This window comes from Rheinheimera metallidurans (genome assembly GCF_036983985.1).
Classification (GTDB): domain Bacteria; phylum Pseudomonadota; class Gammaproteobacteria; order Enterobacterales; family Alteromonadaceae; genus Alishewanella; species Alishewanella metallidurans.
Window position 1 is genome coordinate 403,700 of record NZ_JALAHQ010000002.1, and the last position, 57,671, is coordinate 461,370.

The 57,671-nt window shown below is 43.8% G+C and carries 53 protein-coding genes, 1 tRNA gene and 1 riboswitch (2 of these 55 running past the window's edge); of the genes, 26 read left to right on the forward strand and 28 right to left on the reverse strand.

The features are described 5' to 3' along the window. Nucleotides 1–202, forward strand: partial view of an XrtA/PEP-CTERM system histidine kinase PrsK gene (prsK, locus tag MN199_RS07220; protein ID WP_335738905.1) — the 3' portion only. Its footprint begins 1,853 nt before the window's first position; the window shows 202 of its 2,055 coding nt (coding positions 1,854–2,055); its start codon lies off the left edge, out of view; its stop codon occupies nucleotides 200–202. Nucleotides 203–240: 38 nt separating this feature from the next. On the opposite strand, the gene MN199_RS07225 is transcribed toward prsK, so the two are convergent. The 4 genes from MN199_RS07225 to MN199_RS07240 all read right to left on the reverse strand — a co-directional run bounded on the left by MN199_RS07225 (nucleotide 241) and on the right by MN199_RS07240 (nucleotide 6,213). After that, nucleotides 241–741 carry a GNAT family N-acetyltransferase gene (locus tag MN199_RS07225; RefSeq protein ID WP_335738906.1) on the reverse strand — a complete coding sequence of 167 codons (501 nt, stop codon included), beginning with the start codon at nucleotides 739–741 and terminating at the stop codon, nucleotides 241–243. A gap of 69 nt (nucleotides 742–810) precedes the next feature. Next, nucleotides 811–3,126, reverse strand: a complete 2,316-nt coding sequence (locus MN199_RS07230; protein ID WP_335738907.1) for an acyl-CoA dehydrogenase — start codon at nucleotides 3,124–3,126, stop codon at nucleotides 811–813. Nucleotide 3,127: 1 nt separating this feature from the next. Further along, nucleotides 3,128–3,814, reverse strand: a complete 687-nt coding sequence (gene psrA, locus MN199_RS07235) for a TetR family transcriptional repressor PsrA (RefSeq protein WP_335738908.1) — start codon at nucleotides 3,812–3,814, stop codon at nucleotides 3,128–3,130. A 179-nt stretch (nucleotides 3,815–3,993) separates the two neighbouring features. Further along, nucleotides 3,994–6,213 carry a S9 family peptidase gene (locus tag MN199_RS07240; RefSeq protein ID WP_335738909.1) on the reverse strand — a complete coding sequence of 740 codons (2,220 nt, stop codon included), beginning with the start codon at nucleotides 6,211–6,213 and terminating at the stop codon, nucleotides 3,994–3,996. A gap of 119 nt (nucleotides 6,214–6,332) precedes the next feature. Here MN199_RS07240 and upp point away from each other — a divergent pair, with 119 nt between their 5' ends. The 3 genes from upp (at nucleotide 6,333) to MN199_RS07255 (ending at nucleotide 9,039) form a co-directional block, all read left to right on the forward strand. Further along, on the forward strand, nucleotides 6,333–6,959 hold the full coding sequence (gene upp, locus MN199_RS07245) for a uracil phosphoribosyltransferase (RefSeq protein ID WP_132583883.1): 627 nt from the start codon (nucleotides 6,333–6,335) through the stop codon (nucleotides 6,957–6,959). Nucleotides 6,960–6,974: 15 nt separating this feature from the next. Beyond that, a complete protein-coding gene (locus tag MN199_RS07250; RefSeq protein ID WP_335738910.1) occupies nucleotides 6,975–7,859 on the forward strand; it encodes an alpha/beta fold hydrolase in 885 nt (294 codons plus the stop codon). A 64-nt stretch (nucleotides 7,860–7,923) separates the two neighbouring features. Beyond that, a complete protein-coding gene (locus MN199_RS07255; RefSeq protein ID WP_335738911.1) occupies nucleotides 7,924–9,039 on the forward strand; it encodes an META domain-containing protein in 1,116 nt (371 codons plus the stop codon). 90 nt (nucleotides 9,040–9,129) lie between these two features. Here the strand turns inward: MN199_RS07255 and rplT are convergent, their stop codons facing one another. The 6 genes from rplT to MN199_RS07285 all read right to left on the reverse strand — a co-directional run bounded on the left by rplT (nucleotide 9,130) and on the right by MN199_RS07285 (nucleotide 14,465). Beyond that, nucleotides 9,130–9,489, reverse strand: a complete 360-nt coding sequence (rplT, locus tag MN199_RS07260) for a 50S ribosomal protein L20 (protein ID WP_132583889.1) — start codon at nucleotides 9,487–9,489, stop codon at nucleotides 9,130–9,132. A gap of 17 nt (nucleotides 9,490–9,506) precedes the next feature. After that, nucleotides 9,507–9,704 carry a 50S ribosomal protein L35 gene (gene rpmI / locus MN199_RS07265; RefSeq protein WP_132583891.1) on the reverse strand — a complete coding sequence of 66 codons (198 nt, stop codon included), beginning with the start codon at nucleotides 9,702–9,704 and terminating at the stop codon, nucleotides 9,507–9,509. Nucleotides 9,705–9,792: 88 nt separating this feature from the next. Further along, nucleotides 9,793–10,359, reverse strand: a complete 567-nt coding sequence (infC, locus tag MN199_RS07270) for a translation initiation factor IF-3 (protein ID WP_472511586.1) — start codon at nucleotides 10,357–10,359, stop codon at nucleotides 9,793–9,795. Between the two features lie 13 nt (nucleotides 10,360–10,372). Continuing rightward, complete coding sequence (gene thrS / locus MN199_RS07275; RefSeq protein WP_335738912.1) at nucleotides 10,373–12,283, reverse strand: threonine--tRNA ligase; 1,911 nt, start codon at nucleotides 12,281–12,283, stop codon at nucleotides 10,373–10,375. A 152-nt stretch (nucleotides 12,284–12,435) separates the two neighbouring features. Continuing rightward, on the reverse strand, nucleotides 12,436–12,963 hold the full coding sequence (locus MN199_RS07280; protein WP_335738913.1) for a DUF6436 domain-containing protein: 528 nt from the start codon (nucleotides 12,961–12,963) through the stop codon (nucleotides 12,436–12,438). 8 nt (nucleotides 12,964–12,971) lie between these two features. Next, entirely contained in the window at nucleotides 12,972–14,465 is a 1,494-nt protein-coding gene (locus MN199_RS07285) for a methyl-accepting chemotaxis protein (RefSeq protein ID WP_335738914.1), read from the reverse strand. Nucleotides 14,466–14,592: 127 nt separating this feature from the next. Between MN199_RS07285 and MN199_RS07290 the strand changes: the two genes are divergently transcribed. From MN199_RS07290 to MN199_RS07300, 3 genes are all read left to right on the forward strand, one after another. Next, entirely contained in the window at nucleotides 14,593–15,450 is an 858-nt protein-coding gene (locus MN199_RS07290) for a fructosamine kinase family protein (protein ID WP_335738915.1), read from the forward strand. Between the two features lie 94 nt (nucleotides 15,451–15,544). Continuing rightward, nucleotides 15,545–16,306, forward strand: coding sequence for a pteridine reductase (locus tag MN199_RS07295; RefSeq protein WP_335738916.1), 762 nt, complete (start codon nucleotides 15,545–15,547; stop codon nucleotides 16,304–16,306). A 32-nt stretch (nucleotides 16,307–16,338) separates the two neighbouring features. After that, nucleotides 16,339–16,539: a CPXCG motif-containing cysteine-rich protein gene (locus MN199_RS07300; protein WP_132583903.1), complete on the forward strand. Its 201-nt coding sequence runs from the start codon at nucleotides 16,339–16,341 to the stop codon at nucleotides 16,537–16,539. On the opposite strand, the gene MN199_RS07305 is transcribed toward MN199_RS07300, so the two are convergent. After that, complete coding sequence (locus tag MN199_RS07305; protein ID WP_335738917.1) at nucleotides 16,536–17,153, reverse strand: riboflavin synthase subunit alpha; 618 nt, start codon at nucleotides 17,151–17,153, stop codon at nucleotides 16,536–16,538. The genes MN199_RS07300 and MN199_RS07305 overlap by 4 nt on opposite strands. 59 nt (nucleotides 17,154–17,212) lie before the next feature. Here MN199_RS07305 and MN199_RS07310 point away from each other — a divergent pair, with 59 nt between their 5' ends. The 4 genes from MN199_RS07310 to MN199_RS07325 all read left to right on the forward strand — a co-directional run bounded on the left by MN199_RS07310 (nucleotide 17,213) and on the right by MN199_RS07325 (nucleotide 22,674). After that, entirely contained in the window at nucleotides 17,213–18,589 is a 1,377-nt protein-coding gene (locus MN199_RS07310) for an MATE family efflux transporter (protein WP_335738918.1), read from the forward strand. Next, nucleotides 18,558–19,565: a DUF3080 family protein gene (locus MN199_RS07315; protein WP_335738919.1), complete on the forward strand. Its 1,008-nt coding sequence runs from the start codon at nucleotides 18,558–18,560 to the stop codon at nucleotides 19,563–19,565. The genes MN199_RS07310 and MN199_RS07315 overlap by 32 nt, the downstream gene beginning before the upstream one ends. Nucleotides 19,566–19,695: 130 nt before the next feature. Then, a tRNA-Val gene (locus MN199_RS07320) sits at nucleotides 19,696–19,772 on the forward strand. Nucleotides 19,773–20,172: 400 nt separating this feature from the next. Then, nucleotides 20,173–22,674 (forward strand): heavy metal translocating P-type ATPase, encoded by a 2,502-nt coding sequence (locus MN199_RS07325; protein WP_335738920.1) that lies wholly within the window; start codon nucleotides 20,173–20,175, stop codon nucleotides 22,672–22,674. 286 nt (nucleotides 22,675–22,960) lie between these two features. Here the strand turns inward: MN199_RS07325 and MN199_RS07330 are convergent, their stop codons facing one another. Genes MN199_RS07330 through MN199_RS07350 form a run of 5 tightly spaced genes read right to left on the reverse strand, consistent with a single transcriptional unit; the run spans nucleotide 22,961 to nucleotide 28,030 of the window. After that, entirely contained in the window at nucleotides 22,961–23,488 is a 528-nt protein-coding gene (locus MN199_RS07330; RefSeq protein WP_335738921.1) for a DUF411 domain-containing protein, read from the reverse strand. Between the two features lie 46 nt (nucleotides 23,489–23,534). Beyond that, nucleotides 23,535–24,434: a copper resistance D family protein gene (locus MN199_RS07335; protein WP_335738922.1), complete on the reverse strand. Its 900-nt coding sequence runs from the start codon at nucleotides 24,432–24,434 to the stop codon at nucleotides 23,535–23,537. Between the two features lie 17 nt (nucleotides 24,435–24,451). Continuing rightward, nucleotides 24,452–24,880: a copper resistance CopC family protein gene (locus MN199_RS07340; RefSeq protein WP_335738923.1), complete on the reverse strand. Its 429-nt coding sequence runs from the start codon at nucleotides 24,878–24,880 to the stop codon at nucleotides 24,452–24,454. 16 nt (nucleotides 24,881–24,896) lie between these two features. After that, nucleotides 24,897–26,249, reverse strand: coding sequence for a copper resistance protein B (locus tag MN199_RS07345; RefSeq protein ID WP_335738924.1), 1,353 nt, complete (start codon nucleotides 26,247–26,249; stop codon nucleotides 24,897–24,899). Further along, nucleotides 26,246–28,030: a copper resistance system multicopper oxidase gene (locus MN199_RS07350; protein WP_335738925.1), complete on the reverse strand. Its 1,785-nt coding sequence runs from the start codon at nucleotides 28,028–28,030 to the stop codon at nucleotides 26,246–26,248. Before MN199_RS07350 ends, MN199_RS07345 begins: the two co-directional genes overlap by 4 nt. A 155-nt stretch (nucleotides 28,031–28,185) precedes the next feature. On the opposite strand from MN199_RS07350, the gene MN199_RS07355 reads away from it, so the two are divergent. The 4 genes from MN199_RS07355 to MN199_RS07370 all read left to right on the forward strand — a co-directional run bounded on the left by MN199_RS07355 (nucleotide 28,186) and on the right by MN199_RS07370 (nucleotide 31,252). Continuing rightward, nucleotides 28,186–28,875 carry a heavy metal response regulator transcription factor gene (locus tag MN199_RS07355; RefSeq protein WP_111570589.1) on the forward strand — a complete coding sequence of 230 codons (690 nt, stop codon included), beginning with the start codon at nucleotides 28,186–28,188 and terminating at the stop codon, nucleotides 28,873–28,875. Further along, a complete protein-coding gene (locus MN199_RS07360; RefSeq protein WP_335738926.1) occupies nucleotides 28,865–30,259 on the forward strand; it encodes a heavy metal sensor histidine kinase in 1,395 nt (464 codons plus the stop codon). Before MN199_RS07355 ends, MN199_RS07360 begins: the two co-directional genes overlap by 11 nt. A gap of 216 nt (nucleotides 30,260–30,475) precedes the next feature. Further along, the gene (locus MN199_RS07365; RefSeq protein ID WP_165907356.1) at nucleotides 30,476–30,613 is read left to right on the forward strand and encodes a hypothetical protein; all 138 of its coding nucleotides are present in this window, start codon (nucleotides 30,476–30,478) and stop codon (nucleotides 30,611–30,613) included. 132 nt (nucleotides 30,614–30,745) lie between these two features. Continuing rightward, nucleotides 30,746–31,252, forward strand: coding sequence for a DUF3087 domain-containing protein (locus MN199_RS07370; RefSeq protein ID WP_132583924.1), 507 nt, complete (start codon nucleotides 30,746–30,748; stop codon nucleotides 31,250–31,252). Here MN199_RS07370 and MN199_RS07375 read toward each other — a convergent pair. Further along, nucleotides 31,249–32,463, reverse strand: a complete 1,215-nt coding sequence (locus tag MN199_RS07375) for an MFS transporter (RefSeq protein WP_132583926.1) — start codon at nucleotides 32,461–32,463, stop codon at nucleotides 31,249–31,251. The genes MN199_RS07370 and MN199_RS07375 overlap by 4 nt on opposite strands. 282 nt (nucleotides 32,464–32,745) lie before the next feature. Beyond that, nucleotides 32,746–32,893, forward strand: a riboswitch (molybdenum cofactor riboswitch). On the opposite strand from MN199_RS07375, the gene moaA reads away from it, so the two are divergent. The 6 genes from moaA to moaE all read left to right on the forward strand — a co-directional run bounded on the left by moaA (nucleotide 32,882) and on the right by moaE (nucleotide 36,251). Further along, on the forward strand, nucleotides 32,882–33,853 hold the full coding sequence (moaA, locus tag MN199_RS07380; protein ID WP_335738927.1) for a GTP 3',8-cyclase MoaA: 972 nt from the start codon (nucleotides 32,882–32,884) through the stop codon (nucleotides 33,851–33,853). It overlaps the preceding riboswitch by 12 nt. Before the next feature lie 10 nt (nucleotides 33,854–33,863). After that, complete coding sequence (mobA, locus tag MN199_RS07385) at nucleotides 33,864–34,445, forward strand: molybdenum cofactor guanylyltransferase (protein WP_335739194.1); 582 nt, start codon at nucleotides 33,864–33,866, stop codon at nucleotides 34,443–34,445. Next, the gene (locus MN199_RS07390) at nucleotides 34,432–34,986 is read left to right on the forward strand and encodes a molybdenum cofactor synthesis domain-containing protein (RefSeq protein WP_335738928.1); all 555 of its coding nucleotides are present in this window, start codon (nucleotides 34,432–34,434) and stop codon (nucleotides 34,984–34,986) included. Before mobA ends, MN199_RS07390 begins: the two co-directional genes overlap by 14 nt. A gap of 1 nt (nucleotide 34,987) precedes the next feature. Then, nucleotides 34,988–35,473, forward strand: coding sequence for a cyclic pyranopterin monophosphate synthase MoaC (gene moaC, locus MN199_RS07395; RefSeq protein WP_335738929.1), 486 nt, complete (start codon nucleotides 34,988–34,990; stop codon nucleotides 35,471–35,473). Nucleotides 35,474–35,518: 45 nt separating this feature from the next. Further along, complete coding sequence (locus tag MN199_RS07400; protein WP_335738930.1) at nucleotides 35,519–35,770, forward strand: MoaD/ThiS family protein; 252 nt, start codon at nucleotides 35,519–35,521, stop codon at nucleotides 35,768–35,770. Between the two features lies 1 nt (nucleotide 35,771). Next, nucleotides 35,772–36,251 carry a molybdopterin synthase catalytic subunit MoaE gene (gene moaE, locus MN199_RS07405; protein WP_335738931.1) on the forward strand — a complete coding sequence of 160 codons (480 nt, stop codon included), beginning with the start codon at nucleotides 35,772–35,774 and terminating at the stop codon, nucleotides 36,249–36,251. Here the strand turns inward: moaE and modC are convergent. From modC to modA, 3 genes are read right to left on the reverse strand one after another with little or no spacing between them, the layout of a single operon-like run. Further along, nucleotides 36,246–37,316 carry a molybdenum ABC transporter ATP-binding protein gene (gene modC, locus MN199_RS07410; RefSeq protein ID WP_335738932.1) on the reverse strand — a complete coding sequence of 357 codons (1,071 nt, stop codon included), beginning with the start codon at nucleotides 37,314–37,316 and terminating at the stop codon, nucleotides 36,246–36,248. The two genes, moaE and modC, sit on opposite strands and share 6 nt — an antisense overlap. Next, the gene (gene modB, locus MN199_RS07415) at nucleotides 37,313–37,996 is read right to left on the reverse strand and encodes a molybdate ABC transporter permease subunit (RefSeq protein ID WP_132583940.1); all 684 of its coding nucleotides are present in this window, start codon (nucleotides 37,994–37,996) and stop codon (nucleotides 37,313–37,315) included. Before modB ends, modC begins: the two co-directional genes overlap by 4 nt. A gap of 28 nt (nucleotides 37,997–38,024) precedes the next feature. Beyond that, nucleotides 38,025–38,822 carry a molybdate ABC transporter substrate-binding protein gene (gene modA / locus MN199_RS07420; protein ID WP_335738933.1) on the reverse strand — a complete coding sequence of 266 codons (798 nt, stop codon included), beginning with the start codon at nucleotides 38,820–38,822 and terminating at the stop codon, nucleotides 38,025–38,027. Nucleotides 38,823–39,319: 497 nt separating this feature from the next. Here modA and MN199_RS07425 point away from each other — a divergent pair, with 497 nt between their 5' ends. After that, a complete protein-coding gene (locus MN199_RS07425; protein WP_335738934.1) occupies nucleotides 39,320–40,873 on the forward strand; it encodes a methyl-accepting chemotaxis protein in 1,554 nt (517 codons plus the stop codon). A 47-nt stretch (nucleotides 40,874–40,920) separates the two neighbouring features. Then, nucleotides 40,921–43,797, forward strand: coding sequence for a bifunctional diguanylate cyclase/phosphodiesterase (locus tag MN199_RS07430; protein ID WP_335738935.1), 2,877 nt, complete (start codon nucleotides 40,921–40,923; stop codon nucleotides 43,795–43,797). A gap of 30 nt (nucleotides 43,798–43,827) precedes the next feature. Here MN199_RS07430 and MN199_RS07435 read toward each other — a convergent pair whose 3' ends face one another. Continuing rightward, nucleotides 43,828–44,088 carry a YfhL family 4Fe-4S dicluster ferredoxin gene (locus MN199_RS07435; RefSeq protein ID WP_335738936.1) on the reverse strand — a complete coding sequence of 87 codons (261 nt, stop codon included), beginning with the start codon at nucleotides 44,086–44,088 and terminating at the stop codon, nucleotides 43,828–43,830. Nucleotides 44,089–44,141: 53 nt separating this feature from the next. On the opposite strand from MN199_RS07435, the gene MN199_RS07440 reads away from it, so the two are divergent. Beyond that, complete coding sequence (locus MN199_RS07440) at nucleotides 44,142–45,068, forward strand: redoxin family protein (protein WP_207903061.1); 927 nt, start codon at nucleotides 44,142–44,144, stop codon at nucleotides 45,066–45,068. Here the strand turns inward: MN199_RS07440 and trhP are convergent. From trhP to narL, 6 genes are all read right to left on the reverse strand, one after another. Further along, nucleotides 45,057–46,334, reverse strand: a complete 1,278-nt coding sequence (trhP, locus tag MN199_RS07445) for a prephenate-dependent tRNA uridine(34) hydroxylase TrhP (RefSeq protein ID WP_335738937.1) — start codon at nucleotides 46,332–46,334, stop codon at nucleotides 45,057–45,059. The two genes, MN199_RS07440 and trhP, sit on opposite strands and share 12 nt — an antisense overlap. A 197-nt stretch (nucleotides 46,335–46,531) precedes the next feature. After that, complete coding sequence (locus MN199_RS07450; protein WP_335738938.1) at nucleotides 46,532–47,704, reverse strand: thiamine pyrophosphate-binding protein; 1,173 nt, start codon at nucleotides 47,702–47,704, stop codon at nucleotides 46,532–46,534. Nucleotides 47,705–47,817: 113 nt separating this feature from the next. After that, nucleotides 47,818–49,422 (reverse strand): TonB-dependent receptor plug domain-containing protein, encoded by a 1,605-nt coding sequence (locus MN199_RS07455; protein ID WP_335739195.1) that lies wholly within the window; start codon nucleotides 49,420–49,422, stop codon nucleotides 47,818–47,820. Between the two features lie 181 nt (nucleotides 49,423–49,603). Continuing rightward, nucleotides 49,604–50,404 (reverse strand): TOBE domain-containing protein, encoded by an 801-nt coding sequence (locus MN199_RS07460; RefSeq protein WP_335738939.1) that lies wholly within the window; start codon nucleotides 50,402–50,404, stop codon nucleotides 49,604–49,606. A gap of 39 nt (nucleotides 50,405–50,443) precedes the next feature. After that, nucleotides 50,444–51,688, reverse strand: a complete 1,245-nt coding sequence (gene moeA / locus MN199_RS07465; RefSeq protein WP_335738940.1) for a molybdopterin molybdotransferase MoeA — start codon at nucleotides 51,686–51,688, stop codon at nucleotides 50,444–50,446. Next, entirely contained in the window at nucleotides 51,688–52,341 is a 654-nt protein-coding gene (narL, locus tag MN199_RS07470) for a two-component system response regulator NarL (RefSeq protein WP_335738941.1), read from the reverse strand. Before narL ends, moeA begins: the two co-directional genes overlap by 1 nt. A gap of 320 nt (nucleotides 52,342–52,661) precedes the next feature. Here narL and MN199_RS07475 point away from each other — a divergent pair, with 320 nt between their 5' ends. Further along, nucleotides 52,662–54,278 (forward strand): MFS transporter, encoded by a 1,617-nt coding sequence (locus tag MN199_RS07475; protein WP_335738942.1) that lies wholly within the window; start codon nucleotides 52,662–52,664, stop codon nucleotides 54,276–54,278. Nucleotides 54,279–54,368: 90 nt separating this feature from the next. On the opposite strand, the gene MN199_RS07480 is transcribed toward MN199_RS07475, so the two are convergent. After that, a complete protein-coding gene (locus tag MN199_RS07480) occupies nucleotides 54,369–56,153 on the reverse strand; it encodes an ATP-binding protein (RefSeq protein WP_335738943.1) in 1,785 nt (594 codons plus the stop codon). Between the two features lie 339 nt (nucleotides 56,154–56,492). On the opposite strand from MN199_RS07480, the gene MN199_RS07485 reads away from it, so the two are divergent. Continuing rightward, a protein-coding gene (locus MN199_RS07485; RefSeq protein WP_335738944.1) for a nitrate reductase subunit alpha crosses the window boundary here: on the forward strand, nucleotides 56,493–57,671 show its 5' portion. It continues 2,538 nt past the right edge of the window; 1,179 of the gene's 3,717 nt are visible here — the first part of the coding sequence; its start codon is at nucleotides 56,493–56,495; its stop codon lies off the right edge, out of view.

Here is a 57,671-nt window from a genome sequence, read left to right on the forward strand (position 1 = left end):
TTGCGGTATGAGTGAAAGGTTTATTCGCCAACGGCTATTTAAACCCTTTGACACCACTAAGGGTAACTCTGGAATGGGTATAGGTGCTTATGATGCACTGCAGTTTGCCCAACAGCATCAGGGGCAGCTTATTGTTACTAGTATTGAAGGAGCAGGTAGTTGTTTTATATTAAAACTACCTATAGCTACGTCAAGCAATTAGCGCTGCCAGTGTTATAAAACAGGCGGCGTTAATTCATTTTAGCTACCCGATATACTTTGTTTAGCTAGGCTTTTTAATTGTTCGCCTGTAAGCCGATTAATGCGCCAATCATCTAGCATTACCGCGCCTTGTGCCTGATAAAAATCAATAGCGCTTTGGTTCCAATCAAGCACTGACCACTCTAACCTACCGCAGCCCCGCTCTACTGCTAACTTTGCCAGATAACTGAGTAACGCTTTACCTAAACCTTTACCACGGTATTCTGGGGCAACAAATAAATCCTCTAGGTAAATACCCGGTTTTGCTAAAAAGGTTGAGTAGTTATGAAAAAACAGAGCAAAACCTGCAGCTTGCTGCTGATATTCTGCAATCAGTACTTCTGCAAAGCGTTTTTCACCAAACAGCGTATTAGTTAGGGTTTCTTCGGTTGCAATCACCTGATCGGTTAGTTTTTCATACTCAGCTAAACCCTGAATAAAAGCCAATATTTTTGGTATATCCTTAAGCTCAGCTAAGCGTATTTTAATATTATGTGACATAAGGTTTCCTTAAAATAAACACGCCGGCGGTGTATTTAACCCAGCCGGCGTTTAACAAAAGCAGTTTATTTAAACTACTTCAGCTGATGTTATACCCATAGCTTCTAATGTACCGGCTTTAAAGCTATCAACACTAATCGCGTTAAAACGTAGTTTATTCATTTTGGTTAATTGCTCTGCTTCTGCGACGTTAATAACCTCAGCAGCTAAAGCTTGCTCGATGGTTTGCAACAAAGGCTGCTTGCGTGGCAAGGTGCCAGCGCGCTGCGCTTGGTAAATTTTCTTCATTAATGGCTGAGCAGCATACATAGCAATAAACGCATTTTCCATTAAACCAGTTGGGTCTTGCTCATCTTCGCCGATATAACACAAGTGAGTAATACGATCGCGCACCACGCCAGGTTTTGATAGCGCTTCGCAAATTTGCACAGCGATAGTATCGTTTGGCATTTTATAGCCTATACCAAATGGGAAGATTAAGGTACGTAACAATCTGGCTACAACCCGATTAGGGAAGTTGACAAAGAAGCCATCAAATGCACGGCCTATTTCAAATAAGGCGCGCTGCAAGTTGTAATGAACAAACGGTAAATCACCTTGCTGACGGCCATTATCTTCATAAAACTTCAATACCGCTGAGGCAATATACAGCTGGCTTAATACATCGGCCAAGCGTGCTGACAACATCTCTCGACGTTTTAATTCTCCGCCCAAAATTAGCATTGAAAAGTCTGCACTTAACGCCAATGCACGGCTCATTCGGCTTAACTGTTTATAGTATTTTGCTGTTTCACCTGATACTGGTGCAGAGTTAAATGCGCCTACGGTTAACCCCTGCCATAAGGCACCAAAGGTATTACTCAACGCAAAACCAATATGCTTTAGTAATAAACTATCAAACTGCTTTAAGCCTTGCTCAGCATCAGGATTAGCCGCTGCTTCCAGTTCAGCCAATACGTAAGGATGACACCGCGTTGCTCCCTGACCAAAAATCATCAGGTTACGGGTTAAAATATTGGCGCCTTCTACCGTAATTGAAATAGGAATACCCATATAACCATGCGCTAGGTAATTTTTCGGCCCGCATTGAATAGCTTTACCGGCATGAATATCAAAGGCATCATTCATTAACGTGCGCGACATTTCTGTCATATGGTATTTGGCAATAGCGGTTACTACGCTTGGGCTAAGTTTCATATCAATAGCACCTGCGGTCATTACTCGCATTGCTTCTAGGCCGTAGGTTAAACCACCAATACGAGCTAAAGCCTCTTGCACACCTTCAAACTTGCCAATTGACATACCAAATTGCTGTCGCACATAACCGTAAGCACCTGTCATACGCGTGGCGATATGGCCGGTTGCAGTGGCCAATGCCGGCAAACTAATGCCGCGCCCAGCAGATAAACACTCTACCAGCATACGCCAGCCACGTCCGGCATACTCTGGCCCACCAATAATCCAATCTAGCGGAATAAATACGTCTTTACCGTAGGTCGTGCCGTTCATAAATGCCATATTCATTGGGAAATGCCGATCACCAATTTCAACACCCTCATGGCTCGTTGGGATCAGCGCACAGGTAATGCCTAATTCGTCTTTGTCACCTAACAAATGCTCAGGATCGTATAGTTTAAAGGCTAAACCAAGTACCGTAGCCACAGGGGCTAAGGTGATATAACGCTTATCCCAGTTAAGCCGAATACCCAGCACTTCTTTGCCGTCATGTATACCATTGCATACCACACCCGTGTCGGGAATACTGCCAGCATCAGAACCAGCTTCAGGGCCCGTTAGCGCAAAACACGGTACGTCAGTACCATTAGCTAAAGTGGGTAACCACTGATCTTTTTGTGCTTGCGTACCATAGTGCATTAATAGCTCACCAGGGCCTAACGAGTTCGGCACCATTATAGTAACCGCGGCAGTTAAGCTACGCGTGGCAATACGTGACACTATGGTTGAGTTGGCAATAGCCGAAAACTCTCTACCGCCATAGGCTTTAGGAATAATCATCGCAAAAAAGCCTTCGCGTTTGATAAAATCCCATACCTCTTTGGGTAAATCGCGCTGCTCTTGTACAATTTTATAATCATCAAGCATCTTCAACAGCGTTTCTACTTGGTTATTCATAAACGCTTGCTCAGCAGAGTTTAGCTCTGCCTTAGGGAAGCTATGCAACTTATGCCAGTCTGGCTTGCCCTGAAATAAATCACCATCCCACCACACATCCCCAGCTTCCATTGCTTCACGCTCGGTATCAGATAGCGGCGGCAGTATTTTTTTAAATACCGCAAAAATAGGTTTAGTAATTAAACTGCGGCGAATATCCGCCACACCAAAAATTATCGCAAGGGCAACGACTAAGATTAATAGCACTAACATATTACCTTCCTTCACTCGCCAACATAGGCGCGGTTTGACTGATATGAGCAACTTGGGGTACAGGTGCAGCTATCGCTGCAGACAAATACGGTAACAAGCGTAAAATTACGCCTTCAATATCTACTTTTTCATTAAAATCAGCTTCAGCAATTTCGGCTAATGCTTCGTTAGATGCCATGGTAAACACCACAGTACCCAGTGAAAAATGTAAGCGCCAGAACAGTTCACTGGCCGGTAAATCTGGGCAAGCTTGTTGTACTAGCTGTACTAGCTTATCTAACACTCGGCCATAGTTTTGGTTGAAAAACCAACGCAAATGTCCTTGTACATCGGTATACCCTCTGCCTAATAGCTGCAAAAATATACGAGTACCATTTTGATGCACCTTATTTAACTCGAGTAACGGTTTAACAAATACTGATAACACCTGAGCTAAACTATTGGGCTGACGTGTTGCCAGCAAACGGGTAAATTCTTGATCTAACCTTGGCATTAACACTAATAAATAGCGTTGCAACACCGCTTGGATCAGCTCTTTTTTTGAACCGAAATGGTAATTAACCGATGCTAAATTCACTTCGGCCAAGCTAGTAATTTGCCGCAGCGATGTGTCATTAAAGCCGGTTTCGGCAAATAAATTTTGCGCCGCATCAAGAATTTTATGTTGGGTACTGTGTTTACTTGCCATATTCAAACCATCAATTTAAACACCTGTTTGAAATGTACGTTTGAATTAAAACACTGTCAAGTAGCAAACAGCAATCTGGTCGTACCTGAACGAATTTAGTGTTGCTTTAGCTGACTTACTCGCAATAAAAAAGGGTTACAGCATATTTGCTATAACCCTTTTCAGTTAGTTCATTGTAGTTATTTTAAATGTTGGTCAAAAAACCGCGTAATACTTTTATGTAAATGCGTTTGCACCGGCTGGCCAAACATTGAGTGTTTGCTGCCTGGGTAATCAATCATATCAAACAATAAGCCTTTATCTTGCAGCTGCTTATACAACTTCGTGCTGTGGGTGAATAACACGTTGTCATCTGCCATGCCGTGATAAATCAATAAATTACCTTTTAAACCATCAGCATAAGGAAATACTGCGCTATCAATATAACCTTGAGCATTGTCTGCTGGGTGTCCAAGATAACGTTCAGTATAGTGCGTGTCATACAGTGCCCAATCCGTTACTGGCGCACCAGATACACCAGCAGTAAAGTAATCGCCGGCTTTAAACATGGCCATTATGGTCATATAGCCGCCGTAGCTGTGGCCATAAATACCAATATGTTTAGCATCGACATAAGGCAAGCTACGCAAATATTCTACGCCTTTTATTTGGTCGGCTATTTCAACAATGCCCAATTTCTTATAAATAGGATCTTCAAAGGCTTTACCGCGATTATAAGACCCACGGTTGTCTAGCTGAAATACCATATAACCTTGCTGCACTAAGTGGTGCAAATACAAATCGCGTGGACTCCAACTGTTGGTAACGCGCTGGGCGTGTGGGCCACCATAGACACTAACAATAACCGGATAGTGTTTACCGGCTTCAATGTTTGTCGGTTCAAACATCCGGTAATGCATTAGTTGGCCATCTTCAGCTTGCAAGGTACCAAACCGTGGTGCGTTTAATTCGCTATGATACGGCGTTAGTGCGTGGTTTTTATCTAAGGTGTTTTGCTCAAGCCAAGTTAATACTTTGCCATTAAGTGCACGCAGCGCCACTTTATTCGGTGTAGTAACATTAGAAAAGCTATCTATAAAACTGCTACCATCTTTTGCCATCACCAAAGCGTGATCAAAGCCGGTTTCACTTAAGCGCGTAATATCCCCACCGTTTAAGCTAACTTTATACAAATGGCGCTCTAGCGGCGTATCTTTACGGCCAGTAAAATACAGCATACCTTGCTGTTCATTTACCGCATCAAGCTCATCAACTACCCAGTTACCTGAGGTTAATTGGCGCTGCAACTTTCCGTTAAAATCGAAATAATACAGATGCTTATAGCCATCACGTTCAGACGCCCAAATAAAGCCTGCTTCATTTTTTAAAAAATGCAGATCATCATGCAAATTCAACCAGGTATTACTGGTTTCGGTGAGCAGTACTTTTTGTTGGTTATTACTTAAATCAACTAAACGTAATTCTAACTGCTGTTGGTTGCGGCTTTGCCACTGATAGCTTAAATAGCGCGAGTTTTTAGTCCAATCTACGCGCGGTATGTAAATGTCGTTATTATCACCGTGCGGCAACCACGTAACATTGCCATCAGCTAAACTTACTACACCCAATTCTACTTTGGCATTGGCGCTACCGGTATACGGATAACGCTGGTTAAATAGCTTTATTTCATCGGCGTAAATTTCATTACGCACTACTTCAGCTACTTGGCTTTCATCAGAACGAATAAAGGCAATTTTACTATCATCTGGGGCCCACCAATAGCCGGTCATACGGCCCATTTCTTCTTGGGCAACGAACTCTGCCATGCCGTTTTTAATTACGCCGGCACCGTCCGTGGTTAACTGGGTTTCTTTACCGCTGGCAATATCTAAAACAAATAGGTTTTGCTTACGAATAAAGGCGACTGAACGTCCACTGGGTGAGATAGTAGCATCAGTTTCAAACTCGGCAGTATTGGTCAGTTTTTTCGCTTTTTTACCTTTTAGTTGGTAATAATATAAATCGCCGTTTAACGGAAATAACAATGCATCACTATTTTTTGCCCAGCTATAACTAATAATACCCGAAGCAAATAAGCGCATGCGTTCACGGCGAGCTTTTTCTTCGTCAGATAATACTTCGTCCCCCGTTACTAAGCTGTCAGCATCAACTAATAAACGATGCTTAGCCTCTTTAATATGGTATTCCCATAAATCTAGCCGATTCGCATCGGTGGCTTTACCCTTTAAGTACGTTACTCTGCTGCCGTCAGGTGCCATAGTTAATGAACGCGGTGTTGCGCCGCTTAACGCAGGATCAGCAAATAGACGTTCTAATTCAAGTTGTTTGGCCTCTGCCACTACGCTTGCTCCCATTAATAAGCACACTACCAGTAAATACCGTGGTATTTTAATTCGCATATTGTATCCCTGTTATTACTTGCTAGTTAAACGTCAACGTTTTTATAACGCTTCACAACAAACTGCAAGTAAAAGCCGATTGCGATATGCTTAGTTGCGTTAAACAGAGGATTTTAACTATGGCAATACATCAGCTTACCCACCCACTGGTAAAACACAAAATTGGCTTACTGCGCGCTGCCGATATTAGTACTAAACAATTTCGTCAATTAGCCTCAGAACTAGGTAGCCTACTCACTTACGAAGCCACCCAAGATTTAGCTACCGAAACGGTAACCATTAACAGCTGGAATGGTTCTATAGCTATTGAGCAAATACAAGGTAAAAAAGTAACCATAGTGCCTATACTGCGCGCCGGTTTAGGTATGCTTGATGGTGTATTAGAGTTACTGCCTAGCGCGCGTATTAGCGTAGTAGGCATATATCGCGATGAAACCACATTACAACCCGTACCTTATTTTCAAAAACTCGCGGCTAATTTAGACCAGCGCTTAGCTATCGTAATCGACCCAATGTTGGCTACCGGCGGTTCAATGATTGCTACCTTAGACTTATTGAAAAAACAGGGCGCCAAACATATTAAAGCCTTAGTACTAGTAGCCGCACCTGAAGGCATTGCCGCATTACAACTCGCCCACCCAGACGTCGACCTATATGCTGGAGCAATAGATCTTGGCTTAAATGAACACGGCTATATTTTACCTGGGCTGGGTGATGCTGGTGATAAACTATTTGGCACAAAATAATATAAGGAGTACAACGTGCAGTTAGTTCCATGGTCTTACGACACGTCATATGGCTTTACCTTACGTGGCTATCGCACCGAAGATAGCGGGAAACCCCTGCTACATATGCTGCACGGTAATGGCTTTTGTAGCCGCATGTATCAGCCTATGTTGCAAATACTTGCCGAGGATTTTGAGCTGTTTTTATCTGACGCACAAGGCCACGGCGATAGCGATCACGGCGGCGTTTTTGTTGGTTGGAACACCAGTGCCGAGCTTGCGGCTCAAGCCTTTATAGCTCATCGCTCCTGGTATAAAACAGATCAAGTATATGCCGTTGGCCATAGCTTTGGCGGCGTACTAACAGCACTAATTCACACCGCAGCACCTAGCCCATTTCAAGGCGCTATTTTACTCGATCCGGTAATATTCACACCAACCATGCTCACCGTTATGCAAACCTTAAATGGCGTTAAATTATACGACAAAAACCCACTGGCCAAGGCTGCACTTCGCCGGCGTCAACACTGGCCAGATCGCGATAGTGCGCTGCAATACTTTACCAATCGTGGTATGTTTGCCAATTGGCACCCCGACGCCCTAGCCGCTTATATTGATCATGCCTTAAAACCCAGTGAGCAAGGCTTAAGTTTAAAATGCCGCCCCGAGCGCGAAGCCGATATCTTTTCTTCTTATCCAAACAAACTTTGGCAACAATTAGCCAAGCCTTGCCCGCCGGTTAAGGTTATTTATGGTAGTAATAGCTATGACTTTGTTGCTAAATCTCTTAGTAAATGGCAAAAGCTTAATAGCGCAGTTAATGTAGATGTTGTCAGTGGTGGCCACTGCTTTATGCAAGAACAGCCGGAACGTGCGGCACAGCAGATAAAACATGCGATAAAGACGTATATTCATCGCTGAAATAGCTGTTAAAGCTACAGCAAAATTCCGCTATAATAGCGAAAATTTTAACCTGGGACTTCAGATGAAAAAGCGTTTCCTTGTTACCGTCATGCTGCTATCCGCGTGCAGCCAGTTGCCAACTGAACGCAAAGTAGAAGTTGACACCTTACATGTTCCAGTAAAGAGCACTGTCCCTGCAGCCACATCAAATGTGCCTGAGGAAATTATCATTGAAAATGATGCGACTGCAGAATCATTAGCAACTGATTTTGAACATGTTTTTGTAGATACCGATATGACCTTTAGCGGCACCTTGCCTTGCGCCGACTGTCCTGGTATTACCTACCACCTCAACCTGTTTCGCGATGGCCGCTTTGCGGTGCGTCAAGAATACATTGATCGTAACCAAGTCAGTATTGTTAGAGGTATTTGGCTGTTAGAAAAGCGCAGCCTGCATTTAGTTAATCAACAACAAACCTTACCGGCGTTTCATTTTTTATCTAACCATCAGTTAGCTATGCTGGATCTAAGCGGTAAAGCTATAACAAACGAAAATTACCAGCTACAACGTGAAACCGAGTTTAGAAAACTCGATACTCGCCAAGCCATGCTTGGGCTTTATTCATTAAGTAATAATGAAGCCAGCTTTACTAGCTGTAGTAGTGGTGAAACCTTAGCGGTTGCGAACACCCAGCATCACTTGCCGGTAATGCGCCAATATCAACAAGACGAGCGTCTTAATGGTAACAGCGTTATTGCGACTTTAGTGGGCCGCCGCGGCCAAGATGAGCAAACTAATACCTTGTTTATCGATAAATTCGAACAGTTTTGGCCAAGTGCAGTATGCCCGGATCAAGTGCAACCGGGTAAATTACAAGGCGTTGTTTGGCGGGCAGAAAAGCTAGCAAACCGCTATATTCCACAACAACTAAATATACGGGTTATTTTTGAAAAAAATGACCGCTTATATGGTTTCGCCGGCTGTAATAATTTTAATGCTAACTACAAGCAGCGTTCTAGCCAGCTTAACGTTGAACAACTAGTAAGCACACGTAAGTTTTGCGCTGATAGCAGTGAGTTAGAAAATAAGTTTACCCAATCATTGCAATCAGCAGACCGGGTTGAAGTAAACGGTGATACCTTGCAATTATTTCAAAATAATAAATTAATCCTGCAATTTAAGCCGGCAATTAATTAACCTGTCGTTTAATTAGCACCTGCTTTCAGTTGGTGCTAATTGCGCGCATAAAAAAAGCCACCCGAAGGTGGCTTTTTAGCATTGCGTAAATTACGCCGCTATTGCTTGTTTCGCTTTTTCAACTAGAGCAGTAAATGCCACTTTGTCGAATACTGCGATGTCCGCTAAAATCTTACGATCGATTTCTACTGAAGCTTTTCTTAAGCCATCAATAAAACGACTGTATGATAAACCGTTCATGCGTGATGCAGCGTTAATACGCGCAATCCACAATTGACGGAACTGACGCTTACGTTGACGACGGTCACGGTAAGCATATTGGCCAGCTTTAATTACAGCTTGAAAAGCAACACGATAAACACGACTGCGGGCACCGTAGTAACCTTTAGCCTGTTTTAAAACCTTCTTATGGCGCGCGCGCGCCGTAACACCACGTTTAACTCTTGGCATGTCAGACTCCTAATTTATTATGCGTATGGCATGCAACGGGCGATACCCGCGATGTCAACTTTTGCCACTAAGGTTTTTGGACCTAACTGACGCTTACGCTTAGAAGACTTCTTCGTCAAAATGTGGCGAAGGTGTGATTGCTTACGTTTAAAGCCACCTGAACCCGTTTTTTTGAAACGTTTCGCGGCACCTTTATTGGTTTTCATCTTTGGCATAGTTAAAAACTCGCATTGTTAAGTTACAACATGTAGTAATGCGTTAACCCCAACCTTTACAGTATGAGGTTACACTTTAAAGCGCTTACTACTTCTTATTTGGGGCCAGCATCATGATCATCTGGCGACCTTCCACCCGTGAAGGGAAAGATTCGCACACAGCAATGTCAGATAAGTCTTCTTTAATTCGACTTAGCATTTCAATGCCTATCTCAGTATGCGCCATTTCACGACCACGATAGCGTAGCGTTACTTTAGCTTTGTCACCCTCTTCAATGAAGCGACGCAGGTTGCGTAGTTTTACCTGGTAATCGCCCTCATCAGTTCCAGGCCGGAATTTTATTTCCTTAATCTGGATCTGTTTTTGCTTCTTCTTTTGCTCTTTTAAAGCTTTACCTTTTTCGAACAGAAACTTACCGTAGTCCATCAACTTACAAACTGGTGGTTCGGCCGTTGGGCTAATTTCTACTAAATCGCCGCCACATTCTTCAGCCAAACGAATGGCTTCGGCAATGCTTACTACACCTAGCTGCTCACCTTCCATACCAAGTAATCGCACTTCAGGCAGATTAATCTCTTCATTTATCCGATTAGGACGGTTGGCCGGTAATGTTTTCTTTCCTACTTTAATAGTATGTTCCTCCGAAATTATTATTTGCTTAACCGGTTTAAACTCTAGCTTTTGTTTCTGCTGTTACCTTAGCAATAAAGGCATCAACTGACATCTTACCTAAGTCTTCACCTTTGCGCGTTCTCAGTGCTATATCACCGGCTTCCATTTCTTTGTCACCTACAACAACAAGGTAAGGAATGCGCTTAAGCGTGTGCTCGCGAATTTTAAAGCCTATCTTCTCATTTCTCAAGTCACTTATTACTCTAATACCGTGAGATTTGAAAGTTTTTGCTAAATTTTGTACATATTCGGCCTGATTATCGGTAATGTTCATTACCACCACCTGATTTGGTGCTAACCACGTTGGAAATTGACCGGCATATTGTTCAATTAAAATACCGATAAAACGTTCTAGCGAACCTAAAATAGCACGGTGGATCATTACCGGAATTTGCCGCTCACCACTTTCGGCTATATAAGAAGCACCTAGTCGAGCAGGCATCGAGAAATCAAGTTGTACTGTACCACATTGCCAAGCACGCTCTAAGCAATCGTACAAAGTAAATTCAATTTTCGGGCCGTAAAACGCGCCTTCGCCGTGTAAGTATTCAAACTCAATACCTTTTGCTTGCAATACTTCGGCTAAAGCTTTTTCTGATTTATCCCAAATCTCGTCCGAACCAACACGTTTCTCTGGGCGAGTAGATAGTTTCACCACGATATTTTCAAAACCGAAGGTTTTATAGGTTTCATAAACCATATCAATACAGCCGCCAACTTCTGCCGCTATTTGCTCTTCGGTACAAAAAATATGCGCATCATCTTGGGTAAAGCCGCGTACGCGCATTAAACCGTGCAATGAGCCCGAAGGTTCGTTACGGTGGCAACAGCCAAACTCCGCCATACGCAGCGGTAAATCACGGTATGATTTTAAGCCCTGATTAAAAATTTGTACGTGCCCTGGGCAGTTCATCGGCTTAATAGCGTATTCACGCTTTTCCGACTCAGTGGTAAACATGCTATCGGCAAATTTATCCCAGTGACCTGACTTTTCCCATAACGTGCGGTCCATCATTAATGGGCCCTTTACTTCGTCGTAATCAAAGCTACGCAGTTTTTCACGTACAAAACGTTCTAACTCAGTAAAAATAGTCCAGCCGTCGTTATGCCAAAATACCATGCCTGGCGCTTCTTCTTGCCAGTGAAATAGGTTTAACGCTTTACCAATTTTACGGTGGTCACGTTTTTCGGCTTCTTCTAACTGCAGCAAATAACCGGCTAATTGTTTTTTATCAGCCCATGCTGTGCCATATACGCGCTGTAACATTTTGTTTTTTGAATCGCCACGCCAGTATGCGCCAGCTACCTTCATTATTTTAAAATGCTGGCAAAACCGCATGTTAGGCACGTGTGGGCCGCGGCACATATCAATGTATTCTTCGTGATGGTACAAGCCAGGTTGATCATCTTTGGCGACGTTTTGCTCTAAGATTTCCATCTTGTAGCTTTCGCCGCGGGCTTTAAAGGTATCAAAGGCTTCTTGCCAGCTGACTTTTTTCTTTATAACGTCATATTCGGTTTTCGCCAGCAATTGCATGCGCTCTTCTAACGCGGCTAAATCATCACTCGTAATTGGGCGGTCTAAATCAACGTCGTAGTAAAAGCCTTTATCAATAACCGGGCCTATCGCCATTTTTACATGTGGCCAAAGCTGTTTAATGGCATGACCTAATAAGTGCGCGCAAGAGTGGCGAATAATCTCTAACCCTTCTTGGTCTTTCGCCGTAACGATACTTAAGCTTGCATCGCCGGTGATCATTTCGCAGGCATCAACTAACTGGCCGTTTATCTTACCGGCAATGGTCGCTTTAGCTAAACCGGGGCCGATATCTTTGGCAACATCTAATACGGAAACGGCATGTTCGAATGAACGCTGACTGCCATCAGGCAAAGTAATAACTGGCATGAAAATCCTTATACAGTGGTGGCCCAAACCAAGGGACACTTGTTAAATAAAATGGCAAAGTTACAGTGCAGTAATGCAGTTAATGGCTTATACAAGAAGCCATCTGTAGAACCGGGCACAGTAACTAGAAAAATTTCGATGCTATAGTAGCATTAGGTAAGCTTTTTGACTACGCAGCGACACGCTTTTGCTTCAGCATTAAACCAAGTAGCAGGCAAAGTAATTTGTTGACGCAATATTGGTGCAATTAAACTATCTGATACCGAGCATAACGGCCCTGTAGCATAAGGGCCAGCATACAATAATGCACCGCCGTTGAAAATAAGCACCGCTGGCGTAGCAGGTAAACGCAGCCCGGCAGCAGCAATGTGTTGCACATTACGCTCAAATTGTTGCTGTTTTGGTAGATCATATAAACTAGAAAATTGTTGTTGATGCAATGCCGCTCGGCTATTACAAATACAATTATCTTCACGCACATGCACTACTTGAATGCTCTGCCCTACTGCAATACCTAATGCCGATAAACTAAATGTGCTTTGGGCAGGGCTTTGCCAATTAGTATCAGCAGCAAATTCGCCATAATATTCACCGGCAAAATTAAACAAAGCTAGGCTGGTTAATACCAGCCAGCTAATAAACACGCCACTAAGCAGTATAACTTTATGCTGATGTAACATTAATGCAACTACACCAAAAATTTAGCGGACTCGGCTGTCAAAATGCGAGTTACGTTTTCTAAGCTATTGGCGCTTTTTAATACTTTTTTACCCTGTTCATTTTGCAGCATGGTCATTTGGCTTAACTGCTGCGCGCTTTGGGCAATTTCACTGCTTGACGCACTTTGTTGCTGTAACGAGCCAGACATCACATCTGAAGATGTTGCAACTTGCTGCGCTTGCAGTAAAATATTTTGCAATAAACCGCCACTTTGCTCTGCGTGATGCCGAGTAACCTCTAATTGCTCTACGCTGCGTTTTACTACGTCTACCGACTGCGAGCTATTAACGACTAAGCGTTCAATCATCACCTTTATTTCATCGGTTGAGCGTCGTGTGCGTGAGGCTAAGGTACGTACTTCATCTGCTACTACGGCAAAACCACGGCCTTGCTCTCCAGCTCGCGCCGCTTCAATAGCCGCATTTAAAGCCAGCAAGTTGGTTTGCTCAGCAATAGATTCTATAACGTCTATCACTTTACGAATTTCCACCGTAGCGCCGGCGACATCGTTTACCTTGCGCCCAGTATCGTTAAGGCCATCAGCTAATTGTTGTACTGAACTAATAGTGCTGCTAACCGAGGTTTTACCTTCAACTGCGGCTTGCTCAGCCAAACGGGCGAATTGCAGCACTTCGTGAGATAAGTTAAACACCTCTTGTACGCTGTGAGACATTTGCTCGGTAGCGGCAGCGATACGATCAACCTCAGTCATTTTCTGCATCATATTAGCGGATAATTCAGCGCCCTCACTTAGTAAAATGTCAGACTCATGCTTTAGTGATACCGAACTTTTTTCAATAATCGTTATAGTAGCCTGCAACGAATTTAACACCGCGTTAAAACCTTTAATTACTCTTGAATTCACGTCCTTACAACGTTCGGTTAGCTTTATTTTGCCATCATCCGTTAATAAAGCGTCAGTTGCGTTAAATAGGGTTTGCGCGACTATAGCTTCACGGTAACTTTGTCGTGCTAACACGACTAACAACACTGACTCTGCGACAACAAAGGCTGCGTGGATCATAATAATGCTAAACGACAAACTGTCTTCCGGCACCAAGAATACGCCAGTATTTTGCATCTGTAGGTACATAAACAGTAAATGGTGTACAGCGATAGTAAGCGCGGCTGCCACTATTACCACATAATCGCGAAATGCAATTAGCATCGCTAATAATACAAAAATACCAAAGTGCAGCTCTAGCATACCCGCCGTTTGATGAATATGCAGCGCGGCAAAAAACATAAAGCTAACGCCGTAACTTACTCGCGCTAACCAATGATCGCCCAGCATGCGATAAAACAGGTAGGGTAAACCCGCTGCTGGCAAGCCAATTAATAAGGCAATAAACCAAGTACTGTGCCAGCTGGCTAGCAGTAACGTCATTAATAACAAGGCAATACTAATGCCGGTCATTACGGTATAAGCGTGTAATCTAAAACGTGGGATAGAATCAAACATGGCAACTCCTGTGATTCTGTAAAGCAATTTTTGGCAAGGCTGGGTTTACGTAACTGTAGCTAATCTAGATCAATGTATTTTCTATTTTATACGCCATACTTGGGCATCAAGACAGTGGAGGTAAATTATGTGGCAGGCAGTTACAGATCATATCAACAGCGAGCTAGAAAGCAATTTTATTATTGAACATAAAATACAATTATCCGGCGGAAATGTTAATGCGGCTTATCACGTAACAGGCAATGGCCAACAGTTTTTTGTGAAAATAAATTTGCGCCAACAACTAGAACAATTTGAAACTGAAGTGCTTAGTTTGCGCACGCTGCAGCGTACTAAGTGCATACGCGTACCCAACCCTATCTGCTCTGGTTTAACCGTTGATAAGTCTTTTATTGTGCTTGAATACCTGCCGTTTGGCGGCGATACCACAAATGGCTGGCATAATTTAGCCCAAGATCTGGCAGCACTGCATCAACAACAGCAAGCCGTTTACGGCTTTGACTGGGATAACAGTTTAGCCACCAACACACAGCCCAATAAATGGCAACCCAATTGGAGCGTGTTCTTTTCTGAACAACGTATAGGTTGGCAATTACAACTATTGCATGAGCAAGGCCTTGGTTTTGGCAAAGTAGATGAAATAGTAGAAAAAACCCGCCAACGCTTACAAGGTTATCAACCTAAAGCCAGTTTGCTGCATGGCGATTTTTGGCGCGGCAATCTTGGTTTTATTGGTGATATGCCGGCCATATTTGACCCCGCTTGTTATTATGGCGATCGCGAAACCGATATTGCCTTTAGCACCTTATTTGGCCGCTTGCCAGACGCGTTTTATCAAAGCTACCAGCAACATTACCCATTAGATAAAAATTACGAGCAGCGTAAAGATTTGTATAACCTGTACCATGTACTGAACCATGCCAATTTATTTCGTGGCGCCTATTTAATTCAAGCGCAAGAGCTAATAAAAAAGCTGTTTTATTAAAGTATTAGCGCAAAGCATAGCTACTAGCAGTAATATTTAATAAAGTACACGCCTTCACTTTATTAACCGTAGTTAACTTAACGGAACGCTATTTATGCTAATAACTCAGCAACCGGTTGCATTAATAACCGGCAGCGCTAAACGGCTAGGCCGCCAAATGATTAAAACCCTGCACAGCAATGGTTATAGGGTAATTATTCATTGCAACCAGTCTCGCGCTGGTGCTGACGCACTTGCTATAGAACTTAATCAGCTGCGCGAGCACAGCGCTGCGGTTATTCAGGCTAATTTACTCGACGAAACACACTGGCCGCAGCTAGCACAGCACGCAGTGGCCTGCTTTAATCGACTAGACGTATTAGTGAACAATGCGTCTAGCTTTTACCCAACGCCAGTTAACAGCGCCAGCACTTTGCAGTGGCAAGATTTATTTGGTACTAACGTAAAAGCACCCTACTTTTTAAGCCAAGCTTTAGCGCCAGAGCTGGCCAAGCGACAAGGCGTTATTGTTAACATGGTAGACATTCATGCCGAAAGGCCTTTAGCCGAACACAGCATTTATTGCATGGCTAAGGCCGCATTATTAATGATGACCAAGTCACTAGCCCGCGAATTCGCGCCTACCATTAGAGTAAACGGTATCGCACCTGGCGCTATTTTGTGGCCACCTGAACAATCAGTTGTACTTCAAGAGCATGATAAGGCCGCAATCTTAGCGCAAATTCCGTTACAGCAACTGGGCTCACCGCACGACATTGCAAAAACACTGCTATTCTTATTGCAATCGCCTTATGTCACTGGGCAAATTATTACTGTAGATGGCGGCCGCAGTTTAGGTGCGTCAACTAAGGCTTAACAATAACCAAGTATGCAGTAAACGGAGGTGTTATGGCTTTACTTAATAGAACCATCGACTGCCCTTTTTGTGGTCACGCTACCCACTTAACTGTTGAAGTTACCGACGACGACCAAGATTATACTGAAGATTGCAGCAACTGCTGCAATCCAATGCATATTAGGGTGCACAAAGACCAACAGCATCATAAGGTGCAGCTGTTTATTGACGCCGATGATGAACAATACTATTAAGCAAAACGCGCAGCCATAATGCGTTCAACAGTTTGTACTATAGTTTGAGTTTGTTGGTCCCACTCGATGTTTAAACTATCGCCTACCTGCTTTTGGCCTAAAGTGGTAATGCTTAATGTTTCTGGAATTAAATATAAACTAAAACCATCGCTATAGGTTTCGCCTACGGTTAGGCTACAGCCTTCTACTGCAACAAAGCCTTTGCTTAAAATGTAGCGCATATCGTCGGGGTTTAACTTAAGCCGTATTACGCAGTTATTACTGCTTTTATCAATCTGTGTTATTAGCGCTGTGGTTTGAATATGCCCAGATACTATATGGCCGCCCAACTCACTGCCAAACGTTAGCGAGCGCTCAAAATTAACGTTATCGCCAACCTTTTGCTGGCCTAAGTTGGTTTTACGCAACGTCTCTTCAATCACATCAAAACAGACCCAGCCTAATAGCGCATCAAAATCGGTTACCGTTAAGCACACACCATTTATAGCAATGCTGGCGCCGCGATTAAGTTTTTGCAAAAACGCCGATCCAGGCTGCAGTCGTAATTGGCGAAAACCAACTTCGTCGCGTATTTCGGTTATCACCGCTGTTGTCTGAACGATTCCGGTAAACATAAACCCCTATTTGTGCTACATTGCGCGCCATTATTGGCTGCTAAAACGATAGACCTACTATGTTACCTTTTTCTCGCTTCGAAGCCAGAACCATCCTAAAACTTTCTGGCCCCATAGTATTGGCACAGCTTACCCAAACGTTAATGTATTTTGTTGATACGGTTATGGCTGGCCGATATAGCGCGCTGGATATGGCTGCCATTGCTGTGGCTTCGGGTTTATGGTTTCCGGTAGTAATGACAATTCAGGGCCTGTTATTAGCTCTCACACCTATAGTGGCGCAGTATTACGGCAGCAAACAAAACAAGCCAGTTGCGCATTTCACTATGCAAGCTATGTATTTAGCTATGGTTTTAGCCTTGCTGGCGTTTGTCGCCATGAGCTATGTTTATGTGCCAATAGACCAACTAAATATGGACCCTGCTCTTCGGCAAAAAGCGTTAGATTACTTGTACTATGTTAGTTTTGGTTTATTTCCTGCCGCCGGCTACATGGTTATTCGTAGTATGTTTGAAGGCATAGGTAACACCAAAGCCAGCATGTGGATCAGCTTCGTCGGTATATTAATTAATATCCCTGCTAACTATATCTTTATTTACGGCAAGTTCGGTATGCCGGCACTTGGCGGCGCGGGTTGCGGTATCGCCACCGCGCTGGTGTTTTTAGCCATGTTTATTGCAATATTATTTTACGGCTGGTTTAGCCGTACTACCCAGCAATATAAAATACTCCCTGACAGCCTGCGCGTTAATTTAAAAGACTGTTGGCAAATTGTCGCTATAGGCACACCTATAGCGTTCTCTATCTTTTTTGAAGTTACGCTATTTGCCTGCATTCCATTAGCTATAGTGCATTTAGGGCCAGTTATGGTGGCCGGCCATCAAATTGCACAAAACTACAGTGGTATTGTCTTTATGATGCCGTTAAGTTTAGGCATGGCCACCACCATTCGCGTAGGCCACTTGGTTGGACAGCAAAACTCGCAAGAACTGAAAAAAGCGATCTCTACTGCTATTATCCTGGCCGTATGTATGTCGTTTATTATCGCCACCTTCACCTTTACTATGCGTACTGGTATTGCCGCATTGTATTCGCCTGATCCAGCCGTTATTACACTGGCAGCATCGTTATTAGTGCTGGCCTGCTTTTATCAGGTATCAGACGCCATTCAGGTTATATCCGCCTGTGCGCTACGAGGCATGAAAATAACCAAACCGGCATTTTTTGTTACCCTTATTTCGTACTGGCCAATCGGTTTTGGTTTAGGTGCCGTACTAGGTTTAACCCACTGGATAGTTGAACCTATGGGCGCACATGGTTTCTGGATAGGTATTATTGTTGGTTTAACGGTGTCAGCAATACTCTTAGCCATTATCTTAAAACGGGCATTAAACAGGTTAGCTAATGAAAATATGGCTAGTACCACTGCTGCTTAGCCTTAGCGCTTGCAGCGATTACAATGGTGATAAAGCACTAGACAAATACCAAAGCCGCTTGGCTAATGTGCTAGAGCTGCAGCGCGCCAACGGTAGCTTAACCGCACCGGAGGCGCTGATACCTGAACGCGATTTAAAGCAGACCCTGCCCGATGTTCGCTTTAATTTAACCGATGCCTACGCTAGCCGACGCTGCGGCCTAGATACCTTAATTGGCGAGCGCAATAGCAGCCTAGGCATAGTCTATACCGCCAGCAAACAGCTAAGTTATGAATTGCGTTTACTGCAAAAATTAGAACACTGCTTAACGCTAAGCTGGGACGACAGCTCACTATTAAATCAGCTACTACAGGTATACGAGCAAAAACAAGCGAGTATAGGTATTGCCTTCTACAATATGCTGTTTACCGACAATACCCTGCGCAAAGAACTTTTAGGCATTCGTAAAGCATTACCGTTAAAAGCCGCACCAGGTTTTACTGAAACTTGGCAAGCATTAACTGAACTTACCCTATTACAACAGTTTATTAATGAAAAAAACTGGCAAGCTGCCAGTAAAGTAGATATCGAGCAGCAGTTACAGCTGCTATATCAATACAATTTTTTAGCGCGTTTACAATATAGCTTACGCTTAACGGCACATCAGCTAGTGCAATTAAATAGCCTAACCCAAAACCAAAACAGTAATACACTCTGTCCAAACGGGCGTGACAGCGAACAACTGCGCATATTGGCGAATGTGTTTCAGAAATATTTTATTGGTGAAATACAGCTTTATAGCACAGAGCTAAGTCGCTATCAGCAACAACTATGGCCGTTATTGCAACAGCTTTACCAGCAAACGCCTCTAGAGCAGCCACTGCAACAACGCTTTGAGTACAGCTATCACAGTATGCGCAACGAGCTTAGCCAGCACGTTAAATGGTGGCAAACCCTTAACGGCCAATGCCCATTACAGCTAAACGGCCAGAAATAAGCCATTGATACGGCGAAAAATGCACCAAACAAGCCCGTTTAGCAGAAAAACACTTGCCAATGCAGCAGCAGCACAATAACATAGCCGCCGTTGTTAGCTGCGTTACTTGCGCACCAAACAATAACAGAGTGCGTCCTTAGCTCAGCTGGTTAGAGCACCACCTTGACATGGTGGGGGTCGGTGGTTCGAGTCCACTAGGACGCACCAAAAAATTCAAACCACAAAGCCGCTTTTAGAGCGGCTTTGTGGTTTCTGCTAACCTATAAAACTTCCCAGTAACGCAGTTTTATTTGACCACTGCACATCGCAAGCTAATGGTTTATATTCAGATGCGAAGAAGTTTGTGCCACTTACATCAACATATAGCAACAAGTAAGCGTTTAAACTTGAGGATATAAAACACTTATAGTTTTAAGTACACTAAGCTTATAAGAAATCTAAATGCTTTTTTGCTTTATTTTGCACCAATTGAGTATCCCTGATGCTGCGTAATACTTTCCAGAACAGCTATGTGTATTATCTTCTGTATACTCCGTAGACGCCTTTAAAGAAGCACTAGCGCACAAATTAGTTATTACCATAGTTACCCTGTTTAAAAGGAAGAAAAATGAAACACACCTACTACCTACACGGAATGACCTGCAACGGTTGTCGTAATCACGTAACTCAAACACTTTCTAAAGTGGAAGGTGTAACCAATGTGTCAGTTGATTTAGAAAATGCACAGGTAACTATCGAGATGGCATCTCACATTCCTATTGAAACCTTGCAAAAAGCAATGGAACAGGACGGCGACCGGTATAGCATTTATAAACTTGGAGAACAGCATAAAGCCCTTGCAGCTAAAAAGGAAAAACCCAAAGGAAAAGGCACGGGAACCTTTTATTGCCCTATGCATTGTGAGGGCAATAAAACCTATGACAAAGCTGGCGATTGTCCTGTCTGCGGAATGGATTTGGTGGAAGAGCAAAATTTATCAGCATCTTCAAGTGAACAGTGGACTTGCCCAATGCATGCCGAAATCGTCAAGGACGGATCGGGAGCCTGCCCTATTTGCGGTATGGATTTAGTGCCTTTGCAAGCAGATACTTCTTCCGAAGAGAAAACGTATAAAAAGCTCTTAAACAAATTCTGGATAGCATTAGGATTTACCTTACCGATTTTTTTGATCGCAATGAGCGAAATGATCCCTAATAATCCACTGTACGAGGTGATGGAACAAAAATGGTGGAATTGGATTCAGTTTGCGTTGTCAATTCCCGTTGTATTTTATGCTACTTGGATGTTCTTTGACCGCGCCTATAAAAGTATAAAAACCTGGAACCTCAATATGTTCACGCTCATTGGCATTGGCGCCAGCGTGGCGTGGTTATTTAGTGTTTTTGGCATATTATTTCCAGACTTCTTCCCCGCTCAATTTAAAACTGCAGCTGGCGCCGTACACGTTTACTTTGAAGCGGCTACGGTAATTCTTACGTTAGTGTTAATGGGCCAGGTTTTAGAAGCAAGAGCACACAGCAAAACGAATTCAGCAGTAAAAGAGTTGCTAAAAATTGCACCTAACAAAGCCGTGCGTGTTGTCGATGGCACTGAAGAAGAAGTCTCCATTGATAAAATTGTAAAAGGAGATATTTTACGGGTTAAACCAGGTGACAAAATTCCTGTAGACGGCGTAATTACTGAAGGGCAAAGCACTGTTGATGAATCTATGATTTCTGGTGAACCTATACCCGTCGATAAGACACAAGGCGATAAGGTAAGCAGTGGCACTATAAATGGTAATCAATCTTTTTTAATGAAAGCCGAAAAAGTAGGAAGCGATACCTTACTTTCCCAAATCATCCATATGGTAAACGATGCCAGTCGTAGTCGTGCTCCTATTCAAAAATTAGCAGATACCGTTTCAGGATATTTCGTGCCAGTTGTTGTGATAATTTCTTTAATCACGTTTGCCGTATGGGCAATGTGGGGCCCAGAGCCCGCGTACGTATTTGCTCTAGTTAATGCTATAGCGGTATTAATTATTGCTTGTCCTTGCGCATTAGGCTTAGCAACGCCTATGTCGGTTATGGTGGGTGTTGGTAAAGGTGCTCAAAATGGCGTATTGATTAAAAATGCCGAAGCGCTTGAAAAGTTAGACAAAGTAGACACGCTTATTGTCGATAAAACAGGCACGATTACGGAAGGAAAACCAACCGTTGAGAAAATAGGTGTTTTTGGTCCAAATTTTGGCGAAAGCGAGGTTCTACATTTTATTGCATCGCTAAATAGTGCCAGCGAGCATCCACTTGCTGCTGCAACAGTAAAGTATGGTAAGCAGCAGAAAGTCGATATTTCAAAAACTGAAAACTTTAGTGCAGTAACCGGAAAAGGAGTGGAAGGAACCATTGATGGCAAAAAACTTGGTTTAGGTAATGCCAAAATGATGGAGCATGCAAATGCGACTATTTCTTCCGCAATGACAGCCGAAGCTCAGTCTTTTCAAAAACAAGGCAAAACTGTTTCTTATTTAGCTATAGATGGTGAGGTAGCTGGATATGTCGTTATTGGCGATAAAGTTAAAGCGACCAGTGCCAAGGCTATTAAAGCGCTACAAGATAAAGGCATTGCTGTGATAATGCTCACTGGAGATAATCACGACACCGCCCAAGCAGTAGCTAGTGAGCTTAATCTTGCCGATTTTAAAGCTGGAATGTTACCAGAAGACAAACTCAAAGAAGTCACAAAATTACAACAGCAAGGAAAAGTTGTTGCAATGGCAGGTGATGGTATAAACGACGCGCCGGCACTCGCTAAAAGTGATGTAGGTATCGCCATGGGAACGGGAACTGATGTTGCAATTGAGAGCGCAATGATAACACTCGTAAAAGGAGATCTACACGGCATTGTAAAAGCGAAGAATTTAAGTCATGCCGTGATGAGCAACATTAAACAGAATCTGTTTTTTGCTTTGGTTTACAATGCACTAGGTATTCCTATAGCAGCAGGTTTATTATACCCGTTTTTCGGCATATTATTATCGCCTATGATTGCAGCACTAGCTATGAGCTTTAGCTCAGTTTCCGTAATTGCGAATGCACTACGCTTAAAAACAAAATCAATTAATTAATATCTATCAGAACTAGAAAAAAGATGGGTTCAGAAAACTTAGCGCAAAAAATAAATAGCATAGTGTAATCGGTGCTATGCAGCCATTCGAATATTGCTGTGCCGCTTAATTAACGGCACAGCTTGTTCTGGATACAAAACATATAGATCCTTGTGGATATGCTCATACCACTTGACCATGCACCATAAACACTCAGATTAGACACGTAATTATATTGTAAGCAATTAAAAAATAACAACTTAAACGCTTTTTGATTTTCAGGGTGTGTCTTAATTATAACTGCGTATTATAACTGCATATTGTAACTATCAACTTTAGCGTAGACCTTGCTAGTACCATCTTTAAGTAACACCAGTATCTCGTATGGCATAAAACGGTCTCCCATCTCCATACCAGGCGAGCCTAGCGGCATGGCTGGTACCGTCAGACCAATAGCATTGGCCACTGGTTCTGCTAAAAACATATGGATATATTTAGCGGGAATATGGCCTTCAAATACATAGCCATTCTCAGATACTGCAGTATGGCATGAGATATGGTTGGGCTGAATGCCATAACGATTTTTAATAAAGCTTAAATCATCGTAATCCTTTGCAATGGCGGTTATGCCATTTTGCTCAATATGCGAGATCCATGTCTTACAGCAACCACAAGTGCTGGTTTTATAAACGGTTAATAAAGGTTCACTATTCTTGTTACTCACCACAGGTTCTGGCGTCACTTGTGGCGCATTATTAATCGCCGCCGGTTCGGAGCAAGCTGTGAGTAAAAATACGGCGGCAAATAAGACGGTTAAAGCGTTGAATTTTAGCACCGGGTTCTCCTAATAAAATACGTCATTTTCATCAATGATGTTAAGGTTAATTTTGTGGTCCAACAAGTGTTGTAAACACGCTAGTCGTCACTAATACTGAAACCACCAATAGCGTTTCAATGAAAATTGACAGCCGCAGCGGTTGGGCATTTTTATGCTGCGCCAGCTCATCAACAAGCTTTAGTTTATGCCAAGCTGCTAACAGCAACATGCCACTGACAAATATCAGTTTTAACATCACTAACTGACCATAATTGGTAGTGAATAAATTGCTAATGGGATCTACAAGTTGCAACAACAACAGCACACCACAGGCGATTAATATTGAAACAAAAAACACCGCTACCTTGCCAAAGTATGCCATTAATGTCACTAAACTATCGGCTGGCAACGCTTTACAACTTTGATGCAAGGGCCACAAAGAGCCAGCCCAGGCTGCCATGGCAAGTACATGCAACACTAACACCCCTTTAAACACCGTATTAAGCGCTACAGTATGGCCAGTAAAAGTAAAGCTAGTTGCTAGCAGAATAAATCCAGTCACAGTGACTAACCTTAGTATGGTTTTAAACCTTGCCAGCTTGTTTATCCCCCAGCCACTAAGTAACAACAGCGTAAAACCGACGACCATGAAACTGACTTGGCTTCCCACTGCTGATTGCCACATGATACTAAGCATTAAGGAGTCAAACATACCTGCTAAGCCATTTTCAGCCATAGCACCGGCTTGAATTGGCAATTGTAACAATGATATTACTAGGCCAAAACTCGCCCACTTTAAAAACCAACTGCTAAGCCAAACATCAAAAAACTCAAGCTTAGTATCAGTTGTCCTTAGTTGCTTTAAGCGTAAAGTGTGCATTAATACACTGCCAACACAACTACTGACCGCAGCATAAGTAGCAAACTTTGTTAGTAATAGCATTAACTCCCAATGGCCAATCATCACTCGGTTTCCTTCTACTAATGCTGATGAGAATGCGACTGGTGATTAAGTGACTGATTAGAAGGCTGTTTTGCTTCCATCTTCATATTGCCATGGAGCATAAAACCATAATCACCGCTCATTTTATGACCATCTTGGCCCATAACAATCCAACTCACCTGATAGTTGCCACTTTTAAGGGATGGTAGCGGCCACTCAAATTCTGAAGCAGTTGTTGCTGAAGGCGTAAAACCAAATTTAACCGCGTTTTTCTCTGCATCAGTTAGGCTTAATTTCATCATCCGTACAGGGCCACTGAATGTCAGCTTTAACATTGTAGGGCTTTGCATTAACATCGCCTTATCTGCTGGTACTGTCTCAGTTAAATCAACATGTGCAGACACCGTAGTCGCCATTAATAAAACAGCTATAGTACTCACTATTTTTAATGTTTTTAATATATTCATTTTATCACCTTAATTATTAAAACCAGAACCGCACACCCGCGACCGCACTCGTAGTATCAGTCGCTTCATTATTCGCTCGGGCAAAGTCAGCACTATTGCCATACTTAGCCATCCATTCAACACCTATATAAGGCGCAAACTGACGCGAGAACTCATAACGTAAACGCATTCCAGCATTTAAAGACGATATACCTTTACCGATACCATTAATGGCATCGTCTTTACCATAAGCAGTTAATCCGACACTGCTTTGTAATATCAAACGTTGCGTGAGTAGCAACTCATATTCCGCTTCTGCTGCTATAGCGGTCCGGCCAGAATTACCGACATAGGCCGTTACATCGACCTCAAACCAATAAGGCGCTAACCCTTGGATACCCAATGCCAACCACTGCCGACTTTCACCTTCCGCATAGGTATCAAATCGGGCTCCGAGTTGGGCATCCCAAAAAGTATAAACCGCACGGCTCCATAACAAGTCGGTTTGGCTTTCTTCCAACTTACCATCGCTTACTTCACCTTCCAGCTTTATTGCTAATCGATCAAAGGTGGTGCCATACCAACCCTGTAATTCAAATGCTAAGCTATCCGTAGCAAACTGGTGCTCCAACTTATCTGCTTTAATTGCGTAAAAACGGTGTTCATCAGCCAATATTAACTGGCGACCGACGCCTATGGCATAAGGTCCGTCCGCTAAGGTATAACCGCCAGAATAAGCATGAGGATCTCGGGCATCTGCAGGCGCTTTGCCACCCTGCATTTTCATATCGCCATGATCCATTTGGCTATGATCCATTGCCATATCGCCATGGTCCATTTGACTGTGGTCCATTGCCATATCGCCATGGTTCATCTTGCTATGGTACATTTGGCTGTGGTCCATCGCCTTATCGCCATGGTTCATCTTGCTATGGTCCATTTCGCTGTGGCTCATCGCTTTATCGCCATGGTTCATCTTGCTATGATCCATTTGACTGTGGTCCATCGCCTTATCGCCATGGTTCATCTTGCTATGATCCATCTGGCTGTGGTCCATTACCTTATCGCCATGGTTCATCTTGCTATGGTCCATCTGGCTGTGGTCCATCGCCTTATCGTCATGGTTCATCTTGCTATGATCCATTTCGCTGTGGCCCATCGCCTTATCGCCATGGTTCATCTTGCTATGAGCCATCTGGCTGTGGTCCATCGCCTTATCGCCATGCTTCATCTTGCTATGATCCATCTGGCTGTGGTCCATTACCTTATCGCCATGCTTCATCTTGCTATGGTCCATTTCGCTGTCTGCCATCACCCCAGCACTTACCAGCAATAAACTAGCTGTTAACGCAATCACCGGCGTGGTACTTACTAATTTTGTTATTTTCATGACACCACCACTTCTCTAAACATACCTGCATCCATATGAAATAACAGATGACAATGCCAAGCCCAGCGACCTACATCATGCGGGGTTGTTAAAAAGCTAATTCGCTGCGCAGGCTGCACAGGAATAGTGTGTCGTCTGACTTGTACATCACCGGCTTCATTTTCCAGATCACTCCACATTCCATGCAAATGCATAGGGTGAGGCATCATGGTGTCATTCTGCAAAATCACCCTAACACACTGATTTAATTTCATATGAACAGGTGTACTTTGACCAAACTCTAAACCATCAATTGACCAGCTATAGCGTTCCATATTGCCGGTTAGGTGTAATTCAATTTCAGCTTCAGGACGCCGCGGTTCAATAACACCTTCTAGTGAGTGTAAATCGGATAACGTCAGCACTTTTCGGCCATTATTGCGTAAACCAATGCCCGGATCGTCCAAGTTAGTTCTTGGCGTATCTACCCGCATATCAACCGAAGGGCCATATTCAGTACTGGCATGGCGCACTTGCGTGCTGGCTTTAGCATAAGCAGCGGCCGGCCCTGCATGCTGACTTAAATCCATCGGCATAGCTGCGCCATGTTGGCTATGATCCATAGCGCCCTCTGTCATTGAACCGCCATGGGACATATTGCCCATCATGTCGGCCATCGCTAACCACTCTACTGGATCTACTGCCGGTACCGGTGCATTTATATTGTTAGCTACCGCTAGGGTACCTCGAGCATAACCGGTGCGTTCTATGGTCTGGGCGAAAATGGTATAAGCATCAGATTGCGGTGTGACCAGAACATCATAGGTTTCACCCGGGCCGAATCGGAACTCATCAATAGTTACTGGATGGACATTTTGGCCATCAGACTGCACTACGGTCATTTGCAGTTCCGGGATACGGACATCGAAGAAGGTGTTGCTGGCGCCGTTAATAAAGCGCAAACGAACTTTTTCGCCCTTTTTAAACAGGCCGCGCCAATTGGCCAGCGGCGTACTGCCATTAAATAAGTAAGTCAGTGCGGCGCTAGAAACATCCCCCAAATCTGTCGGGCTCATTCTCATTTCTTGCCACATTTTTCGTTTCGACAATGCGGAATTAAGCCCCTTTTCTGACAGATCTCGGAAAAAATCTCGTACCGTTGGTTGATTATAATTGTAGATATCACCTTGCACTTTAAGTTTACTAAAAACCTGCATAGGATCATCATCGGTCCAGTCTGAAAGCTGTACCACATACTCTCTATCCGCCACGATGATATCTTGCTCTCTAGGCTCGATGATCAGTGCACCGTACATGCCGGTCATTTCTTGAAAGCCACTATGGGAGTGATACCAGTAAGTACCGCTTTGTTGCAAAGTAAACTTATAAACAAAGGTTTCACCGGGCATAATGCCCTTAAAGCTTAAGCCTGGCACTCCATCCATTTGATAAGGTAAAATAATGCCATGCCAGTGAATAGAGCTTGGCACAGATAAGGTATTGGTCACTTTAATCGTCACCTCATCGCCTTCGCGTAAACGTAGCGTTGGTGCCGGAATAGAGCCATTTATGGTAGTTGCTGTACGCACTACACCAGTAAAGTTGACTAAAGATTCAGCAATGGTTAACTCGATAACTTTGCCACTTAATTCAGGTGCTGAACCTGTCGCGGCATTGTCTTTAAAAGAGCTACCGGCGCGAACAACATGCGGGAAACTCGCTATTACGCCTCCGATGGCAAGCCCTTGGACAAATCGGCGCCGCGAGATAGAAGCCGGTAACTTGAACTTGTTATCATTCATTTATATAACCCCTGAACTTATTTATTTCATCTAGCTTAGCTATTTATAACTGTCAGCAACATGACTCTGACATGACAAAGTTGTAATCTTGTTGTCATCTAGCTGACAGCCTGTGTATTGCAAGCTATCAGTTACCCCTATTTACAGGAAAGGTTATGCGATTACTGATTGTTGAAGACGAAATCAAAACGGGTGATTATTTAAAGCAAGGCCTCACTGAAGCGGGTTTTCAAGTTTCACTGGTTAGAAACGGCTTAGACGGCCATCACCTTGCAATGACCGAAGTATTTGATCTGATTGTGCTGGATGTGATGTTGCCTGATGTTAATGGCTGGCGGATAGTACAATCTATTCGCGAAAGCAATAACCTTACGCCAGTATTGTTTTTATCCGCCCGTGATAGCGTTGATGACAGAGTTAAAGGCTTAGAATTAGGCGCGGATGATTACTTAATTAAACCCTTTGCTTTCTCAGAAGTGTTGGCGCGGGTACGCAGCCTAATACGCCGCGGCCAAACCATAACCACCCCAGATTTACTTCAGGTGGCCGATTTACAATTAGACGTCCCCAAAAGAAGAGTCATGCGCAGCGGAGTCAAAATTGCCTTGAGTAATAAAGAGTTTTCTTTATTAGAGTTATTAATGCGCCGCAGCGGTGAAGTCTTACCCCGATCTTTAATCGCCTCACAGATTTGGGATATGAACTTTGATAGCGACACCAATGTTATTGATGTCGCAATAAGAAGGTTACGGGCTAAAGTAGACGATGATTTTATGCCAAAATTAATCCACACCGTGCGCGGCATGGGCTATAAACTTGAAAACGAGCAAGCGGATGAAGCATAACACTAAACGGCCACTGTCCTTGACCCTGAGAGTGGTACTGTCTGTCGTTGTCACTATTGCGGTTTGTTTACTGGTTGTTAGGCAACTGCTTATCAGTTCTATAGAGCACCATTTTATCGAACAAGATGCCGATGAACTTGGCGTTATTGTTCACTCTGTTCAGCAAGTGTTCCTTAAAGAACCTACAGATCCGAAAACTTTAGCTCAATCATTATCGCAAGCTGTTGCCGGACATCATGGCGTGTATTACCAAATAAACAATTCTCAGCAGCAAATTATTTATAACAATGCTAATTTTGATTTAAGCCAACTTACAGATACTGATGAATCCATAGATACATTTAAAATTGAAAATATCCAACACTGGCAATATCAAGATAAAGCCTATCGGGGTATTGCTCTGAACATAGCCACTGCAAACGATAACTACCGGTTAATTACAGCGATTGATATGGATTTTCACATCCACTTTTTGCAGCAACTCGGTCAAAGTCTTTGGGTGATTCTACTCGGTTCCTGCCTCCTTACTTTATTAGCAGCTTGGATTGCGGTGCATCAAGGTTTAGCGCCACTTAGAGGACTAAGTGACAATATGCGCGACATTCAAACCAGCAAACTCGACATTAGATTAAACGCCAACGAAGTACCTTCTGAGTTAACGCATATGGTGCAGTCATTCAACCACATGCTAAACCGCTTAGAGGATGGCTTTACTAAGTTATCGCACTTTAGTGCCGACATTGCTCACGAAATTCGCACCCCTTTAACCAATATTATTACCCAAACCCAAGTCAGTTTATCTCGGCAACGAACGGCTGAGGAATACCAAAACGTGTTATTTTCGAATTTGGAAGAGCAAGAGCGGCTTAGCAAGATGGTTAGCGATATGCTGTGGTTGGCTAAAAGTAAAAATGGTTTAATCACACCAAATAAACAGCCTTTAAATATTGCCAAAGAAGTCGCGGCCATATTCGAGTTTTTTGAAGCGTTAGCAGACGAGGCTGGAGTCAAACTCGCGTTTACCGGTCAGCCCAGCGTCATTAATGCCGATCGCACCTTACTAAGGCATGCTTTAACTAATTTATTGTCAAATGCGATACGACACACAGCTTCTGGACACAGCATTATAGTCAACAGCTATCAGCAAGCTGCTAACACGCTTTGTATCAGTGTCGAAAACCCCGGCCCAGCAATATCCGCCGAGCATTTGCCGTATTTATTTGAACGTTTTTATCGCGCCGATCAATCAAGACAACGCCACAGTGATGGTGCAGGTTTGGGGCTGGCTATTACTAAAGCGATTATCGAAGCACATGACGGTGATATCAGCGTCACTTCAGATAAAAATCTCACACGTTTTGTTATTACACTACGCATGACTTAACGATATAAAACCCCGACAAACCCTGATAAAGCCCTGCGTAATGTTAATTACGCAGGGCTTATTTAATTAGCTAAAGACATCAAAAGCGATATCAGATTCAGGCACCCCTTTATCTCTCAGTAACCTTATGGTGTCATCCATCAATCCTTTGGGACCGCATAAATAAAATTCAGGATCGCCTTGCGCAACGATATTTTGCCAATTTAAAGCCAATACATGTTGGGCATAACCGGTCGCAAATTACCGATAGAAAAAGACAGTTTTGTTACACCTTTGGCCGATATTGATGCCTTTATCAACAATGCAAAATCGCGGCTCTGGCAGCGTGAGCCTAAGGTGCGTGACTTAGCTTAATCGGGTTTAGTTAAATTAAAACTTAGAACTCGGCTTGCTTGCTGGGTTTTAAGTTTTTAGATCGCGGAGCTCTTCAGTTACAATGCACCTACATCGCATCTCATAATCGCTATTAGGCGTGTATAACTTATTATGCAACTGATCAAAATTGATAAAGCCCGTTATCGGCGGCATTTAAACCGCGTTATTGTCGGCAGTATCGCGGCGTTGGCCATCGGTAGTTTAGCCATAGCGCAAATACTTATTGCGCTATTTCCTGACGCAAGCGGCAGCCATTTCCATTGGAATTTATTAGGTGTAGTTGTTACCACGCTAACTATAGGTTGGCTATTGAACAAATATCGCACGCATGCTTATATGACCGAAGTGGTATATGTGTGGGACTTAAAGCAGGCGCTAAATAAAATAACCCGCAAAATGCCTAAGCTGAAAGCAGCCGCGCAAGCCGGTAATGCCGACGCCCTTTTGGCGCTGCAATACAGTTATGCTGGGTCGCGCTTATTGTGGCACTTAGACGACAATAGCATAGTGATGGAAGAGTTATCCGTTGCCCAATTAGAGCTTGACAGCTTAATCACCAAGTATAATCTGACGTTAAATACCGATGATTATAACGATTTAATTTTAAACCAGTTTTAACGTTTCTTTGCTGGTTTTAGTTCAGGCAACCAAAAACCTACTATGCCTAATAGCGGTAATACCGCACACACCTTGTACACCATGCCAATGCTATAAAAGTCAGCTAATGCACCTATAGCAGCGGCGCCTATGCCTGCAATGCCAAAGGCGATACCAAAAAACAGCCCAGATACAGTACCAATTTTACCTGGCATTAATTCTTGGCCGTACACAATCATCGCTGGGAATGCTGAAGCTAAAATCATGCCGACTAAAAACACTAATACCAGCGTGGTAGAAAAGCTAACAAAAGGCAGCATTAAAGCAAAAGGGGCTGAGCCTAAAATAGAACCTAAAATAATACGTTTGCGGCCTATGTAGTCGCCCACCGGTCCGCCGGCAATAGTGCCTATGGCAACACCAACTAAAAATAAAAACAAGCAGTATTGCGAGGTTTGAATACTCACGTCAAAGCGGTCAATTAGATAAAACGTAAAGTAACTGTGTAAGCCCGCCAAATAAACAAACTTAGAAAACAGTAACATTAGTAACAAGGTTAATGCGGTTCGTACTTGCGTCTTGCTAAGGCCGTTATCATACTTAGCTAAGCTGGCTCGGCCTTTAACTGTTTTTAAATTTGCCGAATACCAGTAACTCACCCTTAATAATAAGGTCATACCAAGTAGCGCTAATAATGCCACCCAAGCGACACTTTTTTGGCCATTAGGTAAAATTAATACGGCTGCAAAAATAGGGCCTATTGCGGTGCCAACATTGCCCCCTACCTGGAAGATAGATTGCGCTAAACCGTGTTTTCCAGCCGATGCCATTCTAGCAATACGCGACGATTCAGGATGAAACACCGAAGAACCTATACCTATTAACGCTGCAGCCAACAACACCATGCCATAGCTTGCTGCATAGGCCAGAATAATTAAGCCAAACAACGTAAAACTCATGCCAATAGGTAAAGAAAATGGCATCGGCTTTTTATCAGTAAAACGACCAATAAATGGCTGTAACAAGGACGCCATCGTTTGGTACACCAGAGTAATTAAGCCTATTTGCATAAAACTAAGATTAAAATTACCCGATAACACCGGATAAAGCGCCAGCATAACTGACTGCATCATGTCATTAATGGCGTGGCTGGCACTAATTGTGGTTAAAATGCCATAAGAAACGCGGTTTTCAGGGGCAGCTGCTGGATGTGCGGTGTTCACTTGGCTCATAAATGCAACATAGAAAAAGAATGGCCTAGCTATGATACAAAAATGCACGCCTTGTTACTAATCACACTAAGCTATTTGCGCTATTTGGCGGGTTACGTCGGTTATTTCAGCAAGTAATGGAATAAGGAACTGCTAAGCACGGTCGATTAATCGTTGTTCACTGGGCAATATCGTTAAAATAGACTAGCATTTACCCTTCTATTAAATCGAAACAAACTATTACTTAGTGGGTAGTTTTGCGCCTCTTCTGGGCAATAACAAAACCTTAAATAAACGCTTAAGCTTACACAATAACGCCGAGCTGCCGGCTCTAAGCCTGCTATGCGCTAGCATATTAGGGATGAACGGTACGCCGTGGCAATAACGCCACCGGGTTTAGCTGGAAACGGCTACACCTCCCCTATTGGAAAGGTGTGCTATGTTAATTGACGCATTTTCGCGCCGTTTTACTTATTTACGGCTATCTATCACTGAAAGTTGCAACTTTCGCTGTAGCTACTGCTTACCTAATGGCACCGATTGCGAGTCACGCAGTGGTGAACTTAACCTTGTTGAAATACGCCGCTTAGTAACAGCCTTTGCCCGTTTAGGCACAAAAAAAGTACGTATTACCGGCGGCGAGCCCTCACTGCGAAAAGACTTAACCGAGATTATTGCTATCTGTAAAAGTGTACCCGGCATTGAAAAAGTGGCCATAACCACCAATGGCTATCGGTTAGCGCGCGATGCACAAGCCTGGTTTGATGCCGGTTTAGACGCAGTAAACGTTAGCATTGATAGCTTAGATGCGGACACTTTTCACCTAGTTACTGGGCAAGATAAATTAGCCGATATTTTAGCCGGTGTTGCCAAAGCCCGCGCGGTTGGCATTAAACAGGTTAAAATTAATACCGTGCTACTGCGCCAACATAATGCGTTAGCCCTGCCCGACTTTTTAGACTTTATTAAATCGCAAGATATTAGCCTGCGTTTTATCGAGCTAATGCGCACCAACGACAATACCCAGTATTATAAAAACCAACATTTAAGTGGCGAAAGTATTCAGCAAAAACTGCTAGCCACAGGCTGGCAACTTAAAGCCAAAAGCAGCACCGATGGCCCCGCTTTAGAGTATTACCATGGTGACTACCAAGGCCGTATTGGCCTTATTATGCCTTATAGCAAAGATTTTTGTGCCGACTGCAATAGACTAAGAGTCTCTAGCCAAGCCGGTTTATATTTGTGCCTGTTTACCGAGCAGCAACAAGACTTACGCCAACTACTGCAAAACGATGACGCGCTACCGCTAATGCAGTTTTTGCAACAAGCGGTACTGGGTAAAGAGGCAACACATTACTTGCATCAAGACTTTAGCGGCGGCACTCGACATTTGGCGCAAATAGGAGGTTAGTGTGGCAGTAATGCAAACACCCTCTTTGTCGCTTAAGGTGCCGGCCTTTACCGCAGTAATTTTAGCTGGCGGTCTTTCATCACGTATGGGCCAAGATAAAGCCCTGTTACAAATTAATGGCCAAAGCCTGCTTAAACATATGCAGCAACGGGTTAGCCAAGCTGGTGCAAGCCAAATTATCATTAGCCGTAATCAACCGGGGTTTATTGCTGATATAACACCAGAGCAAGGCCCACTTGGCGGTATTTTATCGGTACTGCCACATTGCACCGAGCCTAAACTATTAATAGTGCCGATAGACATACCGCTAATTAGTGTTGCTAGCTTGCAACAGCTACTTACCGCAAGCAGCGCGGCCAGTTACTTTGCTGAGCATCCGTTACCTTGTGTGCTACCCAATAATGCCGCGTTAAAACAGCGTATTATTAGCCAACTGCATACCGGACAACGTTCAATAAAAGCATTACTGCACGGGCTTAGTGCAAGCCAACTGAGCGCCGATAACACCCAACTAATTAATACCAATACGCCAGCACAGTGGCAACACTGTATGCAGCAGTTAACGCTAGGAGTGCAAGATGGCCAAGCCTAATTTAAGCCAGTTTTATTCGCTTAACATCGCCGTACTTACGGTATCAGATAGCCGCACTAGCCAAAATGACAGCAGTGGCGACTTATTAACTGAGCTATTGCAAGGCGCTGGCCACCAACTAATTAGCCGTGCAATACAGGCTAACCAAAAACACCAATTACGGGCCGTGCTTAGCCAGTGGATAGCCAGTAGTGATATTCAAGTAATATTAATCAATGGCGGTACCGGTTATGCTGCAGGTAACTGCACCATAGAAGCATTAACGCCGTTATTAGATACCTGCGTGCCGGGCTTTGGTGAGTTGTTTCGTAGTATTTCCTTGGCCAATATTGGCTCAGCCGCGCTGCAATCAGGCGCGCTAGCGGGTATGGCTAATGGCACCTTAGTATTTGCTATGCCAGGTTCAGGCAACGCTTGTCGCCTTGCCATGCAACAGCTTATTTTACCGCAACTAGACAGCACTACTGGGCCCTGTAATTTTGTTGCGCACGTTAAAAACAGCCCAAGCAAAGCTTGCCCAATCGATAACAGGAAAGCGTAATATGTCTGAACTTACCCATTTAGATCACACTGGCGCAGCGGCAATGGTCGATATTAGCAACAAAGCTGAAACTAAACGCGAAGCCCGCGCTAGCGGTATGGTGCAAACCACACCACAAGTGATTAATTTAATTTCACAGGCGTTAATTAAAAAAGGTGATGTACTCGCTACTGCGCGTATTGCCGGCATTATGGCAGCAAAAAAGACCAGTGAGCTTATTCCGTTATGCCACAGCCTAATGCTAAGTAAAGTAAGCATAGACTTTAAGCTGCAGCCTGAATTGGGCCAAATACAAATAGAAAGCTGTTGCGTAGTAAGCGGGCAAACTGGGGTAGAAATGGAAGCGCTAACGGCGGTATCTGTGGCAGCACTGACCATTTACGATATGTGCAAAGCGGTGGATAAAGCGATGTGCATTAGCGATATTCAGTTACTGGAAAAAACCGGCGGTAAGTCGGGGCATTATTTACTAGCAGCCGATAAGTAAGCTATACGCATAATTATTATTTGCTAACAGAAAAAGGGTAATAAAATGATTAAAATTCTGTTTTTTGCTGCACTGCGTGAGCGCTTAGACTGCGAACAATACCTACTTAGCTGCGATGATACCAAGCTTGATGTTGCCGCTGTAGTAAACCAATTACAAAGCTTAGGCAATAACTGGCGGCAAGAGCTTAGCCGCACCGACTTACTTTGCGCACTTAACCAACAGCTGGTGCCATTAACAGCAAGGGTTAGGTCTGGCGATGAGCTCGCGTTTTTTCCACCGGTAACCGGAGGTTAATATGTCAGTGTCAGTGTCAGTGTCAGTGTCAGTGTCAGTGTCAGTAGCAGTGCAACAGGCTAACTTTTCCGTCGCGGATGAATATGCAGCGTTAAGCCAAAACCCACAATGTGGTGCCGTTGTTACCTTTAGTGGCTTAGTACGTGAGCTCGCAGATACGCAGTTGCAAGCAATGACATTAGAACACTACCCGAGTATGACCGAACGGGCATTACATGATATTGGCCAACAAGCATTAAGCCGCTGGCAACTAGGTGCGGTAAGAATTATTCACCGTGTTGGCCGACTAACGCCCAATGAGCAAATTGTCTTTGTTGGTATTGCTAGTGCCCACCGAGATGCCGCCTTTGCTGCCGCACAATTTATTATGGATTACCTAAAAAATCAGGCGCCATTGTGGAAAAAAGAGCATACCGCTGCTGGCGATTATTGGGTAGAGGCTAAAACTACAGATCAGGCGGCGATTAAACGCTGGTTATAAATCTAGGCTCACGGCTTTAACTAACGCATAAAGCAGCTGACCAGGCTGTAACGCTAGCCGCTGTAATGAGCGACGACTAATACGTGACAGTAATACTTGATCGCTCAAGGCTAATTTTAACAACACATGGCCGGGGTTTGGGTCATCACTGATCTCAAGCAAGGTTACCGCTAAGCAATTATTAACACTAAACTGCTGCGGTGGCGCAAGCGCTATAGCCACATCACGCGCCAGCACTCTGGCCCGCACCTCAGTACCTAAAGCAATATTTTGCTGCGAAATAGACAAGCACTGGCCATCGGCAAGCTGTAATTCGCTAATATAGTCATCGCTATGCGCCTGTACCCTAGCTTTAATCACTGCCGCGGCATTAGCGCTATGGGCAAGCGGTAAATCGGTACGAGTAAGTAACTCTTGCAGTGGGCCTTGTGCTAGCACCCGCCCCTGCTCTAACAACACCATATAGTCAGCAAGCCTAGACACCTCATCAATAGCATGACTAACGTAAATAATGGGTATGCCTAAGCTGGCATGCAAGCGCTCAATATAAGGCAAAATTTCGGCTTTACTGCTTTGATCTAATGACGCCATAGGCTCATCCATTAGCAATAGCCGCGGGCTAGTCAGTAACGCTCGTGCAATAGCCACACGCTGGCGCTGGCCGCCCGACAACTGCTCAGGGTAACGTTTTAATAAGCTGCTTAAACCTAATAATTCCACAGTTTCAGTAAAACAAATCTGCCGCTGTGCTTTAGCTACGCGGTTATAGCCAAACATCAGATTGCGCTCTACGTTAAGATGCGGAAATAAACTCGCCTCTTGAAATACATAACCTAATGCACGTTGGTGCACGGGTAAAAATAGTTGCTCATCTTGCCAAACGTCACCGTTTACCGACAAGCTCATGCTATTAACACGCTCTAAGCCGGCAATACAGCGCAAAATTGTGGTTTTACCTGAGCCAGAGCGGCCAAACAACGCGGTAATACCTTTAGCGGGTAACTCAAGCTTAACCTCAAGTTGAAAACTACCGCGCTGTAAATTGATACTGGCAGTAATACTCATGTAATAGCCACAACTTTAAATTTTCTGTTTAGCGCATAAACCGCCAATAGCAAACTAAAAGACAAGGTGACTAATATTGCCGATAACGTATGGGCCGAGGCGTAATCCATGGCTTCAACGTGATTATAAATGGCAATAGACGCCACCTGAGTACTACCAGGAATATTACCGCCAACCATAATAATGACACCAAATTCACCTAAAGTATGGGCAAACGACAATACGGTAGCGGTTAAAAAACCACGGCGCGATAACGGCAACACCACACTAAAAAAACGATCGACAGGTGATGAGCGCAAAGTAGCCGCCACCTCAAGCATACGGCCACCGGCAGCCTGAAATGCCGACGTTAATGGCTGTACCACAAAGGGTAGCGAATAAATCATCGAACCAATAACCAAGCCAGTAAAGGTAAAGGCAAGATGATTAAACCCCATAGCTTCTAGGCTTGCGCCAACCCAACCTTTGGGGCCAAGTAATAGCAGCAAATAAAACCCCAACACCGTAGGTGGCAGCACCAAAGGCAACATTACTAATGCCTCTATTACCGTACGTCCGCGCCAACGAGTATGTGCTAACCACCATGCTAAGGGCGTGCACAGCAACAACAAAATGGCCGTACTAACGACGGCCAGTTTAAAGGTTACCCAAAGTGCGGTGATATCATCAGCAGATAGCATGCATAAATCCAAAATAGTGGCGGTATGGCTAACGGGTGTTTTCTACATGATAACCAGCAGCCTGTATCACAGCAATGGCATCAGGCGTTTGTAACCAGTGCATAAACTTGCGTGCAGCAATTAATACTTGAGGGTCTTGCTCAGCGTGTTTTAAAATCACCGCTTGTTGCACTATTGGTTCATACATTGTTGTCGGTGCTTGCCAGTACGAGCCGGTAATTGAACCGTCGGCATTAATTATTTGCGCTAACGCGACAAAGCCTAAAGGTGCCGCACCAGAGGCAACTTGGCTGTAGGCCTGACCTATAGACTGCGCACGTACCAACTTCTTTTTTTCATTTAATTTTTGCCACACGCCCAAATTCTGCATAATTTGTTGAGCAGCCGCACCATAAGGTGCATTACGAGGTTCCGCAATACTAAGGTGTTTAAAGCTCGCAGTTTTTAATACCGAAGCCTGCTCATCTATCAGCTGTTTGTCGGTTGACCATAATACTGGTACCCCTACCGCATAAGTATATTGTGAGTCGGCAAGTGCAAGCTGCTCGGCAACAAGTTGGGTTGGCCGCTGTGCATCAGCAGAAAAAAATAGATGAAACGGCGCTGCTTGCTGAATTTGTGCATATAGCGCCCCCGATGAACCTGCACTAATTAAAAACGTTTGGTTATGCTGTTGCTGATACATAGCCGTAAGTTGCTGTAAGCTACCATTAAAGTTAGCCGCCACAGCAATACGCAGTGGCTCAGCAGCAAAAATAGCACTACTGAACATTAGCGCTAGGCTAGATAGGCTCAAATAGTTAGTGGCCTTCGTCAATAAACCCATCGGGTATCCCTCTTTATAAAGCCGATTGCAAGCGTCAAAATATACTTGAGTATATTACGAAACAAGCTGCTCGTAGGCAACTAAACAAAGGAAGTAGTTTGCGCCACCGTCAGCTACCCCAAAATGAGTAAAATGTTGCAATAGCATAGCAAAAAGCTTCCCCACGCAACGCAGGTAAACGCATTGATAATTAATTTAAACCACAGCGTATAACTATTTGATACTCGACTAAAGTTTGAAAAAATTACCACCTTGTAGGTATATTTACATATATAATCAACGTATAACAACGAGACAAACTGCCGCTAGATTACGCTGTAATTTAATATTTAACTAATAACGGCCGCACAGACGCTTAGCTACACTAATTTAAAAATCAACAGCTTAAATTAAGAATGACTATATCTAGTTTAGCGATGGTCTAAACTCTAACTTGATGAGTAGTTAATCAATAAACCCATAGTGCCAGTTTATAAAGCGTTAACTGAGGATTTTGTATGAGAAAGAATTTACCGATAACCAACAACGAAAAAACCTTCTCAGCGGACAGTAAGCTTATCTCTGTTACTGACTTAAAAGGCACCATTTTAGAATGCAACGACGCCTTTGTTGCGGTAAGTGGCTTTGATAAAACGGAACTGGTTGGTCAACCACATAATACTATTCGTCACCCAGAGATGCCGGCACAAGCTTTTGCTGTAATGTGGTCTTATATTAAAGCGGGTAAGCCGTGGATGGGTTTAGTAAAAAACCGCTGTAAAAACGGCGATTATTACTGGGTAGATGCTTACGTAACCCCAGTGACCCAACAGGGTAAAGTGGTGGGTTATGAATCTGTGCGCTCCTGCCCAACCCGCGAAGATGTGGCGCGTGCCGAAGCCTTATATGCCAATATAAATGCAGGTAAAAAAACGTCAGCAATAATTCAAATTACCGCGCCGCAGCTATTACTTGGTTTAGCCGTTGTGGTGTCAGCAGCACTGTTTATCAACGATTATCGCACCTTAGCTGAGGTCGCCTTTGCTAGTTTTATTGGCCTTTATATTCTTATTAGCACTTATCGTAGTAAAACCAACTTATTCAGCCTTACTAAACTATTAACGACCAGTTTTACCGATGATTTAGCTACTAAAACCTATACTGATGCTAGCGGTGATCTGGGCAAATTAACGGTGGCTATTTTAAGTCAGAAGGCGCATTTAGGCACGGTTATTTCTCGAATTGAAAACGCGGCTAAGCATGTTGCTAGCGAATCCGACATTGGCCATAAGTTAACGCTAAAAACCTGTGAAGAAATAGAACGACAGCAAGCTGAAACTTTCCAAGTTGCCACCGCAATGAACGAAATGACCACCACTATTGCCGAAGTAGCTAAACATGTATCAGAAACCGCAAACCATGCTGAAATTGCTAACGAGTTGTCATTGCAAGGCAACCAAGTTGCCGAAACAACTCGGCAGTCTATTCACCGGCTTAGAGACACCGTGGCTAACATTGCCACCTCGGTAGCTGAAGTATCAGAGCAAACCGCACTGATTGCTCAAGCTGCGCAAATTATCGAGCAAATTGCCGACCAAACAAACTTATTAGCGCTTAATGCTGCAATAGAAGCCGCCAGAGCTGGCGAGCAAGGTCGAGGCTTTGCGGTGGTTGCAGACGAAGTGCGAAACTTAGCTAAACGTACGCAAGAATCTACCCGTGATATCTACACTATTGTAAAAGCGCTGACTAGCAAAGCACACAATGCGGTAGACACCGCCAATTTAGGGGCAAAAGCCGCCGATGACGGTTTAGAGCAAGTGGTGCAAAGCGGTAAAATGCTAAGTGGTATTACTAACGCCGTTGAACAAATTGCCCATATGGCGACGCAGATGGCGGCAGCTGTTGAACAGCAAGCGCATGTCGCTGATGATATTAACCGCCAAGTTGTTAATATTTCTGACTTAGCAAGTACCAGCTCCGCGACAGCAAATCACACAACAGATTCTATCACCTTGCTTAAAACTACCGCCGATGAGCTACATGAACTTGTTGTACGTTTTAAACAATAACTGAGATGCGCACTATTGCCGTGTTTTATTTAAGGAATGTGTAATAAATGCGAGCTTTTTTATACAGTAAAAATATATTCCCGCTATTTTTTCTGGCTCTAAGCGCGATAGCCGTTATCGCGCTATCAATTGTTATGCAATTTTTACAATTACAGATTGTGCATTTATGGGTAACCCATCTAACTCTAGAATTAATCTCGGTATTTGTCGCAATTTCGGTTGTCGCCGTTATTTTTCAGCGCAAAGATCCGGACAAAAGTAGCTTTAGTAATACTATTGTGTTCGGTTTTAGCTGTATTGCTTTACTCGATTATTTTCATACTCTGTCTTATCCCGGTATGCCTAATTTATTTACTGCTAGCTCGCCGGAAAAAGCCATTGTCTTTTGGCTATTTGCGCGCAGCATTGAGCTACTTACCTTTATCGCCATCGCTTTTAAACTGAAGCTAAAAGGCCGCAAGCTGAACTGGCTTTTGGCTGCCATTGCATTAAGTACATTGATATTTTATATAAACATTTATCATTCTCAGCTGTTACCACCCACCTTTGATCCCGCTACCGGCGTGACTGACTTTAAAACCAATGCCGAATTTAGCTTCTTTATCGGTTATGCATTATTAACCGGGTTGTATTGGTATCAATATACTCGCAGCCACTTTAGCCAACATCTGTATTTTGCTGCAGCCAGCTTTGCAATGGCACTATGCGCATTAACGTTAACTCACTATCTAACCACCTCAGACTTTGCCCTGCTACTGGGGCACTTATTTAAAATCGTATCCGCAATATTTATTTATATGGCTATTTATTGGCACGAAATAAAACGCCCGTACCAACTCGCTCACATTGCCGAACAAAAAACCGATAAAAAAGAATTAGAACTGCAAACTATTTTAGAAAGTATGCCGCTAGGTGTCGTACGTTTTGATCAATCGTTAAAGCTGCTATATACCAATAGCTTTGCAAAAAACATGTCGCATATTTTTAAAGGTTCGCAAGTTGATCAACATCTCTCTGACGTATTTCCAGCAAAGATCGCATCACTGTGGCAACAACATTGCGTTCAAGCACTCTCTGGTAAAAAAGCCGAGTTTTATTACGATTATATTTTTGCCGAAAATGTACAGGTTTATCGCGAAATTATTATTGTTCCTGAAATAAATCTTGCAGGGAAAACCGACACTATTCTTTGCTTAGTCATTGATTCATCAGAAAAAGAGCATGCCAAACGTAAAGAATTAATAGCACTACGTGAAACAGAAAAATTAAGGCGAGCGCTAAACGAACACGCCATCGTCGCTTATACCGATATTCGTGGCATTATTACCTCGGTTAACGATAAGTTTTGTCAGATCTCTCAGTACTCACGACAAGAGCTAATTGGCAATAGTCATCAGCTCATTAATTCAAAATACCATCCCCGAAGCTTCTTTAAAGACATGTGGCTAAGCATTAGCACCGGTAAAATTTGGCAGGGTGAAATATGCAATAAAGCTAAAGATGGTAGCTTGTACTGGGTAAATACTACCATAGTGCCATTTTTAAATGACCGCGGAAAACCAGAGCAATATATTGCTATTCGCGCCGACATTACCGAGCGCAAATTGGCCGAACAAGAAGCTCTGCGCCTAGCTTATTATGATGAACTCACATCACTGCCTAATCGACGTTTATTAAAAGAACAATTAGAGCGTAGCATTAACAACAGTGAACCTAATACCGCGAATGTTCATGCTTTACTGCTTATCGATTTAGATAATTTTAAAGATGTAAACGACTCGTTAGGCCATGCTATGGGCGACGAACTGCTAAAACAAGTGGCTATGCGCCTGCAACACAGCACCTATGCAAACCAAACGATTGCTCGGCTAGGTGGCGACGAATTTGTAATTTTAATTGCTAACTTAGCCACCAGCAAACAAGAGGCATCGATTAAAGCCGGCGATCAAGCAGAGCATATCCGCGTAGCCTTATCCGAGCCCTATACGCTTGAAAACGAAATAGTCTCGGTTACACCCAGTATTGGCGTTACCTTGTTAGATAGCACAGTATGCGATGCGGCAGAGTTTTTAAAACAAGCCGATATTGCCATGTATCAATCTAAGGCTCGGGGTAGAAATCAAGTTACCTTCTTTGACCCACAGCTACAATTTGCACTAAACCAACGCAACGACATTTTACGCGAGTTGATCCACGCTACAGATAAACAAGAGCTGATACTTTACTACCAACCTATATACAACCAACAGAAAGCAATAGTCGGTACAGAGGCCTTAATTCGCTGGAACAACAGCCAGTTAGGCATGGTACCGCCAGATCAGTTTATTCCGGTTGCCGAGCAAGCCAATCATATTCTTGTAATTGGTAATTGGGTTTTACATACCGCCTGTCAGCAATTACAACAATGGGCTAGCGATAAACAGCGTGCACACTGGACTATTGCGGTAAACATTAGCGCGAAGCAGCTACAACAAAAAGATTTTGTCGACATAGTGACAACCGCACTAACACAATACCAGGTGCCGCCACAACGTTTAAAGCTTGAGATAACAGAAAGCATGTTGCAGGAAGATGTTGATAATACTATTGCAGCAATGAGCAAACTGCGTGAAATAGGCGTACGCTTCTCATTAGACGATTTTGGTACTGGCTACTCTTCACTAAGCTACCTAACCAAATTACCCATAGACACGCTGAAAATTGACCGCTCTTTTGTTGATAATATGATTAACAGCAAAGAAGACACCGCCGTTGTAAAAGCGATACTGTCATTGGCTGCCAGCTTAAAGTTAGAGGTTGTGGCCGAAGGTGTAGAAACCGCAGAGCAAATGGCGTTTTTAATTAGCGCCGGTTGTCAACATTATCAAGGTTATTTACTTAGCAAGCCGTTACCTATTGAACAGCTACTACTGCTCGACAGCTAGATATACCAAGCTAGGCATAGCGAGAAAGGCCTAGTTGACCAGTTCAATACAATCTATTGGGCACACCGCAATGCAAGTGGGTTTATCATAAAAACCCACACACTCAGTACAAAGCTCAGCAGCCACCTGATAATGCTGTTCGCCTAAACTAATTGCATCGTTTGGGCACTCTGGCACACACATATCGCAATTAATACATGAAACGTCTATTAGTGCAGGCAATTTCGCCCCTATAATGCTCAAAGCGGTAAAAAAAGTAGTATGCTTATTCAAACACATTACCGTTAGCATAGGTTTGATCTCTATCAACAAGGTCGACAGCAACGAGTATAAAGGAGCTGGAAATGTATAAAATAATCAGTTTATGCGTATTTTTAATTATGGCTTTTGTTAACTTAGCCAGCGCAAGCACTGCAGATTTAACGGCCATTTCTTTAAAACAATTTCCAGAGCTCTCAACAATAAACTTAAGCGCCGTGCCGGCGAATAAACCGTTATATATTAAAATGTGGGCGACCTGGTGCAAACCCTGTATGGAACAGATGCCGCATTTTCAACAGCTTTATCAACAGTATGGCGATAAAGTTAACTTCGTTGCTGTTAACATTGATATTAATGAAAAACCCGAAGAAATAGCCAAGGTTATTGCTCGCTTTGGTTTAACCATGCCAGTTTGGATAGATGATCAAGGCAAGCTAGCGCTAGAGTTAGGCCTTGTTGGTACGCCGTTTTCTGTATTAATGAATAGCCAATGGCAACAGGTTTATACTAGTCACGAGTCAGATAATGTATTAGACGGCTTTATACAGCGTTTAGCGCAGGGACAAAATTTAATTGCACAAGACGGCGAAAAAGCCAGCCCAGAACAACAGCAGCAGCTAGTTGCCCCCTACCTTAACGGTGAGCAGTATCTATTTTTTACTGCTACTTGGTGTGATTGGTATTTGGCCGAATCTCGTCCTGACATGTCAAAAAGCTGTATTCAAGCGCAGCAGCAACTAAACGCCATAGCGCTGCAATTGCCGAACAGCAACTGGCATGGCATTGTTAATAATTTATGGACAGATCAACAAGCGCTTACTGATTTTAATCAGCAGTATGCAATGAAAGTACCCTTTAGTATTGATAACAGCGGTGCGCTATTTCAACATTTTAACGTGCGCAGTATCCCAGTATTATTAAAACTAAAAGACGGCAAGGTGTTAGCTGAAATTAAAGACTTTTCAAACCCTACCGCCGTTATACAACAGCTACAGCAGTTACAGCGGTAACTGCTTAATCAGCATCGCGTACTGTAAATCTATCGTTTGCGGTAGATGTACTAATAACTGATAGCAGGCACCTGGCGCCAGCAGTATATCGTGATGCTGGCTGTCTTTTAACCCCGTTAATTTAAAGCTGACATTGCCGCTCGGTGTCATAACCAGCAAGCTGTCGCCTACGGCAAACCGGTTTTTCACTTCAACTAAGGCATAGCCTTGTGCGTCTTGCTGGCCGATAAACTCTGCCACTAATAGTTGCTCACCAGCGCTGTGGCTAGTGTCATAATTTTGCGTATCTTGCGGTTTATGGCGGCGTAAAAAGCCTTCGGTAAAACCGCGGTTTGCCATGCCCTCTAATTGATACAACAGGTTGGTATCAAACGGCTTGCCTGCAGCGGCATCGTCAATGGCTTGGCGATACACTTGCGCCGTGCGAGCGACATAATAGGGCGATTTAGTACGGCCTTCTATTTTTAACGAACTTACGCCCATCGCGGTTAATGCAGCTACCTGTTCAACACCACGCAGGTCTTTAGAATTTAAAATATAAGTACCATGTAAATCTTCATCAATGGCCATCAGCTCGCCAGGGCGGCCTTGCTCTTCTAATAAAGCCGGTGTACTAATGGGCTTAAATTGCCCTACTTCATCTTTTTCAGCGCTATGAACCTTATACGGCCAGCGACAACTATTAGTGCAAGCACCCTGATTAGGATCGCGCTTATTAATATAACCTGACAACAAACAGCGCCCAGAATAGGCCATACACAGTGCGCCGTGAATAAACACCTCAAGCTCCATATCAGGCACGTGGCGACGAATTTCGGCTATTTCATCTACTGCTAGCTCGCGCGATAAAATAACTCGTTCAACGTTGTGGCTTTGCCAAAACTTTACTGCTGCCCAGTTTACCGTATTGGCCTGCACCGATAAGTGCAGTGCCATTTTAGGGAAATGCTGCTGTAATAAATAAATAACACCAGGGTCGGACACAATTAGCGCATCGGGCTTTAGTGCCACTACGGCGGCCATGTCCTTAACAAAGTGCGTAAGTTTGCTGTTGTGCGGCGCAATATTTACCACTACATAAAACTTTTTATTAAGTGCATGGGCTTCATCAATACCGGTTTTTAGGCTGGCTAAATCAAAGTCGTTATTGCGCACCCGCAAGCTGTAACGGGGTTGCCCCGCGTATACCGCATCGGCGCCATAGGCAAAGGCTAAGCGCATGGCTTTTAAACTGCCGGCAGGAGAAAGTAATTCAGGTTTAAACATGGCTAACGGCTCACAAGATAATACAGCGCGCTAGTGTAGCGCGCGTAACAAGCTGGATATTGATATGTCGCAATACTTAGTTAGTCAGCATAAGGTTCATGCTATTAACATTGCACTACGGCAGCTTTTACCGACGATTTTAAACCTGCGGCAAAATTATTAAGCCGCTCGGTTCGGCTATCGCTAGGCAACACGACCTAAATTATTAAGCTGGGGTTAGCGTGCAATGAGGCAAATAGACAATCACCAATATCAGAAATAAACGGCACCGTTAAGCTACCTTTACTCAGCTGCTTATCAAGCTGTTGCACTACAGAAGTAGCACTTAACGCCTGAGCCTTTGGTTGGGCTTGGTTTAACTTGGGTATTAAGGCACTAAAGGGGGCTATTGGCTGCAATAGTAGCGCCTGTAGTAACGGCTTTAACGCAACATCGGTATAATTCTCTTTGCCAATAACTAATTGCTGCTGTCCTAACTCAATTAGCTTTTCTGCTGGGAAAAATTCGGCATTAGCAGCAAAGTTGCTATCAGTTTTAATTACGCCAATTTGTAATATTAGATCAGCCTCTCGCAATAACTGTGCTGGGCGCGTATCGGTTTTATCTAAAAACACACCTTGGTATTGCGCCTGTTGTTGGTTAAAGCAGGCTCGGCCCATTAAAGTACTAACAAAAGGGATATTAAGCTTCGCCGCTAAGGCTTCTAGCTCAGCTACAGCACCAAAACGACGTACATCAACACCGGCCAGAATAACTGGATTTTGTGCGTAATTTAATTGTTCTGCTAAATGCTCAGCCGCTAGCGTAAGCGCTGCAATATCAGGTTGTGGCGCAGTGTACATAGCGGCAACTGTGGTATTAAACAACACGGCATCGCGAGGTATTTCAATTAACACCGGTAAGTTTTGCTCTTTCGCGGTTTTAAACGCCAAGCGAATATCGTTACCAGCGCGCTCTGGGTTATCTAAACGCACTTGGCAGGCTGTTATTTCTCGATAAATATCACGCTGCGAGTCAATGTGTTTTGCTTGGTGATGAATTTGTAAACCGCTATTAATTTCAGCCACACTTGGAAACCCAGCAATAACCACTAAGGGTACGTGTTCAACATAGGCTTGGGCTACCGCATTAACCGCATTGAGGGCGCCAGCGCCATAAGTAAGCAGCACAACTGACGGATTATTACTAATACGCGCCGCGGCATCAGCGGCAAATACCGCCGAGGGTTCATGACTTAAATAGTACAAGGGTAACTGATTTCGCTGCTGTAATTGTTCAAACAACGGCAATACAAAGTCACCTGGAATACCAAACAACTGTTTTACACCAAATAAGTCTAGCTCTTGCAGCAGTGCGTCGACCAATAACATAAACATCTCCGTTTTATTCAGTGCGAATAGACCAAGCGATTTTAGTATTGGTATATATAACAAAATTGCCCCGCAATAATACGGGGCATAAGGGGTATAACTAAGGCGAGGTATTAGTCGGCTATGCGCACAACGTCAATTTGCTTTAACCAGCGCACATGGCGTGGGCCAGTGCGTGTATCTTTGCTCGACACCATAGCAATGCGACCTTCAAAGTCGTTTAATGGCAAACCATCTTTTTCAAAAAACACCAGTACGCCCTCGCCTATTGGTGAGTTAAATTCAATACCGCTACTTTCAACACGACCAATATTTTGCATCTGCGATAAAATGCCAGACACGTTGGCTACCGCTTGAATTTTGTCGCTAACATCACTAAAAAATATCGCTGCTTCTAACAGGCTGTTTGCGTCGAACTGGTGCTGATAACCTAGTTCGTAATTAGTTGCCTGCTCGGGCTGCAAATTAGGGTTTTCAATAAAACTACCCAAACGCTGTGAATAACGATCTTTTAAGCTAGGTAAACGAGTTTTTGCCGCTATAGTACTGTACAGACGGGCATTATTGCCTAAATCGTAAAACAAACCGAACTGGCTGTCGGTGGCACTTTTTGCCTTAGGTAAGCTATAAAGATTACCGTCGTTAAACACCGCATCGGGTGTTAACTTGTGGTACGACAGCCCCACTGCTAGCAATAAGTTGTCGGTTAATGTCAGGTTGTCTTCGGCCGCGATTGAAAACAGCGTATCTTCATATTCTGTATTAAGATGGCCTGTAGCGTCTGTTTCTTGGTGTTTATCGGCTTTATAGTGGCTAACTACACGCAGTTGATGGTTAGTTAGCCGTAACGATTCTAGTATTACCGAGCCGCCTAGCGCCGTATCATGGTAAATACTGCGGCCGCTACCAACACTGCCTTTACCTTGGCTTTTAAGTTTGGTGTAAGTACCGTCAATAAATGAGGTCACTTCGTTATCGTAGCTGTCGTGATACGCCCTAACCGTTAAGGTTTCTAAACTGCTTAGTTTAGTGCGGCTAATAAAGTACGCGCCTTCTTTATCCCAAAATGGCCATTGCCAGTACCTAGCATAGGCCGGCTCTGCTGATGGCGGCTGGCCTTTTTCGCCTTGTTGACGGTACACACTTAGCGAGTATTCTTCACCTTCCGACGGTAAATAGCCTAATTTAAATGACAGCTTTGAGTCGTTATACTGGCTATTATCACGCACGCCGCCATCTTCGGTAGCCGTTGGCGTAAAATCATCTGATAACTTAAAACCGTTAGCATCATTAAATGATGCTCCACCTTGCACATACCATTTACCCTGACGCGAACCTAGATTAACTGCCGCTTGGCGTTGCTGCACAGCACCTATACCTAGCGTTGCATCTGCCTCAAACGCTTGCTGGGGTTTACGCGAAATAAGGTTAATGGCACCGCCTAAAGCATTTGGCCCGTATGCAACCGAGCTAAAGCCTTTGGCCACCTGAATAGCGGCTAAATCAGCGGTGGTAAAACGGTTAAAATCGATATAGCCGTCGTAAGGCACGTAAACCGGAATACCATCTATAAATAGCGGTACTTGGCGCGAGTCGAAGCCGCGCACGGTGATCAGTTTTTCGTTACGCGAATTTTGGCTTAACGTAATACCCGATAATAAATTTAATGCATCGCCCACATTATCACGGCTAAACTTACGTATTTCGTCACTACTTATACCTTAGTATATTGCGATTTACGGCAAATAATGACAACGCTACCGAAGTGATAGCGCAGCTAAGCAAAAGTTACTCACTTTAGGGTATATGACAAAGGAGATAATTTAAGGTCGACATAAGAGAACCGATTTGCGCTAAGCCAACCGGTTTATTTAATCGCATGCAGTTTTTAAAGTTTGATTAGTCGTCGGTGCCTAAAATAATATGCGAGGCTTTAATCAGCGCCAGCATATTATCGCCAACTTTAACCGCCAATGTTTCTGCGCTTTGATTAGTAATAATGGCGGCCAAAACATTACCGCCGCTAAGCTCAAGCACGACTTCAGTATTTACTGCACCTGGAACAATACGGCTTACCTTGCCAACAAACTGATTGCGTGCAGACGTTTTAATACTTTCGCTGCCTGATGCCAAAATTACCCAACTGGATTTAATTAAGGCATACGCTTTGCTACCCACGGCTAAGCCCAACCGCTCGACACTGTCTTTGGTGATCACAGCACACAAGGTATCACCACCTGAGAGCTGTAAAGTAACTTCAGAATTTACCGCACCATCAATTAAGTTGGCCACTTCACCATATAAGGTATTACGGGCACTGGTTTTCATATTAAACCTCTTAAAAACACTATAGCTATCACTAAGATCTGACTGATTAAGCTGCGCCATAAACTGTTGCTGGGCTTTAGCAATAACAGAAAAACGTTGTAACAGCTGCTGGCCACTATGGGTTAACTCAGCACCACCGCCACCTGAACCGCCTTGGCGAATAACCACTAGTGGTGTCTCAGTCAGGTTATTGATGGCGTCGATTGCATCCCACGCGCCCTTATAGGTCATGCCAATGGCCTTAGCTGCAGCGGCTATACTGCCGGTTTTGGCTACCGCATCAAGAAGGGCTAAACGCCGAGTAGAAATATCGCCATCGCTTGAGGTGTAACTTAGCGGTGCAACAAAATTGCCGGTGAGGGTATCGCTCAAGTGGGGCTCCTAATTAACAACAGCTTTACTCAAGGCCGCTTAGCGCAGCATGCTAGTGAAAGGTAAAATACTCACCATTTCAGCAGCCGGTAAACTTGCGCTGTCGCGTTCTAATACAATGTAACAATTAGCATTAGCGATTGAACTTAACATGCCAGAACTTTGTGCACCTAAGGTTTTCACTTTTAAGCCATGCTCATCTTGCCAATACCAACCACGTTGGTAATCGGCCCGTCCCGGCTGCTTTTTCAGGCTTACTGCACACTCGGCCTGTAACTTCGCTGAAGTAAAATTTTGCGCTTCACCAGCGAGCTTACGCAACACAGGCTGCACTAATTGCTCTAGTGTTACTACCGCTGCAACAGGGTTGCCTGGCAAACCAAAAAACCAGCAGTTATTAAGCTTACCAAACGCAAAAGGTTTGCCCGGCTTAATAGCCACTTGCCAAAAATTAATTGCACCTAATTTATTTAACGTTTGTCGCGTATAGTCGGCATCGCCAATTGATACGCCTGCGCTGGTAATAAGCACATCGGCTTGGTGCATAGCTTGGCTAAATGCGTGTTCAATTAATGCAGGGTCATCGGCTAGTAAACCTAAATCTACTAGCTCAACATCTAAGCGTTGCAACATTGCCGCCATAACATAACGGTTACTATCGTAAATATGGCCATCAGGTAGCGGCTGCCCTGGTGCTACCAGTTCATCACCGGTAGAAAATATTGCCACCTTAAGCCGGCGCTTTACGTTAACCTTAGCAATACCTAAAGACGCCAGTAAGCCAATGTCAGGCGCGCGTAATCTATGCCCGGCATGAAATACACTTTGCCCTTGTTTAATATCTTCACCCGCGCGGCGCACATGTTCAGCTAGGTCGGGTAAGATCTGACACAAAATGTGCACACCGTCTGCCGTTTGTTCTAGCTGCACTTGTTCTTGCATAATAACGGTATCAAGCCCCGCAGGCATTACCGCGCCAGTAGTAATACGAACACAACATCCGTTAGGTACTGGCTGAGTAAACGCATGCCCAGCTAAAGCCGTACCAACAACTAACAACGGCTGCCCTGGCGTAACATCAGCCACCCGCAGCGCATAACCATCCATTGCCGCATTATCATAACCTGGCACATTAAGGCCTGATAACACATCGCTAGAAAGCACGCGATCCAACGCCTGATTTAGCACCACCTCATCAGTCTGTGCTATCGGCGTAACCGCGGTTAACATCTGCTCAATGGCGTGTTCAACACTTAACATGGCATTGGCGGCAGGCTTAGACATTAAGCTTTAACTCCCTGCTGGTTCACCATCCACACCGCAGCCTCTACTCGTGAGCGCAGCCCGAGCTTTTTCAGTAAGTGCTTAACATGCACCTTTACTGTGCCATCAGAGATATTTAATTCGCGGGCAATCAGTTTGTTACTCATGCCTTTGGCAATAAAGCTTAAAATCTCATATTCGCGGTTGGTTAAGCTATTAAGCTCAGCCGATGCTTTAGGGGCTGGCCGGCGCAATGCGGTGGCTAATACTTGAGTTACCGCTTCGCTTAACACCATTTTACCGCTCAGGGCGCGCTGAATATGTTCAAGTAACACCTCAGGATCGGTATCTTTTAGTAAATACCCGTCGGCGCCGTTACTAATGGCATTGACGACGTCTTCATCGGCGTCAGAGACCGTTAACATTACGATACGTGAGGTCACACCTTCATCACGCATTTTCTTTAGCGTAGCAATGCCATCCATACCCTGCATATTTAAGTCGAGAATAATTAAATCGGGGTCTAACTCTACGGCAAGTTTTATTGCATCAGCACCATTACTCGCTTCGGCAACGACCTCTAAATCGTCCTCCAGCGCGAGTAGCTGTGTTAAACCTTTACGTAATAACGGATGATCATCCACTAACATAATGCTGGATTTTTGTTCTAACATGTTTTACTCCAAGACTAAACAGCGCATACCCTTGCTATTAGCTTACAATACCTAGTGTGAAACTTTGATATAAATCAGGTAATAGGCTTGTTATTTTTTTACTGCATCCGAATACATTGCACATTGTCTGTTTATTTTAAACAGCATAGTTAATTGTTTTATATGACTTTAAAGATAAAAACCGCTTAAGAGTACTCACTTTTAGGTACTCACAACTATCTAACTGGCTTAAACAGCTAACTCCGAAGATACATTGTGACACTGGCCGCTGCGCTGCATAGTTTGGCTAATTAATTTAGTCATCCTAACCGGAGTTAATTATGTCTGACCTAAAAAAATGGCAACCAGAAGATGAAGACTTCTGGCAAAGCCAAGGCAAGCGCATCGCAAGCCGAAACTTATGGATCTCAATACCCAGCTTACTCTGTGGCTTTGGTGTTTGGATGCTATGGAGCATTTTAACTGTACAAATGCTTAACGTTGGTTACCCGTTTAGTACCGCTGAGTTGTTTACTCTAACCGCTATTGCCGGTTTTACTGGTGCGACCTTACGCATACCCTCAAGCTTTTTTGTCCGGTTATGCGGTGGCCGATACACACTATTTCTTACCACCACATTGTTACTCGTGCCTGCGGTAGGCACCGCGCTGGCGCTAAAAAGCATTGATACGCCGTTGTGGGTGTTTCAAATAATGGCCTTATTAGCCGGTATTGGTGGCGGTAATTTTGCCTCATCAATGTCAAACATCAGCTTCTTTTATCCGAAAAAACAACAAGGTTTAGCCCTAGGTTTAAACGCAGGCTTAGGAAACTTTGGCGTAACCACGGTGCAGATTTTAGTGCCTATTTTTATGTCTTACGGCGTATTTACATTTTTAGGTGGCGGCGAGCCAATGGAACTGCTCAAGCCAAGCGGCACAGTAACAGGTACTATTCCTGCAGGTACAAGCACGTGGATCCAGAACGCGGGCTTTGCTTGGTTAATTACTTTAGTACCGTTAGCTTTTGTACTTTGGTTTGGTACGAATAATATTCATACTGAAGAAGTGACACCCAAATTACCTAAAGCCATCACCGCTTTTAGCATTATTTTAGCCATGTTAAGTATCGGCTTTTTAACCTCTATTATCGGTTTGTGGCTAATTTTGCCTGCTTCAGAAAACGGTTCAGGCTTTGGTATTCCGAAAGAAATTGTGCTGCTGTTAGTGTTATTCGGCACAGTCATGTTATTAAAGCTGTTACCCGGCACAATCCGCAGTAGCCTTGAACGTCAATACCGCATTTTTAACAATAAACATACCTGGGTTATGAGCATCATGTATGTGATGACCTTCGGTTCTTTTATTGGTTTTTCCGCTGCATTTCCGTTAGCCATTAAGGTTATCTTTGGTTACAGCCATATTATGGTTGACGGTGTAATGACTCACAATACCACTAACCCGAATGGGCCAAGTGCATTAACTTACGCCTGGATAGCACCGTTTATTGGGGCGTTAATTCGTCCGGTTGGCGGCTGGGTTGCTGATAAAGTAGGTGGTGCCTTGGTAACACAAATTTGTGCCGTTATTATGATTATTTGCGCACTAGCAGCAGGCCACTATATGCAGTTAGCCTATCAGTCAGCCACGCCTGAGCAATACTTTGTGCCGTTTTTCTTAATCTTTTTAGGCTTGTTTGCGGCTAGTGGCATTGGTAATGGCTCAACCTTTAGAACTATTGCCCTAGTATTCCCCAAAGAGCAAGCCGGCCCAGTATTAGGTTGGACTTCAGCGGTAGCCGCTTACGGTGCGTTCTATATTCCACAAGTGTTAGGTGAGCAAATTAAAGCCACTACACCTGAGTATGCGATGATTGGTTTTGCGATATTTTATAGCCTCTGTTTGCTAGTTAACTGGTTCTTTTACTTGCGTAAAAACGGTGAGTTTTATAATCCGTAATAGGCTAACTGCAGCGCTATAATATAAAACACAACGGAGGCTAATGCCTCCGTTGTTTTGTCACCGTTTCATGGTTTTAATATTGCTAATTTATGCGGTTTTTTCTTGCTGTAGGTATTCTGGCGTAAAGTAAAAATATACGCCGGTGCCGCCTTCTTCTCGCCGCCTAATGTCAATATCACCACCTAAATGCCGGCTACGCTCTTGCATAATAGCTAAGCCGTAGTGGTTTAACTTTTCGGCCGCTTCTGGAATACCCACGCCGTTATCTTCAATAGCTAATGCCACCATCTTGTCGTCTTGCTGATACAGTTTAATCAGTATTTCGTCACCCGAGCTATGATGCACCGCGTTTTGACTGGCTTCGCGGATAATTTGTAGCAAGTGAATTTCTTCATGTGGCGTTAGCGGGATATTTAACAGTTGATAATCTAATTGAATATGCATTTTTGACTGCTCAGTAAGCTGCGTTACCGTAGTTTGCAATGCACTTAATAAACCCGAGCCATCTACTTTTAGTCTAAAAGTGGTTAATAGTTCTCGTAGTTGTCGATAGGCTGCATCTAAACCTTGCTTTAACTCGGCTGACACATCGTTAATCGTCAATTTATCTTCTTTTTGTATCGCTTTATTTAAGCGTGTTACCTGTATTTTTAAGTAAGATAAAGCTTGCGCTAACGAGTCATGTAATTCACGCGCTATTACTGTGCGTTCCTGCATTAAGGCAAAGCGCCGTACTTGCTCTTCTTCCGATTTCAAACTCAGTGCCAATGCCAGCTGATCAGCAACTGAAGACAACATACGATGTTGCCAAGGCTCTAGGCTATTGCCCGCCGCAACGCGTGCCACCAACACACCATAGCGTTTACGTTCACGCTGCAGGACAAAATGATAATCACTGCTAAGACAGTTCTCGGTAGTCGCGCCGGTTAAACAATCATTACAGCTCGTTTTGGCACAGGCTTCATCATCAGTGTCATCCGGCAACACTTGCATATAAGGCTTGTTACCGTCCTCAGTAAATAAGCACAGCTCTAAATCAGCTATTTTAACTACCGTTTTTAATTCCGTAATAATATGTTGAAAATCAGTACTGTCTGGTGCGTGTTCACTGATGCGTTGCGAGGTGTTATACAAAAAGCGTAATTTTGTATTGGTATGCTGCAGTACTTCGGTTTGCTCTTCTACCCGCTTTTCTAAATTGCCGTACATATAGGCGATGGAATCGTTCATTTTATTAAAACTATGTGCCAAAGCGCCCAGTTCATCGTTATTTTCTACGGTAATACGATGGGTAAAGTCGCCCATTGCAACCTGCCTAGCACCTTTGGTTAATTGCGCTAACGGCTCTTGCACCATGACTTTTAACCAGTAAATAACGATTGCCGACAGTAAAACAGTTACCAATAATGCGGCTAGCTGTAAGGTACGAAAACTACGTATTTTTTGTTCGGCATCGTGCTGAATGTCACTAACCAGTATCTCTAATAACTCTAGCTGACGCTGCAACGCGGGCTCTATTAGCGCAACATCTATTGGCTGGCGTAATAAAGGCTCGCTTTTTAACCAATGCTGATGGGCCAGTTCAAACTGGCGCATTACCGCAGCATTATGTAAAAACCGGTTAAACACCGGATGTTTCCAACTTTCGTTATAATGTTTCCGTGCTTTTTCTAGCTCTATCGGATCATCTTGCGCGGCTAGCCAAGCTAAGCGATAACTCTGCATTCGCAGTGAACCAGCAACATTAACCGCATAAGCATCGCTGTCGGTGCGTTCAGATAACCAATACGACACTAATAAAATACCGATGGCTAATGACACAATAAATGCTAAGGCAATATTAATCCGAGTAACGATAGAAAAAGGTCGCATAGCTGCTCCGTTACTATAAACGCTGTAAGCATACCCGCTTATGTTACAGATAGCAGGTCAAACCACAGAAATTCTATGTTGCAACCTTAGCTACCCCTTTTTATCTAGCCTAACAATCAAGCGCCACACTGCCTACCCACTGTGGGTAGGTGGGTCATGCCAAGCCCGCTTTTGCGCCAATTCCGCCCTACCACCTTTTAGGTATTTTCTTTTTATTTCAATCATTTGGCGCTGTGGCGAGGTTGATCCAAATCAAGCATTATTATGCAGTAATTTCTATAGTGTATAAATCTAAAAGCAAAACCGTCTGTTCATGCAAGAAAAGACCAGGAGTTAACCATGAGTCACCTTCTCGATAAATTGCGCTTTTTCAAAACGCGCAAAGAACCGTTCGCCGACGGCCACGGTGTTACAACTAATGAAGATAGAACCTGGGAGCAAGGCTATCGCCAACGCTGGCAGCATGACAAAGTTGTACGCTCAACCCACGGTGTTAACTGTACTGGCTCATGTAGCTGGAAAATTTATGTTAAAGACGGCCTAGTAACCTGGGAAATGCAACAAACCGATTACCCGCGCACTCGCCCTGATTTACCTAACCATGAACCGCGTGGCTGCCCACGTGGTGCTAGCTACTCTTGGTATATCTACAGTGCCAACCGCTTAAAATATCCTAAAATGCGTAAGCAATTAATGAAGCTATGGCGCGAAGCTAAAGCCGTACATAGCGACCCAGTAGCAGCGTGGGCGTCTATTGTTACTGATCCGGTAAAAGCTAAAAGCTATAAAGAGCGCCGTGGTTTAGGTGGTTTTGTTCGCGCTAGCTGGGATGAAGTAAACGAGCTAATTGCTGCATCAAACGTATACACCACTAAAGAATATGGGCCAGACCGCGTATCAGGCTTCTCGCCTATTCCGGCTATGTCAATGGTGTCTTATGCCGCGGGTGCACGTTACTTATCCTTAATTGGTGGTAACTGTTTAAGCTTCTACGACTGGTACTGTGACTTACCACCGGCCTCACCCCAAGTATGGGGCGAACAAACTGACGTTCCTGAATCTGCTGACTGGTATAACTCAAACTATATTATTGTTTGGGGTTCAAACGTACCGCAAACCCGCACTCCTGATGCGCACTTTTTAACTGAAGTACGTTATAAAGGCACCAAAACCTGTGTTATTACACCGGACTATTCTGAAGCATCAAAATTTGGTGATACCTGGTTAGCGCCGCGCCAAGGTACAGATGCCGCCTTAGCGATGGCATTTGGTCACGTTATTTTAACTGAATTCCACGTTAAAAACCCCAGCACCTATTTTACTGACTACATTCGTCGTTATACCGATATGCCGATGTTAGTTATGTTAGAGGAGAACGACGGCCGCTTAACCCAAGGTCGCTTCTTACGTGCTGCCGACTTAGTTGACAACTTGGGTGAAGAAAACAACCCAGATTGGAAAACCATTGGTTTAAATAAAGATGGCCGCTTAACTAGCCCGAACGGTGCTATTGGTTAT

Excerpts from the sequence above, each read along its gene's own strand:
- MN199_RS07225 (WP_335738906.1), bottom strand. The coding sequence starts at position 741 with ATGTCACATAATATTAAAATACGCTTAGCTGAGCTTAAGGATATACCA.
- MN199_RS07230 (WP_335738907.1), bottom strand. The coding sequence starts at position 3,126 with ATGTTAGTGCTATTAATCTTAGTCGTTGCCCTTGCGATAATTTTTGGT.
- psrA (WP_335738908.1), bottom strand. The coding sequence starts at position 3,814 with ATGGCAAGTAAACACAGTACCCAACATAAAATTCTTGATGCGGCGCAA.
- MN199_RS07240 (WP_335738909.1), bottom strand. The coding sequence starts at position 6,213 with ATGCGAATTAAAATACCACGGTATTTACTGGTAGTGTGCTTATTAATG.
- upp (WP_132583883.1), top strand. The coding sequence starts at position 6,333 with ATGGCAATACATCAGCTTACCCACCCACTGGTAAAACACAAAATTGGC.
- MN199_RS07255 (WP_335738911.1), top strand. The coding sequence starts at position 7,924 with ATGAAAAAGCGTTTCCTTGTTACCGTCATGCTGCTATCCGCGTGCAGC.
- rplT (WP_132583889.1), bottom strand. The coding sequence starts at position 9,489 with ATGCCAAGAGTTAAACGTGGTGTTACGGCGCGCGCGCGCCATAAGAAG.
- rpmI (WP_132583891.1), bottom strand. The coding sequence starts at position 9,704 with ATGCCAAAGATGAAAACCAATAAAGGTGCCGCGAAACGTTTCAAAAAA.
- thrS (WP_335738912.1), bottom strand. The coding sequence starts at position 12,283 with ATGCCAGTTATTACTTTGCCTGATGGCAGTCAGCGTTCATTCGAACAT.
- MN199_RS07280 (WP_335738913.1), bottom strand. The coding sequence starts at position 12,963 with ATGTTACATCAGCATAAAGTTATACTGCTTAGTGGCGTGTTTATTAGC.
- MN199_RS07285 (WP_335738914.1), bottom strand. The coding sequence starts at position 14,465 with ATGTTTGATTCTATCCCACGTTTTAGATTACACGCTTATACCGTAATG.
- MN199_RS07290 (WP_335738915.1), top strand. The coding sequence starts at position 14,593 with ATGTGGCAGGCAGTTACAGATCATATCAACAGCGAGCTAGAAAGCAAT.
- MN199_RS07295 (WP_335738916.1), top strand. The coding sequence starts at position 15,545 with ATGCTAATAACTCAGCAACCGGTTGCATTAATAACCGGCAGCGCTAAA.
- MN199_RS07300 (WP_132583903.1), top strand. The coding sequence starts at position 16,339 with ATGGCTTTACTTAATAGAACCATCGACTGCCCTTTTTGTGGTCACGCT.
- MN199_RS07305 (WP_335738917.1), bottom strand. The coding sequence starts at position 17,153 with ATGTTTACCGGAATCGTTCAGACAACAGCGGTGATAACCGAAATACGC.
- MN199_RS07310 (WP_335738918.1), top strand. The coding sequence starts at position 17,213 with ATGTTACCTTTTTCTCGCTTCGAAGCCAGAACCATCCTAAAACTTTCT.
- MN199_RS07315 (WP_335738919.1), top strand. The coding sequence starts at position 18,558 with ATGAAAATATGGCTAGTACCACTGCTGCTTAGCCTTAGCGCTTGCAGC.
- MN199_RS07325 (WP_335738920.1), top strand. The coding sequence starts at position 20,173 with ATGAAACACACCTACTACCTACACGGAATGACCTGCAACGGTTGTCGT.
- MN199_RS07335 (WP_335738922.1), bottom strand. The coding sequence starts at position 24,434 with ATGATTGGCCATTGGGAGTTAATGCTATTACTAACAAAGTTTGCTACT.
- MN199_RS07340 (WP_335738923.1), bottom strand. The coding sequence starts at position 24,880 with ATGAATATATTAAAAACATTAAAAATAGTGAGTACTATAGCTGTTTTA.
- MN199_RS07345 (WP_335738924.1), bottom strand. The coding sequence starts at position 26,249 with ATGAAAATAACAAAATTAGTAAGTACCACGCCGGTGATTGCGTTAACA.
- MN199_RS07350 (WP_335738925.1), bottom strand. The coding sequence starts at position 28,030 with ATGAATGATAACAAGTTCAAGTTACCGGCTTCTATCTCGCGGCGCCGA.
- MN199_RS07355 (WP_111570589.1), top strand. The coding sequence starts at position 28,186 with ATGCGATTACTGATTGTTGAAGACGAAATCAAAACGGGTGATTATTTA.
- MN199_RS07360 (WP_335738926.1), top strand. The coding sequence starts at position 28,865 with ATGAAGCATAACACTAAACGGCCACTGTCCTTGACCCTGAGAGTGGTA.
- MN199_RS07365 (WP_165907356.1), top strand. The coding sequence starts at position 30,476 with ATGTTGGGCATAACCGGTCGCAAATTACCGATAGAAAAAGACAGTTTT.
- MN199_RS07370 (WP_132583924.1), top strand. The coding sequence starts at position 30,746 with ATGCAACTGATCAAAATTGATAAAGCCCGTTATCGGCGGCATTTAAAC.
- MN199_RS07375 (WP_132583926.1), bottom strand. The coding sequence starts at position 32,463 with ATGAGCCAAGTGAACACCGCACATCCAGCAGCTGCCCCTGAAAACCGC.
- moaA (WP_335738927.1), top strand. The coding sequence starts at position 32,882 with ATGTTAATTGACGCATTTTCGCGCCGTTTTACTTATTTACGGCTATCT.
- mobA (WP_335739194.1), top strand. The coding sequence starts at position 33,864 with ATGCAAACACCCTCTTTGTCGCTTAAGGTGCCGGCCTTTACCGCAGTA.
- MN199_RS07390 (WP_335738928.1), top strand. The coding sequence starts at position 34,432 with ATGGCCAAGCCTAATTTAAGCCAGTTTTATTCGCTTAACATCGCCGTA.
- moaC (WP_335738929.1), top strand. The coding sequence starts at position 34,988 with ATGTCTGAACTTACCCATTTAGATCACACTGGCGCAGCGGCAATGGTC.
- MN199_RS07400 (WP_335738930.1), top strand. The coding sequence starts at position 35,519 with ATGATTAAAATTCTGTTTTTTGCTGCACTGCGTGAGCGCTTAGACTGC.
- moaE (WP_335738931.1), top strand. The coding sequence starts at position 35,772 with ATGTCAGTGTCAGTGTCAGTGTCAGTGTCAGTGTCAGTGTCAGTAGCA.
- modC (WP_335738932.1), bottom strand. The coding sequence starts at position 37,316 with ATGAGTATTACTGCCAGTATCAATTTACAGCGCGGTAGTTTTCAACTT.
- modB (WP_132583940.1), bottom strand. The coding sequence starts at position 37,996 with ATGCTATCTGCTGATGATATCACCGCACTTTGGGTAACCTTTAAACTG.
- modA (WP_335738933.1), bottom strand. The coding sequence starts at position 38,822 with ATGGGTTTATTGACGAAGGCCACTAACTATTTGAGCCTATCTAGCCTA.
- MN199_RS07425 (WP_335738934.1), top strand. The coding sequence starts at position 39,320 with ATGAGAAAGAATTTACCGATAACCAACAACGAAAAAACCTTCTCAGCG.
- MN199_RS07430 (WP_335738935.1), top strand. The coding sequence starts at position 40,921 with ATGCGAGCTTTTTTATACAGTAAAAATATATTCCCGCTATTTTTTCTG.
- MN199_RS07435 (WP_335738936.1), bottom strand. The coding sequence starts at position 44,088 with ATGCTAACGGTAATGTGTTTGAATAAGCATACTACTTTTTTTACCGCT.
- MN199_RS07440 (WP_207903061.1), top strand. The coding sequence starts at position 44,142 with ATGTATAAAATAATCAGTTTATGCGTATTTTTAATTATGGCTTTTGTT.
- trhP (WP_335738937.1), bottom strand. The coding sequence starts at position 46,334 with ATGTTTAAACCTGAATTACTTTCTCCTGCCGGCAGTTTAAAAGCCATG.
- MN199_RS07450 (WP_335738938.1), bottom strand. The coding sequence starts at position 47,704 with ATGTTATTGGTCGACGCACTGCTGCAAGAGCTAGACTTATTTGGTGTA.
- moeA (WP_335738940.1), bottom strand. The coding sequence starts at position 51,688 with ATGTCTAAGCCTGCCGCCAATGCCATGTTAAGTGTTGAACACGCCATT.
- narL (WP_335738941.1), bottom strand. The coding sequence starts at position 52,341 with ATGTTAGAACAAAAATCCAGCATTATGTTAGTGGATGATCATCCGTTA.
- MN199_RS07475 (WP_335738942.1), top strand. The coding sequence starts at position 52,662 with ATGTCTGACCTAAAAAAATGGCAACCAGAAGATGAAGACTTCTGGCAA.
- MN199_RS07480 (WP_335738943.1), bottom strand. The coding sequence starts at position 56,153 with ATGCGACCTTTTTCTATCGTTACTCGGATTAATATTGCCTTAGCATTT.